This window comes from Demequina subtropica (assembly GCF_000971235.1).
Taxonomy (GTDB): Bacteria; Actinomycetota; Actinomycetes; order Actinomycetales; family Demequinaceae; genus Demequina; species Demequina subtropica.
Map to the genome: position 1 here is coordinate 57,672 of NZ_BBMB01000007.1, position 54,609 is coordinate 112,280.

Genomic DNA, 54,609 nt, shown 5'->3' on the forward strand with positions numbered 1-54,609 from the left:
GCCGTCGCGGCGCAGGTAGCCGCCGACGAGCTCGCGGATGCTCTGCTCGTCGTCGACCACCAGCACGGTGCGGGCTCCCACGCCAGCAATCCTAGGGAGCCGGGACGCCGGTGATCTCTGCGACCTCCGCGGGATCGAGGACCGAGGCCTCGTACGCGATGCCGTCGGCGTCGAGCGCCTCGACCAGCACCGTGAGGTGACGCTCGCTCGCGTGCTCGAGGTGGTCGTACATCGCCGCGACCGTGTCCGAGTCGACGTCCTGCCCGCGGAGGTCGGCGATGTCGGTCTCCTCCACGAGCGCGCCGACGGTCAGCGCGCCGGTCTCGGAGCGGGTGCCCTGCGCGAGCAGCTCGTCGCAGAGCGACTGCAGGTCGGCATCCTCGTAGACGCCCGGCTCGGCGTCCTCGGTCGGGTCGTCGAGCCCGTAGGCCTCCATGAGGCCGGTCACGGCGCGCAGATGCATGTCCTCGGCGTGGGCGAGCACCGCGAACGTGCGCAGGTCCCAGGCGTCCGCGAGCTCGTCGTAGAGGTCGCCGGCCATGCGCTCCTCCTCGGCCATGGCCGCGAGCGAGGCGGCGTCGGCGTCGCTCGCCGGGCCGTCGTCGGCCCAGGCGCCCATGAGGCAGCCGCCGTCCCGATCGCCGCCGCGGTAGCCGCCGCTGTCGCGGTCCGCATCCCAGCCGCGCATCATCCCTCCCATGCGCGCGCCGCCCATGCCGTAGCCGCCGTACGAGTCGTCGGCGTCGCCGCCCGACGCGGCCCACGCTGCCCCCGCCGGGATGGCGAGGAGCGCGGCTCCCGCCGCGACGGCCCATGCCCTGGTCCTCCGCGTGGTGGTCATCGGGGTCCCCTTTCCTTCGATGACCCCAGTCCATCGCGCGCACATGAAGCGCGGGGCGGCGCGCGTGTGAAGATTCCGTGAAGCTAGGCCGGCACGCCGGGCCCGGCGGCCGCTCCCATGCGCCGGTGCGCCCGCCACTCGCGTGCGAGGAGGCCGAACAGCGCATCGTCCGAGACCTCGTCCTCGACCCAGAAGGCCTCGCGCTTGACGCCCTCCGGCTGGAAGCCCAGGCGCGTGAGCACCGCGATCGAGCGCTCGTTGTCGGGGTGCGTCGCCGCCTCGATGCGGTGGACCTCGGTGACGTCGACGAGGTAGTCGATCAGCGCGGTGGTGGCCTCGGTCGCGTAGCCCTTGCGTCGCGCCCAGCTGTGCAGCGTGTAGCCGATCTCGGCGGTGTGGCCGTGCTCGTGGAGGTACACCGCGACGTCGCCGACCGTGCGGCCGTCCACGCGACGCTGCACGTCGAGCTGGAACCAGTGGCCGGGCACGGGGCCCTCGTGGTGCTCGCTCTCGCGGATCACGGCGAGCGCCTTCTCGACCGAGTAGGGCACGCGCCACGCCTGATACATCGCGGTTTCCGGGTCGGAGCGGCGCGCGGCGAAGTCCTCGGCGTCCTCCTCGGAGAACGGGCGGAGCACGAGTCTCTCGGTGTCGAGCGGATCGAAGGCCACGGCCACACAGTAGCGGGACATAACCGCGCTATGCCGGGTGCGCCACGCTCGGAATTAGGCAACAAACCCGTTGCGGATGTGGTCTACACTGACGCGAGGTAGGTGAGCCTCACCTTGCTGCAGGATCCACCGTCCCCCACGAACGGAGCCTCATGGAGACCATCCACGCCGCCACGGTCACCGCGAGCGAGGTGGTGACGCCGCACATGATGCGCGTGCGCCTGCAGCTCGACGATCCCGCCGCATGGGTCTCCGACGGCACGCCGGACGAGTGCGTCCACGTCGAGGTGGGCGCGGAGACGGACGATGCGGACGGCCACAGCGCGCGCCACTACACCGTGAGCGGGCACTGCGACGGCGGCTTCGAGATGGAGATCTTCATCCACGGCGATGGCCCCGGCGCGACGTGGGCGCGGACGGTGCAGCCGGGCGACCGCACCGAGGTCTCGGACTCGAAGGGCTACTACGCGGCGCCCGCGGGCGCGGGCGTGAGGGTGCTCGTCGGCGACGCGACGGCGCTGCCCGCGATCGCGCGCATCCTCGCGGAGGCGGGTCCCGATGAGGTCTTCCACGTGGTGTGCGAGCTCGGCGACCTGGCCGATGCGCGCGATCTCCCGACCGCCGCGACGGTGACCGTCGACTGGCGGCTCGGTGGCAACGGCCGGCGCCCGTCGCAGCTGAGGGACGCGCTCCTCGAGCTCACGGACACCCACCTGGACCCCGAGGCCGGCGCGTATGTGTGGGTCGCATGCGAGGCCAAGGACTCGCGCGCGATCCGCACCATGCTGCGCCGCGAGCTCCGCCTGCCGATCACGCACTTCCGCATCGTCGGCTACTGGCACAAGGACCTCGAGCACGCGATCCGCGTGTGGAACGAGGCCTCCGAGGAGACCAAGGCGGAGTACATGGCGCTGTGGCGCGACGACCGCTCCGACGAGGAGAACTGGGTCGAGCTCGAGCCCTTCCTCCAGAAGATGGGCGCCTAGGGCTCAGCCGGCCAGGACGTCGAGGTCGGCGAGCGCGCGCGTCCCCGCATCCGCGTACGGCTGCTCGTCGAGCGCGGCGAGCGTGACCGCGTAGGCGAGCGCCTCCGCGCGGATGCGCAGCAACGCTGACTCGTCGAGCGGCGTGACCGCGTCGTCGTAGCCGCGCAGCAGGTCGCGCATCCGTGCCCCTCCGACCAGGCACCACGCCTGGCCCAGGTCCGTCGCGGGGTCCGCGACGCCCAGGTCGCCCCAGTCGAGGATCCCGCCCAGCCGTCCCCGGTCGCTCAGCACGTTCGCGCCGTGCAGGTCCAGGTGGCACCACGTCTCGAGCGGACGCCGCTGCGAGGCTCCCAGCTCGAACTGCTCGCGCGCGAGGGCGTCGTCGAGCGCCAGCCCGCGCTCGAGGAGGCGGGCGACGCGGTCGTCGAACCGCTCGGCGCGCTCCGCGAGCGGGGTCGAGCGGAACGGGTTGCGCGGAGCCTCGGGCGGGGCGGGCGAGTGCAGCGTCGCGAGCGCGCGACCGAGGTCCGCCGCGCCGCGTGCGGACAGCGGCGTGGCGTACGCGGGATCGCCCGGGAGCCACGGCACCACGGACCAGGCCCACGGGACCTCGGCCGACGGGGAGCCGAGCCGCTCCGGCACCGGTGCGCGGAAGGCCCACCCGGGCGCGAGCCGCGGCAGCCACACGTGCTCGCGCTCGATGAGCTGCGCGGCGTGCGCGCGGCGCGGGATGCGGACCGCGAGATCCGCGCCCAGGCGGATCGTGACGTTGTCCCACCCCTCGTACGTGGGACCCAGGGCGAGCGAGGCGAGATCGGGATGGTCGCGCGCGAGGAGCGCGTGCGCCGTGTCAGGGGTGACGGAGATGTCCGCGGGAGGGGCTGACCACGACGCTGTGCTCATGCGTCGAGGCTACGGGCGCCCTCCCCGAGCCGCCACCGGGCGTCGCCGGCAAGCGCCCATTCGAGCATGGCCGCCCACGGTCCGTGGCCGTCGTCCGGGTTGAGGTGGCCGGGGCCTGGCAGGACGATGCAGGGCAGCCCCCACGCGCTCGCGACGGTGTCGAGCGGCTCGCGCCGGTACGGATCGGCCTCGCGCGCGAGCAGCGTCGCCGGCGACCGCCATGGCGGGGCAGGCTCGTCGGCGAAGGCCCACGCCTCGAGGCCCGGGGGCGGCGGGTCCATCACGGGCGGTGCGACCAGCAGCACGCGGGCCACGAGCGGCGCGGCCCCCACGGCCTCGAGATGCCGCCACAGCACGGTGCCGAGCGAGTGCGCGATCACGATGCGCTCGCCGTCGCCCTCGGTGAGCATCTCGAGCTCCCCGAGGGCGACCTCCCGCCACGCGTCCCGCACGGGCGCGGAGGGGGAGGGCAGCTGCGGGTACTGGACGGGGATGCGCCTGTCCCGCAGCTCCTCCGCGAGCCACCACATCCAGTGCGTTCGCGGACGAGTGTGCTGGTAGCCGTGGAGAAGCAGGACGCGGGAGGTCACCCGGGCATCGTCCCACGGGCCGAGCTCAGGCGAACAGCCCCTCCCCGACGAACCCGCCCTCCTCGCAGCCGGGCGGGATCGCCCACACGCCTGAGCCGATGGGCGTGGTCCACGTGTTGAGCAGGTCCGCCTGCGCGAGCCGCTCCTGCATCGGCACGTACTGCGCCGCGACGTCCCGCTGCCACGAGCCGAACAGCAGGCCCACGTTCGACACGGCGGGACGGCCCTGGGAGTCGAGCGCGCCCTCCTCGACGGGGTCGTCGTAGCTGAAGCCGATGCGGACGATGCCCTGGCCGGGGTCGCTCACATGCGAGCGGGCCGCGTGCGCGGCCGGGTTGATCACCGTGAAGCCGCGCTCATCGGTCTTCTCGAGGTCGACCGCATCGTGCTCTCCGCCGCCCGTGAGCGGGGCGCCGTCGGCGAGGCGCCGGCCCACGGAGGCCTCGCGGCCCTCGCGGCCGACCTCGTCCCAGCCCTCGAGGTCCATCGCGATGCGCCGCAGCACCAGCGAGGTTCCGCCGCGCAGCCACGCGGGCGCCTCGTCGCCGGCCCAGACCGCGCGGTCGAAGGCCTCGTCCCCGGGCTTGGGCGTGGTCGAGCCGTCGACCTGCCCGAAGAGGTTGCGCATGGTGGTGCCGGAGGGGTCGGTGCCGTACGCGCGCCGGAACCCGTTCTGGCGCCAACGCAGGGTCGCGAACGCGCGCGAGTCGCGCACGACCATGCGCGCCAGATGAGCGATCGCGGTCGGGTCGTCGCCGTGCAGGAGCACCACCGCATCGCCGCCGGACCAGCGTTCCTCGAGCGCGTCGATCTGCGGGAATGCGGGCAACGGCCCGAGCCAGCCGGGGGCCTCCGCTCCCGCGCGCTCGACCGCGGCGCGGCCCAGCCCGAACGTTGCCGTGAGCCCCGCGGGACGCACCGCGAGCTCGGGCTCGAGGTCGGCCAGCGCGCCGCGGCCCTGGGTCAGGCGCGCCGCATCGTCCGTGAGGAGGCGCAGCCACGCCGCGAGGCGGTCGCGACCGGTGTCGGGCAGCAGGTCGAACGCCAGGTAGGTGGCGTACGCGCCCGGGGTGGACGTGACACCCGCCTGGCGTGCGCCGTGGAACGGGACGATGCGCGCGCCGTTGATCCCGGTCGCGTCGGCCGCCGGCGCGGGGGAGCCGGGGAGCAACCCGGTGCGCTCGGCGCCGAGCGTGACGGCCGCGCCCGCGCCGGCGGCGGCCCCTCCGAGGAGGAGCCGTCGCCGGCTGACGCCGGTGCTCTCCGCGGGCATCAGCCCTCCGCGGGCTCCTCCGAGGAGCCCATGTCCATCGAGTCCTCGTGGTCGTAGTCCTCGTTCGCGCCGTCGAAGTCCTTCGCGGTCGCGGTGAAGGTCACGGCACCGCCATCGGACAGCTCGAGGGTGAAGTCGACCTCGTCGCCCGCCTCGATCGCCTCGGGGAGGCCCATGAGCATGAGGTGGTAGCCGCCGGGCTCGAGCGTGAGCGACTCGCCGGCCGCGATGGTGAAGCCGCCGTCCTTCTCCTGCATCTCCCCGCCGACCACCTCGTGGAGCTGGATCTCGGGCGACGCGTCGGACGTCGCGGCGACCACCGTGACGTCCTCGTCGGAGGTGTTGGTGAGGGTGCCGAAGGCCGCGGACATCATGTCCTCGGGCGTCGCGGTCTTGACCCACGGGTCGGTGACCTCGAGGGTGCCCGCGGCGGGCGCGTCGTCGGAGGCGCAGCCGGCGAGGGCGGTGGCCGCGACCAGGGTGGCGGCGGCGGTGGCAAGGAAGCGGGGACGGGTGAACATGACTCTCCTGTGATGGTGGTGCGCGCGCGTGCAGGGGCACGCGTCGGCGCGGGTGTGCCTGAAGGGGATGCGGGCGTGGCCCGCGGATATCGAGGTTCAGGCGGTCACGGGAGGTCCGCGCCCGGAGGGCACGGCGAGCACGAGCGGGAGCGTCGCGAACGCGCGGGTCGGCGCCGGGACCAGGCGCGGCGCGGGGGCGAGCGCGGGCACGGGGCCCAGGCGCAGCGACGCGAGCAGCGCGTCGAGCGCGAGGGCGACGATGCGCGAGGCCGCGGCGAGGACCGTCCCCGCGGCGCGGATGCCCAGGTAGGTGATCGTCCCGGCGACCAGGTGCGCGAGGGGCATCGCGGCATGCGCGTGCACGCCGGTGCCGTCGAGCGCGCCCGCGAGGGCCGCCGCATCGTGCCCCGCATGACCGGTCGCGCCCGGGGCATCGGCCGCGCCGAGCGAGAACGTGGTGTGGAGAGCGGCCTGGCTCGCGCCGACCACCAGGGCGAGCCGCCAGCGGCCGAGCGGGCGGCCGGCCAGCTGCGCCGCCACGGCGAACGAGGCGCCGAGCGGCGCGAGCACTGCGAGCAGCGCAGGCGCGGTCCCGCCGGCGAGCATGTGGAGCGCGAGCGCGGAGAACGTCGACAGCATGGCGGCGCCCGCGGCCCGGCCCAGCCTCGACGTCCCCTCGTTCACGCGCACGATTCTCGCACGGCCCGGGACCGAGGTCCCGCCCGTCGGGGACCACCCGCGGCGTGGGGGATGATGGTGCGTCATGAGCGAGACGACGCCTCAGGACGCGAAGGAGCGTCCCGACCACCAGCGCTGGAACTACAACATCCACTACATGCAGCCGCTCGTGGCGGACCTGCCCGAGACGGCACGCACCGCGCTCGACGTCGGCTGCGGCGAGGGCTACCTGGCGCGCAGGCTCGCGGAGCGGGGGCTCGAGGTCACCGGGATCGACACCGACCCCGCCGCGATCGGCCGGGCGCGCGCGCAGGGCCACACCGTCGAGCTGCTCGACTCGACCGAGGAGGCGCCGCTCACCTCGCCGTCCATCACGTACCGCGTGGGCGACGTGCTCGCCGACGACCTCGGGACGTACGACGTGGTGAGCGCGTCGGCGATGCTCCACCACGTCGACCTCGAGGCCGGCCTCGAGCGCCTGCGCGACCTGGTCGCGCCGGGCGGGCGGCTCATCGTGGTCGGGATGGCGACGCCGAACTGGCCGCAGGACCTGCCGCGCGACGTCTGGGCGACGTTCGTCGACAAGTTCCAGCGCCTGTTCCGCGGCTACTGGGACCACGGCTGCGAGTGCGTCTGGCCCGCGCCGCACAGCTTCCGCGACGTGCGCGGGGCCGCCGCGCGGCTGCTGCCCGGCTCGGTGTACTCGCGCGAGCTGATGTGGCGCTACACGCTCACCTGGGACGCGCCCTCGGCCTGAGCCGCCGCGAGCGTGTGGGCGATGCGGCGCACGGCCTCCTCGAGGATCGCCGGCGATGTCGCGATGTTCATGCGCGCATGCCCCGCGCCGCCGGTGCCGAAGTCGGTGCCGATGTTGAGCGCGAGCCGCCCGTGCGTCATGAGCGCGTGCGACGGGACCTCGCCGAGCGTCGCCCCGAAGTCGAGCCACGTGAGGTAGGTGCCCTCCGGCACCGTGAACCGCACGGCAGGGGCGTGCTCCGCGAGCAGGTCGCGCACCAGCAGGCGGTTGCGGTCGAGCCCCGCGAGCATGCCCGCGAGCCACTCGCCGCCCTCCCGGTAGGCCGCGGTCTGCGCGATGACGCCGAGGTGGGACGGGCCGTGATGCTTGCCGCGGAGGTAGGTGTCGAAGCCCGCCGACTCGGGGCCGCCGACCAGGAGCGCCGACGGGATCGAGGCGAGGTTCCAGGCCTTCGACGCGGCGTGCAGCGCCATCCCGGTCGGGTCGACGTCGAGGTACGGCGTGAACTCATGCGGCGCGTAGACGATCGGCGCGTGGATCTCGTCGGACACCACGGGCACGCCGTGCCGGCGGGACAGCTCCGCGACCGCCTCGAGCTCGGCGCGCGTGTGGACCGTGCCGCCGGGGTTGTGAGGGTTGCACAGGAGGTAGCCGGCGCGGCGTCCCCCGGCGGTCGCCTCCGCCATCGCGCGGTCGATCGTCTCGAGGTCGAGCCGGAGGTCGGCGCCCAGGGGCGCCTCGCGGACCGTGCGCCCGGCCTGGCGGAGGTAGCTGAAGAACGGCGGGTACACCGGGGAGTTGACCAGGATCTCCGAGCCGGGGTCCGTCACCTCGAGCAGCGCGTCGACGTAGCCCATGATGACGCTCTGCACGGGCGTGACGCGCGCGGCGTCGAGGCCGCCCCAGGTCCAGCGGGCCTGGGCGAAGTCGATGAAAGCCTCGATGTAGGGCGCGGGCGTGGGATACCCCATGTCGCCGTTCGCGACCGCGCGCTGCAGCGCCTCCTGGACGGGCGGCGCGAGGTCGACGTCCATCTCGGCGACCCACAGCGGGAGCACGTCGGGATCGAAGTGGGTCCACTTGGCGGAGGTCCGCGTGCGCAGGCGCTCGAGCGGGACGATGAAGGGATCCGCGGTCATGGCGCGAGCCTAACCGAGGGCCGGGCGCGCCGACAGGCGTCTCAGGACATCGAGCGGAGCATCGTCTCGAGACGCTCGAGCGGCTCCCGGAGCCGTGCGAGGCCACCCATGTTGAGGTAGGCCGTGCGGTGGTACTCGGTCGGGAACAGGTGGCTCACCTTCATCATGGTGCCGATGGGCGCGCCCGCCATCTCGACGCGGATCCACGTGAGCACGTCCGGGAACAGCTCCGAGATGTGCGAGAAGGAGACGCGCGCCTCCCGCTCGACCTTGTCGTAGCGGCCGTAGAACGTGAACGAGTTGCCCTCGGGATCCACCTGGACCAGGCGCCAATGACCGCCCGGGGACACGTCCATGTCGACGGACCTGTTGGAGTAGCCGTGCGGGGCGAACCACTGCTGGATGTAGAGCGGCTCGGTCACCGCGGTCCACACTCGCGCCACCGGGAAGGGGAGCCGGACCGTCGCCACCAGCACGGCGGGCTCCGCGGGCGCCTCGACCGAGATGTCCATGCCACGCTCCTGAGCTCGACCAGACGTCCGACCCTTCACGTCATCAGCCTGGTAGTCGGGAGCATACCCGTCAAACGGAGCGATTCAGGCACCCGGGCGGAGGATGCCCTTGCCGACCCTGAGGCCCTTCGCGACCTTGGATCCCTCGCCTCGACGGGCCTCGACCTCGTCCGCGATCCGCCCGAGCAGCGCCGCCGCCACCGGGATCGCGATCGCCATGAACAGCCATCGTCCGAACCTGCGCCTCATGCCTGCTCCCTTCCCTGCCTCTGCACGTCGTGCCATGTCCGCACCTCCATGGATCCCAACGCTACGGCCCGCCGATGCTTCCCGGCCGGGCGTAGCGTGGACGCGTGAGCACCGCCCGCGCCACCGTCGAGCACCTGCTCGAGCAGCTCGAGCCGCTTCCCGTGCGGGTGCGCGCGATGTTCGGCGAGTACGCGCTGTACTGCGACGAGAAGGTGGTCGCACTTGTGTGCGACGACACGCTCTTCCTCAAGCCGGCCCCCGCGTCCGACGGGCTCCCGGAGGCGCCGCCGTACCCGGGCGCGAAGCCCTACCGCGTCGTCGACCGCGTCGCGATCGAGGATGTCGAGCGGCTCCAGGCGCTGGTGCGCGCGACGGCCGACGCGCTGCCCGTGCCGAAGCCGCGCAGGGCCCGCTGATCGGGCCCCGCGCGGTCCCTCAGCGGGCCGTGTCGTCGGGCGTGGGGTCGACGAACGTGTGCACGTCGGCCTCGGCGGCCGCGAGCTCGGCCTTCTTGGACGCGCGCAGGCTGGTCACGGTGGTGACCGCGAGCACGCCCACGATGACGACGAGCGAGAGCAGCGTGGGGATGGTCGGCACGCCCGGCCACACGCCGTGGGCCCAGTGCAGGACCAGCTTGACGCCGATGAAGCCGAGGATGACGGACAGGCCGAAGCCGAGGTGGACCAGCTTCGACAGCGCGCCCTCGAGCACGAAGTACAGCGCGCGCAGGCCCAGCAGCGCGAACGCGTTGGTGGCGAAGACGAGGTACGGGTCGGCGGTGATGCCGTAGACCGCGGGCACGGAGTCGACCGCGAAGACGATGTCGGTGAAGATGATCGCCGCCATCACGAGCGCGAGCGGGGTGAGCGCGCGGCGGCCGTTGCGGATGACGGTGGCCTTGGTGCCCTCGTACTCGCCGGTGACCGGGAAGAAGCGGCTCAGCAGCTTGACGATGCGCATCTGCTCGGGATCGACGGTCTCGTCCTCGTGGCTGAGGGCGTCGCGGAACACCTTGACCGCGGTCGCGAGGAGGATCGCGCCGAACAGCAGGAACGTCCAGTCGAAGGTCGCGATGAGGCCCGCGCCGAGCGCGATGAAGAGGCCGCGCAGCACGATCGCGCCGGCGACGCCGAACAGCAGCACGCGCTGCTGCAGCACCCGCGGCACCGCGAACGCGCTGAGGATGAGGATGAAGACGAAGAGGTTGTCGACGGACAGCGACTTCTCGACGATGTAGCCGGTGTAGTACTTCACGCCGATGTCGGAGCCGTGCGCGGCCCACACCCACCCGCCGAAGGCGAGCGGGATGGCGATGTAGAACGCGGTCCAGCCGAGCGCCTCCTTGAAGGAGACCTCGTGCGGCTTGCGCGTGACGATGAAGTCGAACACCAGCAGGCCGATGACGGCGACGATGGTGCCGATCCACAGCCCGGGGGTGGCGATCGTGTGCAGCGCGGTCTCGGAGCTCGAGGCCTCGAGCATGAGCGGGGACATGGGTCTCCTCAGGTACGGCGAAGTCCTGAGGTCTCCTTCGCCGCTGGCGCGGCGCCCGCCCGGGAGGATCCACGAAGATCTCGTATTGACCGGAACGGGGCTTGGGAAGTACTCCCCTCAAAGCCAAGAAGATAGCCGACCGATCGCGGCTCCGCCACACGCGAGAGCACGTCAACGGCGGATCCGGGCCCCGTCAGCGGCGACACGCCGACGACACGCCGGTGCGTGTGTGGCGGAGCCGCGATTCGGTGTGGCGGAGCCGCGGAGTCAGAGGAGCGCGCGGAAGGCTTGCGCCGCTCGCACGGGCGCCGCGGGGTCGAGCGTGAGGAACAGGCTCGGCTCCGTGAGCTCGAGCTCGAGGACCACGGGGCCGTCGGCGGCGGGCAGCAGGTCCACCCGCACGTAGGCGAGGTCGGGGTGCCCCATGCCGGGGAGCGCGGCGACGATGCGGTCGCCGAGCTCGCGCTCGGCCTCCGTCGCGGTGGCGGCCGTGATCTCCTCGTCGGCGTAGAGCCCGGTGTCGAAGGACATGTCGCGCGACAGGATCGCGCCCTTGCGCGCCGCGTGGGAGAAGCGTCCTCCCAGGTAGACGAGCGCCGTCTCGCCGGACGTGTCGACCTCGGCCAGGTACGGCTGGAGCATCGCGACCTTGCCCTGCGCATGCAGCGCCGCAACGTGCGCGGCGGCGCCGGCGGCGTCGCCGTCGAACAGCCGCGCGCCGTTCGAGCCCGCGCCCACCGAGGGCTTCACCACGAGATGCCCGCCCAGCCCGACCACCGCATCGTCCGGGACCGCCTCGCCCGGCGCGACGAACGTGGTCGGCACCACGGGGAACCCCTCCGCCGCGAGGTCCGCGAGGTAGCGCTTGTCGGTGTTCCACGCGACCGTGTCGACCGGGTTGAGCAGGCGCGTGAGGGACGATGCGCGGCGCGCCCAGGCGAGGAAGCCGTCGAGGTCGTCGTGGTAGTTCCACGTCGAGCGCAGGATCGCGAGGTCGAAGCCGGCCCAGTCCACCGCGGGGTCGTCCCACGCGACGAGCTCGGCCTCGGGCAGGTGCGGGAGGAGCGCGGCCTCGTCCGCATCGGGGGAGGCGAGCTCGACGGTGGTGACGATGGCGATCCGGGCGGGCATGGCGCTCACCCTAGCGGCGGCGTCCGCCGCGAGGTGACGCATCTCACGCGCCCCGGACCGCGCGGCTGACGGGTGAGCGCGCCTGGCGCGACTACCCTCGCGGACAGGAGGTGCCCATGTCGCGCTGGAGCCATGCGCTCGCCGCGGTCGCCGCGACGGCGATCGGCGCCGGGATGCTCGGCGGCGCGTACCTCACCGTCGAGCCCATCGTGCGCGTCGAGGGCACGGCGCAGCCGGGCGCCACCGCCTCGTCGACCGCCTCGCCCAGCCCGACGGCCTCACCCTCGCCGGAGGTGACCGCGATCGCCGAGGGCTGCGAGTGGGACGCCCTGCCCGAGGCCGCGCGCCCGGCGATGATCGAGGACGATGCGGAGGGCCTTCCCGCCGCGCGCGCCATGACCGAGGCGGCGTGGTGGTGCGTGGACCAGGGCTGGACCGTCGAGGTGCGCTCGGCCGGGGGCGACACGTGGCGGCCCGGCGGCACGGCGCAGGCGCTCTACCTGGTCGCGCCGGACGGCGACCTGCTCAAGCTCTTCGATCTGCGCACCGACGTCGAGGTGGTGGTCCTCGACGCCGATGTCGACGCCCGCCTCGCGTGGACGGCGCGGGAGACCGGCGCGGAGGACGGCGCCGCGACCACGCAGGTGGTCCAGGTGGAGCTCGACACGGGCCTGGTGGTCGACGACTGGGGCGGCGCCGCCATCCCCGACGCGCAGCGGACCGAGGGCACCGTGGTCGACGTCGCGCCGCTGCCGCAGTTCGGGGGCGAGGGCACGCTGTGGGCCGGGTACTCGCCGGCCGGCTCGATGCGCTCGCTGTTCGTGCGCGAGCCCGGCGGCGCCTTCCGTGCGCTCGACGCGCAGCGCGCGATCGACTCGCTCGTGGCGCAGGGATCCGTCGACGGCGACCGGGAGCCCGGCGTCGAGCTGTGGACGGACCGCGCCGGCACGCTCGCGATGATCCTCGCGCAGGAGCCCGTGCCGGTGGAGATCCCCGAGGACGCCACCGTCAAGGAGATCGAGCAAGCCACGGAGAAGGCCTCGTGGCGCTCGAGCGGCGGCACCTGGGTGGTCGTCGACCTCACGACGGACCAGTGGCGGCTCGCCGAGGCACGCCTGCCCCGCGGCCTGTGCCACGGCTCGACGGGGACGTCGCTGCCGGGGACCTACGCGAGCCCGGGCCCGCTCGTGGTCGAGTGCGACGTGAGCGCCGACGAGCGCGGGGTGTTCGCGCTCGCGCTGGACGCCGACCCGGTCTCGCGCGACTCCGGCCCCTGACCCGAGCGGGACGGCTCCTTATCTTGGTCCCACGTGACGATGCGTAGGGTGGGCGGAGTTCATCGGCCCGGCCCGTCGAGAGGGGTGCACGTGCAGCGGATCGGAGTCCTCGCGTGAGGGTGCTCGTCGTCGAGGACCACGCGGTGCTCGCGCGCGAGGTCGCCACGGGTCTGAGGAGGGTGGGCCTCGCGGTCGACGTCGCGCGCGACGGTGCGGAGGCGCTCGAGAAGGCGGCGGTCAACGCCTACGACGTGGTGGTGCTCGACCGCGACCTGCCCCGCGTGCACGGCGACGACGTGTGCCGCGCGCTGGCCGCGACCGACGCGCCGCCCCGGATCCTCATGCTCACCGCGGCGGGCGCGCTCGAGGACATCGTCGAGGGCCTCGGGCTCGGCGCGGACGACTACCTCGCGAAGCCGTTCGCGATGGTCGAGCTCACGGCGCGCGTGCGCACGCTGGGACGCCGTGCCGGCATCGCGCCGCGCCCGCATCTCCGCATCGGCGGCCTGGAGATCCGGCCGGACGAGCATGCGGTGACGCGCGACGGCCGTGCGATCAGCCTGGCACCGAAGGAGTTCGGCGTGCTCGAGGTCCTTGCCGCGCAGCCCGGGCGCGTGGTGTCCGCCGAGACTCTCCTCGAGAAGGTCTGGGACGAGTACGCCGACCCGCTCACCAACGCGGTCCGCGTCACCATGGTGACGTTGCGCCGCAAGCTCGGCGAGCCCGCGCTCATCGAGACCATCAAGGGTGTGGGCTACGTGCTCCGCGCGGAGGGTGAGGGATGACCGTCACCATCCGCGTCAAGCTCACCGCGATGTTCGCGCTGCTGTTCGTGGTGCTCGCGGGGGTCCTGGTGACCACCGCCTACCTGTTCGTCGCGAGCGCGACCGCGCCGGAGGCGCAGATGGCGGAGCGGCAGCAGGCGCTCGCGGAGGCGCTGGCGGAGCAGGGCGTCGACCTGCCACGCGCGTCGGCGTCGCCGCCGGCCGAGGCCGGCGGTCCGCCGGAGGGCGGTCCGGGCGATGTGGTGGGACGGACCCTCGAGCAGATCTCCGAGGCCGCCCGCGCGAACGTGCTCGACAACCTGCTCACGCGCTCCCTGCTCGCGTTCGCGATCTCGGCGGTGATCGCGGTCGGCCTCGCGTGGTGGCTCGCGGGCCGGGTCCTCCGCCCGGTCGACGAGATCGCGCGCGCGGCGAGCACGCTGTCCGAGCGGACGCTCGATCGGCGGCTGCCGGAGGACGGCCCCGACGACGAGTTCGCGCGCCTGCGTCGTGCCTTCAACGGCATGCTCGCGCGCCTCGAGTCCGCCTTCGACTCGCGCCAGCGGTTCGCGGCGGACGCCTCGCACGAGCTGAGGACGCCGCTCGCGGTGCTGCGCGCCTCCGCGGACAACGTGCTCTCCTCCCCGCGACCGTCGCGGCAGGCGCGCGAGCTCGCGGCGGAGGTCGAGGCCCAGGTGGCGCGGGCCGACTCGCTCATGACGAGCCTCCTCACGCTCGCGCGCGCCGACGACGTCATCCACACGCGCGAGCGCCTGGACCTCGCCGATGTCGCGGCCGAGGTGGTCTCCGCCGCGTCGCCGCGGGCCACCGAGGCCGGCGTCGAGATCGACCTCGACATCGCCGACGCCCCGATCGAGGGCGACCCGGTGCTCATCGAGCGGCTGCTCGCGAACCTGCTGGACAACGCCCTGCGGTACAACGTGCCGGAGGGCGGCTGGGTGCGCTGCCGCGTGTGGAGCGAGGGCGCGCATGCGTGCGCCGAGGTGTCGAACTCCGGCCCGATCGTCGACGCGGACGACATCCCGGTGCTGTTCGAGCGCTTCTCGCGCGGCCATCAGCGGTCCGAGGTCGCGGGCCACGGGCTGGGCCTGCCGATCGTGGCGCGCGTCGCGCAGGTCCACGCCGGGGACGTGGGAGCGTGGCCGGGGGAGGACGGCGGGCTCAGGATCCGCGTCGCCTTCCCGCTCGCCGGCGAGGGCTGACGCCCTACGACCCCTCGCGCGCGGGCACGGGCGCATCGTCCCGAGGAGCGCGCAGCGCCGCGAGCGCGGGACGCGTGAGGGTCGTGGTGCCCGACACGAGGGAGCTGAGCGAGCGCTCGTCCGTGCGCGTCACGGCGACGAGCGCCTCCGCGAGCAGGATCGCGGGCAGCAGCGAGGGGACGAGCGCCCACGGCAGCCACCGGGTCGCCCAGCGCGCGACCATGCGCCACGTCGGGGGGTGGCCGGCGCCGCCGGTGGTCGCGGGTGCCACGTTGAGCAGCAGCTCGCCCAGGGTGGCGCGATCCTTCCGGAGCAGGCTGGGCAGCAGGGTGACGGCCGCCGCAGCGCCCACATCGATGGCGATCTCGATCCAAGGGGTGCCGATGCGCTCCTGGGCGTGCGCCAGGGTGTCGGACCGGGCGATCAGCGCCTGCACGGTCGAGGCGGTCGCGAGCGCGAGCCCGACCACGAGCGTGACGTCGACCACCACCGCGAGCGCGCGCCGTGCGCGCGAGGGAGGCTCGAGGTCCGGCACCGGGCGCGGGCTCGCGAACGCGAGCCGCGCGATCCCCACCGACGCGGCGAGCCCGAGCGCGCCGCCGAGCGTGTTGAGCAGCACGTCGCCCAGATCCAGCGTGCGGTAGGGGCACGGGTACATGCCGTACACGCCGGTGCCCTGCGTGAGCTCGATCGCGGCCGAGGTCCCGGCCGCGATCCCGACGATGCGCGTGCCGCGCCAGCGGGTCACCTGATGCAGGAAGAGCCCGAAGGGGATGAACAGCAGCACGTTGAGGAACGCGTAGCGGACCATCCAGCCGTCGAGCGCGTCGGCGAGACCGCGATGTGAGATCGCGCGCGCCACCTGGCGGAGCTGCGCGAACGGGTCGAGCTCCCACCTGTCGGTGAGGCCCACGCCGGTGCAGTCGAGCCGGCCGGGCTCGGGCAGGGGGAACAGCGTGAAGGCGGCCAGGGCCGATGCGGAGGCCAGCAGCCCCGCGGCGCTCACCAACGGCCAGGGCTGGAGCCTGCCGTAGCGCCGGACCACCACGCCGAGGGCCGGCAGCATCGCGATCGGCAGGACCGCGACCGTGAGCACGGCCGTGATGGCGGTGTCGATGCGGAGGTCGGGCCCCATGGCCTCACCCTACGAGAGCGGACGTGCCCGGACGCGATCCGGCGCCGGCGCCCCAGGGGGAGGGAGCGGGGCACCGGCGCACGGAATGGGGTGCGGCTCGGGCGACCAAGTCCCCGGATGATCGCCCGAGCCACGGGTGTTCGGGCGGCTTCGCTGCCGCCCACGTTCTTGTGTCTACGACGGTAGTGTCCGCCCAGGGAGGTCGGCGGGGACCTTGGTCCCCTCTTTCGGTCACACGTGCGGCGGGGTCGAGGGCTGCTCGATCGCGACCTCGCGCTCCGAGGGGGGCAGCGCATCGTGCTCGCCGGCGGCGTCCCCGCGCTCGGTGTCGCGACGCAGGATGCCGGCGCTCGCGAGCACGAGCACGAGCGCGAGGCCCGCGCCCGCGGCGGACACGCCCAGCCCCGCGCGCGCGCCGGACTCCTCCACCAGGCCGCCCGCGAACCACGCGCCGAAGGCCACGCCGACGCCCATGCCGATGCGCAGCCACGCCATGCCCTCGGTGATCTGGTGGCGCTTCACCACGCGCTGCACCACGGTGTCGGCGTTGGTCATCGTCGGGGCGATGGTGAGGCCCGCCACGAAGCCCAGCGCGGCGAGGACCACGACGTTCGGCGACAGCGCGAGCAGCCCGAAGCCGACCGTCATGGCAAGCGCGCCGAGCACGGTCCGCTTCCACAGCGGCGTGCTCCAGTGGCGTGCGCCGTAGAGGAGCCCGCCCAGGAGCGAGCCGCCGGAGACGATCGCGAGGATGATCCCCGACCACGTCTGGTGCCCGGCCTCGTCGGCGAACGCGACCACGGAGATGTCGAAGGCGCCGAACATCGCGCCGATGCCCACGGTGACGAGCGAGACCGCGATCACGGCGAGCGGGAGCCGGAGGCCCAGGGGGTCGGTGTCGGTGCCCGAGTGCGGCGCGGGCTCGGTGCCGGTCTGGGCGAGCAGGATGGACATGCCGATCACGAGGGCCACCAGGCACACCACCACGCCCAGCGGCGGCCACACGAGCGTCGCGAGGATGGTCGCGAGCGCGGGGCCGGTGACGAACAGCACCTCGTCGAGCGCACCCTCGAGGGCGAAGGCGGTGTGGATGTCGCGGTCGGAGTCGAGCAGGTGCGACCAGCGGGCGCGTGTGAGCGAGCCGAGCGGCCCCTGGATCGACGCGATCGCGACCGTCAGCCAGAGCAGCCACTCGGGGCCGTGGTTCATCGCGGTGACGACCGCGCCGACCGCGCCGAGCACGAACACCCCGGTGAGGGGGATCATCGCGGCGCGCTGGCCGATGCGGTCGACCAGCCGTGCGGTGGGGACGGTCTGCGCGGCCCACACGAGCGTCCCGATCGCCGCGACGCGGCCCGCCATCGCGTAGCTGTCGTACTGCAGCTGGACCATGAGGATGATCGAGATGTTGAACATCGAGATCGGCAGGCGCGCGAGCAGGCCCGCGGCCGCGAAGGCCTTCGCGCCGGGGTGGGACAGGATGCCGCGGTAGGTGTCGAGCACGTCCGCCATCGTCCCATCCGGGGACGGGGTGCGCCGACCGAGCGGTCACGCGGGCGGAGGGTCGTCCCGCCTGCTTGCCGGAGGCTCGACGGCCGCCGCCGCATCGTCCGCGGCGACGGTGCCCGGACCTCCCTCCGAGGCGCGCGGCGGCGGCAGGTGGGTCCGATGCCGGCGCCGGCGGTCCTGAAGCACCAGCAAGGTCGCGCCGCCCACGATGACGAGCGCGCCCAGCGCGACGAGCAGCCATCGGAGGGCCGGGCCCCAGTCGTGCTGGGGCGTCGCCCCGCCCACGATCCGGATGGTGTCCGCGCTGAGCAGGTCGGCGAGGTCGAGCGTGACGGTGTTGCCCACGATCGTCCCGGCGGTGGCCTCCTGGACCAGCCCGGGGAACGTGAACGAGGCCTCGATGTCGACGGCGCCGCCCAGCAGCGTGAGGTCGTCGGCGCTCGCCCCCGCCGCGGACAGGCTCGAGGCGGCGCCGGAGGACAGCTCCACCACGTACGTGTCGCCCTCGCGGGTGACGCCGCTCGCTCCCCCGACCGGCGCGACGCCGGCGGCGTCCTCGAGCGCCGCGAACGGGAGGTCGGCGAGGTCGATCTCGACGCCCTCGAGCCCGTCGTCGTCCGCGTAGGGCTCGACGGTGACGGAGCCCGGGTACTCGTCGGCGAGCGGGGCGAGGCCCTCGCGGACCGTGTCGGGGTCCAGAAGCGAGTCGAGGGCGCCGAGGACATCAAGGTCCTCGGCGCCCTCGGGCAGCTCCGCTCCGTCCGGCAGCGGGGTGTCGCCCAGCTGGCCGAGCTGCTCCCCCATCACCAGGCGGGCCTGGTCGGTCATCGCGATGACCGCGTGCTGGGAGAGGGTGTCGTCGTCAGAGAAGGTGGTGGCGGTGGTGACGCGCACGCAGCCCGTGAGGGCCGCTGTGGCGATCGCGAGAGCCGCCGCAAGCCTTCTCATCGACCATGGTCCTCCTCAGGATCCGTGCCCTCGACGGAGCCCAGCTCGATCGTATCCGGGGCGGCCGGGAGCTCGGTGGTTGGGGCGACCTCCTCCTCGGGCTTCACCTCGGCGTCGGCCGGAGCCTCCTCGGCCGGGGCCGGGGGTGCCGGCGGCGCGAAGCCCTCGGCGGCATCGTCCGCGGCCGGGGGCGCGAAGGACGCGGCCTCGGGGGCAGGCGGGGCCTCCACGACGCCCTCGACCGGGGCGCTGCCCACGGTCGCGGGGGCGTTGCGACGCGTCACGATGATGACGGCTCCGGCCACGGCGGCGAGCACCACGGCGCCCAGGACGCCCCAGATCCACACCGGGAGGCCCGAGCCGCCGGCGGTCGCGGAGCCGCGGGCCATGAGCTCGTCGGGCGCGTCGAGCAGGTCCCACGTCACGGTGTTGCCCTCGACGGTGCCGTTGGAGTCGGCGATCGCACCGGGGAAGGTGACGGCGAGCGTCATGGTGGCTCCGGTGAGCATGCTCATGTCCTCCTCACCGGTGTCGAAGGTGCCGCCGACCACGTACTCGTCGCCGTCGCGGACGATGGTGATGCCGGCGTCCTGCTCCTCGAGGCTCGCGAGGGGCTCGCCCTCGAACGTCACCTTGGTGCCGACGTAGTCGCCGTCGTCGTAGGCCTCGACGGTGCCGCCCTCGATGTCGTCGAACGACTCCTCGGTGCCCATCTCCGCGAGCAGGTCCTCGTCGGACATGCCCATGGACTCGCCGACGCCCTTCTCGATCGCCATGACGATCGAGCCGTCGACCGTGTCGTCCTCGTTGAGCGTGTAGTTCATCTCCATCTTGAGGCAGCCCGAGAGGGCGAGTGCGGTCACGATGGCCAGTGATGCGGTGCGCAAGGCTTTAGACATGGCGCACACCCTGCCAGAGCAGGCGCGACGGCGCCAGCCCCCTTTCTGGGGTGCGGGGGCCGCCCGTCAGCCCTCGAGAGCCTCCGACACGACCTCGCGCGCCGCGGCCTGGACCTCTCCCAGGTGCGACTCCGAGACGAACGACTCGGCGTAGATCTTGTAGACGTCCTCGGTGCCGGACGGCCGCGCGGCGAACCACGCCTCGTCCGTGGTGACCTTGAGGCCGCCGATCTTGGCGCCGTTGCCCGGCGCCGTCGTGAGCTTCGCCGTGATGGTGCCGCCCGCGAGCGTCGTCGCGGGGACCTTCTCGGGGGACAGCGCGCCCAGCTTCGCCTTCTCCTCCTTGGTCGCGGCGGCGTCGACGCGGGCGTACCAGGACTCGCCCAGGCGGTCGACCAGGCCCGCGTGGAGCGCGGAGGGCGAGGCTCCGGTGGTCGCGATGATCTCGGACGCGAGCAGCGACAGGATGATCCCGTCCTTGTCGGTGGACCACACGCGGCCGTCGCGGCGCAGGAACGACGCCCCGGCGGACTCCTCGCCGCCGAACGCGATGTCGCCGCTGAGCAGCCCCGGCACGAACCACTTGAAGCCCACCGGCACCTCGACCACCTGGCGGCCGATGTCGCGGCCCACGCGGTCGATGAGGCTCGAGGACACGAGCGTCTTGCCGATGCGGGCGTTCGCCGGCCACTGCGGGCGCGCGCCGCCGTAGAGGTACGCGATCGCGGCGGCGAGGTAGTGGTTGGGGTTCATGAGGCCGCCGTCGCGGGTGACGATGCCGTGGCGGTCCGAGTCCGCGTCGTTGCCGGTGGCGACGTCGTAGGGGCTGTCGGTGCCCGCCATGAGCGTGCGCAGGCTCGCCATCGCGTACGGCGACGAGCAGTCCATGCGGATCTTGCCGTCCCAGTCGAGCGTCATGAAGGACCACGCCGGGTCGACCTTGGGGTTGACCACCGTGAGGTCGAGCTTGAACTCCTCGCCGATCGCGCCCCAGTAGTCGACGGCGGCGCCGCCCAGCGGGTCCGCGCCGATGCGCACGCCCGCCTTCGCGATCGCGTCGAGGTCGATCACCGAGGGCAGGTGGTCCAGGTAGAGGTCGAGGAAGTCGAAGCCCTGCGTCGTGTCGGCCGCGAGCGCCTTCTTCAGCTGGAAGCGCGGCACCTGGCGCCAGCCTCCCGCGAGCAGCTCGTTGGCGCGGTTCGCGATCCAGCCCGTCGCGTCGGTGTCCGCGGGGCCGCCGTGCGGCGGGTTGTACTTGAAGCCGCCGTCGCGGGGCGGGTTGTGCGACGGGGTGATGACGATGCCGTCGGCGAGGCCCTTGCCCGTGGTGCGCAGGCCGGTCTCCGACACCGCGCCGTTCGCGACCAGGATCGCGAGGGACACCGCGGGGGTGGGCGTGTAGCCGTCGCGCGCGTCGACACGGACGTCCACGCCCGCCGCGGCGAGGACCTCGACCGCGGTCTCCTGCGCGGGGCCGGACAGCGCGTGCGTGTCCTTGCCGATGAAGAGCGGGCCGTCGATGCCCTGGTCGCGGCGGTACTCGACGATCGCGGCGGTGATGGCGACGATGTGCGCCTCGTTGAACGCGGTGTCGAACGCCGAGCCGCGGTGGCCCGACGTGCCGAACGCGACCCGCTGCGCCGCGACCGTGGGGTCGGGCACCAGGTCGTAGTACGCGCCCAGCAGGGCGTCGACGTCGATGAGGTCCTCGGGAAGGGCGATGGTGCCGGCGCGCTCATGCATGGGGCCTACTCTTCCACGGCCCTCACATGGCTGCCAGGGACCCCTGTCGATTGCCTCACATCCGGGTAAGGCTTTGGCAAAGAGTGCTACCTGGGCGGGTCACGTGCAACTAGGCTGGGCGTCGTGTCAACAGCCGAGGGATCGGAGCGGAGGACGGCCTCCACGGAAGCGCTCGCACGCGCTCGCCTGCGCCGTGCCCGCGGACGCATGGCGGTCCCCGCCGCGGCCCCCGGCCCGTCCGTGGCGGCGCTCATCGTCGCCCACAACCAGGCTCGGCGCATCGCGGCAACGGTGAGGGCCGCGCTCGCGATCCCCGGGGTGGACCTGGTGCTCGTCGTGGACGATGCGTCGACCGACAACACGCAGGAGCTCGCGCGGCGCGCGGGAGCGGTCGTCGTGCGCCACTCCCACATCCGCGGGCGGTCGGCGGCCGTCGAGACGGGCGCCTCGGTCATCGCGATGCGCGACGAGCCGGAGGGGACGCCGCGCGCGATCCTCATCCTCGATCCCAACCTCGGCCACTACGCGATCGGCGCCGCGCCTCTGGTGCCCGCCGTGCTCGAGGGCGTGTGCGACCTCGCGGTCGCGCTCACGGACACCCAGGCGGTCGCGCCCGGCGTCCCGTCCAAGATCGCGCGCACCGCGGTGGAGAAGGCCACCGGCTGGTCCCCGCGTCAGCCGCTCGGACGCATCCGCTGCCTCACCCGGGAGGCGCTCGAGGTCGCGATGCCGCTCGCGCGCGGCAACGGGCTCGAGGTCGCGATGACGCTCGACGTGCTCCATGCCGGGCTCGCGATCACCGAGGTGGAGTGCGACATCCGCCACAAGGGCCCGTCGATCGAGGACCGCACCCCCGTGGGACGCGCCAACCGCTACCGTGAGGTCCTGACGGTGGTGAGCGCGCGGCGCATCCGCGGCCGGATGCAGTCGACGCGGGCCTCCATGGGCCAGCGGCTCCGCCCGCATCCGGACGATGCGCCTCCCGCTCCCGAGACCACGGAGCCCGAGGAGGACTCGTGACGGACCTGCCCCGCTACGCGTACCTGGGCCCGTCGGGCACGTTCACGGAGGCGGCGCTCCTCGCGATGGTCGACGTCGGCGAGGTCGAGCCCGTCCCCATGATCGACGTCCCCGCCGCGCTCGCGGCGGTGCGCTCGGGCGACGTGGACCACGCGGTCGTCGCGATCGAGAACACGGTCGAGGGGGGCGTCACCGCCACGCTCGACACGCTCGCGCAGGGGGATCCGCTCGTCATCCTCGGCGAGGTGGTGCTTCCGGTGTCCTTCGAGCTCGTGGTGCGTCGCGGCACCGTGATCGAGGACATCACCGCCGTCTCCGCGCACTCCCACGGCCTCAACCAGTGCCGGCGCTGGCTCGCGGCCACGCTGCCCGGCGCCGTGCAGATCGCCGCATCGTCCAACGCCGCCGCGGCGCAGGAGCTCGCCGCCGGGGTCGGTGGCTTCGAGGCGGCGCTCGCGCCTCCGGGCCTGGGCGAGCGGCTGGGCCTCGAGGTGCTGACCGCGGGGGTCGCGGACAATCCTCACGCCGCGACCAGGTTCGTGAAGATCGGCCGTCCGAGCCAGGTGCCCGCCCCGACCGGGGCCGACAAGACGACGCTCGCGATCTGCCTCCCCGACGACCGCGCCGGTGCGCTGCTCGCGATGCTCGAGCAGTTCGCGGCGCGCGGCGTCAACCTCTCGCGCATCGAGAGCCGCCCGCGCTCGGACCGTCCCGGCGAGTACTCGTTCTCGGTCGACGCGCTCGCCCACATCGACGAGCCCCGCATGGCGGAGGCTCTGGTGGGCCTCAAGCGCACCAACCCGGTGGTCGTGTTCCTCGGGTCCTACCCGGCGGCCTCGGGCTATCCGACGCCGGTCGCGTCGGGCACCTCGGCGGAGGACTTCGCGGAGGCACGGGCGTGGGTCCAGGGCCTGCGCTCCGGACGGCACTAGTCGCGACGGGGACCGTGTCCGCGGGGCGCAGGGCGGCGGGTCAGCCGGCCTCGGACGATCCGGGCAGCGCCTCCGCATCGTGCGTCGCCTCGCCGCCCGGCACGCTGGTCGCCGGCACGCGCAGCCTGAGCGCGCCCGCGTCCACCTCGCCCAGCACGCGCGTCGCGCGTCCCAGCGACTCGCCGTCGACCTGGACCTTCTGCGGCTCGTCGAAGCGGATGTCGACGGTGCGCCCGCGCACGTGGTCGATGCGCGACGTGCGCCACACGCGCGTGTGCCACGGCTCGCGGATGCCCGCGCCCTGCGCGACCACGGTGCCGAACAGCTCGGTCCACCCGACGATCCCGCCGCGCGCGTCGAGCGTCGCGACGTCGATCATGCCGTCGTCGAAGCTGGCATCCGGCACCAGCTGGATCCCGGCCGGGAGCCGGCCGACGTTCGCGAGGAGCACCGTGCGCATGTGGCTGTCCACGGGCTCGCCGTCGTCGACCGTGATGCGGGCCATCATGCGCTTGCCCAGATGCTGCACCGCGGCGAAGAAGTAGGCGACCCACCCGAACTGCTTCTTGAGCCTGTCGTCCGCGCCCGCGACCATCTCCGCGTCGAGTCCCGCGCCCGCGATCACCAGGAAGATGTGGCGCTCGCCCTCCTCCTCGCCCTCGGGCGTCCTCACGAGCGTGAGCCAGCCCACGTCGGAGCTCCGCTCGGCGCCCTCGAGCGCGGTGCGCAGCAGCGCGGGCACATCGCCCAGCGGGAGGTCGAGGTTGCGCGCGAACAGGTTGCCGGTACCCATCGGCATGATGGCCATGGGCACGCCCGAGCCCGCGAGCCCCTCCGCCACGGCACGGACCGTGCCGTCGCCGCCGACGGCGACCACCACATCGGCCCCCGCCGCGAGCGCCTCGCGCGCCTGGCCCGTGCCAGGGTCCTCGGCGGTCGTGTAGTACCACATCGGCTCGGGCAGGTAGCGGATCGCGCACGCGCGCAACGCCTGCTCGCGCAGCTCGGCGATGCCGCCCTTGGTGGGGTTCATGATGAAGGCCACGCGCTCGCGCGCGTCCGAGCGTCCGGCCGCCGCCGCGAGGTCGAGCGCCGGGAGCGGCCTGATGCGCAGCATGCGCCGCCACATGGGCGGTACCGCGACGGGGTCGCGCACGCCGATGCGACGCGTGGTCGAGATCGCGAGCGACAGCGCCACGAGCGCCACCACCAGCGATATCAGCGCGATCACGGTCCCGGCGGTCATGAGGAGAGCGTACGTCTCCCGTCGATAGACTTGCGGGCATGATCGACCTCAAGCTCCTGCGTGCCACCCCCGACCTCGTGAGGGAGAGCCAGCGCTCACGCGGGGACGACCCCGCCGTGGTCGACGAGGTCCTGGCGGCCGATGCGGCCAACCGCGCCGCGCTCCAGGAGTTCGAGACCGCACGCGCCGAGCAGAAGCTCCTGGGCAAGGACGTCGCCCGCGCGCAGGGCGAGGAGAAGCAGGCGCTGCTCGCGCGCACCAAGGAGCTCGCGGCGCGCGTGAAGGAGCTGCAGGCGACGGCCGATGCGGCGTCGGCCCGCGCGGTCGAGCTCGCGCGCTCGCTGGGCAACATCCCCGAGGCGGGCGTGCCGGCGGGCGGCGCGGACGACTTCGTGGTGCTGCGCCACGAAGGCGCCGTCCGCGACTTCGCCGCCGAGGGCGTCGCGGTGAAGGACCACCTCGAGCTGGGCGAGGGCCTCCAGGCGATCGACATGGAGCGCGGTGCGAAGGTCTCCGGCGCGCGCTTCTACTTCCTCACGGGCATCGGCGCGCGGCTCGAGCTCGCGGTCCTCAACGCCGCCATGCAGGTCGCGATCGACGCCGGGTTCTCGCCCATGATCACGCCGACGCTCGTGCGCCCCGAGGTCATGGCCGGCACGGGGTTCCTCGGCAAGCATGCGGACGAGATCTACCGCCTCGAGCGCGACGACCTCTACCTGGTGGGAACCTCGGAGGTCGCGCTCGCGGGCTACCACAGCGACGAGTTCGTCGACCTCTCCGCCGGCCCCCGCCGCTACGCGGGCTGGAGCGCGTGCTACCGCCGCGAGGCCGGCTCCGCCGGCCGCGACACGCGCGGCATCATCCGCGTCCACCAGTTCCACAAGGTCGAGATGTTCTCGTACTGCCGTCCGGAGGACGCCGCCGCGGAGCACGCGCGCTTCCTCGCGACCGAGGAGCGCATGCTGCAGGCCCTCGAGCTGCCGTACCGCGTGATCGACACCGCGGCCGGCGACCTCGGCTCGAGCGCTGCGCGCAAGTTCGACTGCGAGGCGTGGCTCCCGAGCCAGGAGCGGTGGATGGAGGTCACCTCGACCTCGAACTGCACCACCTATCAGGCCCGTCGCCTCGCGATCCGCGAGAAGCGGGAAGGCGGCTCGGAGCCCGTCGCGACCATCAACGGCACCATCGGCACGACCCGCTGGCTGGTCGCGCTGCTCGAGAACCACCAGCAGGCCGACGGCAGCGTCCACGTCCCCGAGGTGCTCCGTCCCTACCTCGGCGGTCTCGAGGTCCTCGAGCCGGTGCGCTGAGCCGGAGTTCACGTGACGGTCACCTCTCGCGCTCCCGCGGCGCGCGCGGCCCGTCGTAAGGTCGTGGCATGAATCCCCACGACATGCGCCCGCCGCTCGGACCCGACTCGTGGCGCCTCGTGGGCCTCGACATCGACGGCACGCTCATGCACTGGGGCGGCGAGATCTCCGACGCGGTCGCGGAGGCCGTCGAGCGTGCGCGCATGTGCCGCAACCACGTGATCCTCGCGACGGGGCGCAACATCATGGGGATGATGCCCGTCGCCGAGAGGCTCGGCATCCGCCGCGGCTGGGCGGTGTGCTCCAACGGCGCGGTCACGGTGCGCCTCAACCCGCGGGCGGCGGGCGGCTACGACATCGTCGAGAAGGTGACGTTCAACCCGCGCGCCGCGCTCGAGCTCATCCGCGACGAGATGCCCGACGCGTTCTTCGCGGTCGAGGACCTTGGCGTGGGCTTCCTGGTCAACCGCGAGTTCCCCGCGGGGGAGCTGGTGGGCCGTCAGCGCGTCGCGAGCTTCGACGAGCTGTGCCACGACGAGGCGACGCGCGTGGTCATCCGCGCGCCCGGCGTCGACGTCACGCATTTCGACGACCTGGTCCACCGCATCGGCCTCAACGACGTCACGTACGCCGTGGGCTACTCCGCGTGGCTCGACCTCACGCCTCCCGGGGTGACCAAGGCCTCCGCGCTCGAGACGCTGCGGCGGCAGCTGGGCGTCTACCCGGACCACACGGTCACGGTGGGCGACGGCAACAACGACATCTCGATGCTCGAGTGGGCGGGCCAGTCGGCCGCGATGGGCACGGCGCCCGCGCACGTGAAGGCCGTGGCGGACGAGGTGCTCGGCTCCGTCGAGGAGGACGGCATCCTCGCGGTGCTCGACCGGCTCATCGACCCGGACCGCCTCGCGGTGATGTGACGGGCCGCGCTCACGCGACCGTCAGCACGACCTTCCCGAAGACCTCGCCCGACTCGAGCAGCCGGTGCGCATCGCCTGCGCGCTCGAGGGGGAGCGTCGCATGGACGATGGGCCGGAGCCGGTCGGGCACGAGCGGCCAGACCTCCTCGCGGACCCGCGCGACGATCGCCGCGCGCTCGGCGAGCGGGCGGGCGCGCAGGGTGGTCCCGATGACGCGCGCCCGCTTGGCGAGCAGCGTCCCCAGGTCGAGCTCCCCGCGCGCGCCCTTCTGCATGCCGATGACCACGAGCCGGCCGCCGGTGCGCAGCGCCCGGAGGTTCGCCTCGAGGTAGGCGGCCCCGACCACGTCGAGGATCACGTCCGCGCCGCCCTCGTCGCGCACGGCCTGCGCCCAGTCGTCGGCGCGGTGGTCGAGCGCCACATCCGCGCCCAGCTCGGCGCATCGTGCCGTGCGCTCGGGTCCGCCCGCCGTGGTGATCACGCGCATGCCACGCGCCTTCGCGATCTGGATCGCCGCGGTGCCCACGCCGCCCGACCCGCCGTGCACCAGCAGCGTCTCCCCGGGGCGTGCGCCGGCCTCGTCGAGGTTGGACACGACGGTGCAGGCCGCCTCGACCAGCGACGCCGCCTCCACATCGGTCAGCCCGTCCGGCACGGGCAGCAGGAGCGAGGCGTCGACCGCCACGCGCTCCGCGTAGCCGCCGCCCGGCAGCAGGGCGCACACGCGGTCGCCCGGCGACCACGGGGACGATGCGGGGGCCGTGAGCAGCGTGCCAGCCGCCTCGAGCCCGGGCCACGCGGGAGCGCCCGGAGGGGCCGGATACCTGCCCTCGCGCTGCAGGATGTCCGCGCGATTCACCCCCGATGCTGTGATTCGCATCACAGCGTCATCCGGGCGTGTCGGGCTGAACGGCATATCTACCAGGGATAAGGACTCCGGGCCCCCGGGGGTGGTGATGACGCATGCCTTCATCGAAATACTCCCGTTACCTGCGTCATAGTGGGGGCCGCCTATCCTCTCATCAAACATCGCACGTGGATGAAGGCTTATGTTCCCGGCGGCTCCGGCCGATAGGGCAAGGGAGCAGTCGTCCGATTCCATGCACGGAGCGCCCTGATCCGTGCGGCGGCTTGTGAGGGGAAGGTTTCATGCTCCAGAGGCTCGGTATTCGAGGAAAGCTCCTCGCCGTCGTCATGGTGCCCATTCTCGTCCTGCTGTCGGCGGTGTCGTACATCACGCTCTCCGCCGCCAGCGACTACCGCGAGAACTCCAACGCTGAGAAGCTCATCGACACGCTCAACGAGGCGCGCGAGACTGAGGCCCTGATCCAGGACGAGCGCACCGCTGCGCTGAACTTCGTCCACCTGATCCAGGACACCCAGGAGAAGCTCGCCGAGGCGCGCGCCGACGTGGAGTACCGCTACGGCACGCTCGCGGAGCGCCTCCGGTCGCTCGACGGCGCGCAGGCCAAGACGCTCTTCACGTTCACCCAGCAGCGCCTGGGCGTCACCGACGACGGCATGCTGCCCGAGGCGCGCGCCTACACCATCGGATCCCCCGAGACCGAGGGCGGCTGGCTGGTCCTGCCGACGGCCGACGAGATCGAGCAGATGGACGCCGCGTACCGCGAGGCCGTCCGTCAGCTCGACACGCTCGCGAGCTCGAGCCCCGAGGAGTTCGACCTCCAGATCCCGTTCGCCGCTCTGTCGTACGCCGTCGAGCAGGAGGCGTCCTACGCCCACCGCCTGCTCGCCGAGACTGCCGAGTACCGCGACCAGCTCGACGAGATCTTCCCCGCGGTCGACGCGGGCCTGGACCACATCGCCGTCTCCGCCGCCGAGGTGGAGCTCACGGACGACAACGCGGCCGCGCTGGCGGCGGTGAGCGCGGGCCACGAGCTGCGCGACTCGCTCCCGCAGATCCGCGCCGGTGTGCGCACCGCGAGCATCTCGCCCGCCACCGTCGTCGTGTACTACACGCAGGTCATCGAGCAGTTCGTCGGCTCCTCGGACGCGATCGCGCTCGCCATCCCCGACCGCGACATCGTCGGCACGATCCAGGCCTACGGCGCCCTCGACCACCTGATCGAGAGCATCCGCTACGAGGGCGACGTGTTCGGCCGCCTCATCCGCGAGGGTGAGTTCACCGCATCGGAGATCGCCGAGACCCGCTCGATCGTGGAGCGCACGAGCCTCCGCCTCGAGACCGCGCAGTCGCGCGGCGCCGGCCTTCAGCCGGCGATCGAGGTGCCCGCGCTGGGTGCGTCGGCCGGCTCGGACACCTCGTTCGTCACCATCCAGAACACCGTGCTCAACGGTCTCGACTCGTCGCTCGTCGCGGCGCAGTCCGAGGACTGGGCCGGCAAGGTGCAGGCCGAGCTCGACCAGTACGAGCCGCTGCGCGAGCAGGTCTGGGACCGCACCACGAGCGCGATCTCCCAGAACACCATCAACGCGGCCTCCGCCACGTGGTTGACCCTGGCCGTCGCGGTCGGCGCCGTCGTCGGCTCGCTGCTGATCGCGTTCGCGATCTCCCGCCGCATCGTCGTCCCGCTCCGCCGCCTCACCACGACGGCGACCGCGGTCCGTGAGGAGCTCCCCCGCCTGGTGGAGCGAGTCGCGATGCCGGGTGAGGACGTCGACGTCTCCGAGGTCCAGATCCGCGTCGAGTCGCAGGACGAGGTCGGCCGCCTCGCCGAGGCGTTCAACGGCGTCAACGCGGCCACCATCGAGATCGCGCGTGAGCAGGCCGCCCTGCGTTCGTCCATCTCGGAGATGTTCGTCAACGTCGCGCGCCGCGACCAGCTGCTCCTCAACCGCCAGCTGTCCAGCATCGACGAGATGGAGCGCAGCGAGGACGACCCGGACCGCCTCACCAGGCTGTTCGCGCTCGACCACCTGGCGACCCGGATGCGACGCAACTCGGAGTCCCTCCTCGTCCTCGCAGGCATCGACACCGGTCGCCGCATCCGCCGCGCCATGCCGATGTCCGACGTGATCCGTACCGCGTCCTCCGAGATCGAGCTGTACGAGCGCGTCGACCTCGAGCTCATCGTCGACCCGGCGATGCTCGGCCACCAGGCGCTCACCGCCGCCCACCTCTTCGCGGAGCTGCTCGAGAACGCGACCGTGTTCTCGGACCCGGGCTCCCGCGTGGTGGTCCGCACCGGCCGCACGGTCGACGGCTTCACGGTCGAGGTGGTCGACACCGGCATCGGCATGACCGAGGACGAGCTCGCCGAGGCGAACTCCCGCGTCCAGTCCTCGGCCGCGTCCGAGATCCTCGGTGCGCAGCGCCTCGGCCTCTTCGTGGTCGGTCGAATCGCCCGCCGCCTGGGCGCGCAGGTCGCGCTCTCCTCCGTCGAGGGCAGCGGAACCGTCGCGACCGTGCTCCTGCCCTCGTCGCTGTTCCAGTCGATCGACGAGGCGCCCGCGGCCGCGGCCCCGGTGGAGGCCCCCGCCCCCGCCGCTCCGGCCGCTCCCGCTCAGCCGATGCTTCCGGTGGCGCCCGCCGCCTCCGTCTCCGGCCTCCCGTCGCGATCCGCCGGGAACGCGCCTGAGGCCCCCGTCGCCCCGGCGACCCCTGCGTCCGCGCCGTATGCGCCGGCATCGATGGTCGCGGGCGCAAGCCTCGCGGGCCGGTCGGGCGAGCCGGAGTACGACGAGGACTCGATCCCGATGCCGTCGGGCATCGACGCCCTGATCGCCGCCGACGCCGCCGCCGCGCCGACCGCCGAGCCGGTCGATGGAGCGGAGCTCACGTCGGGCGTCTCGGAGGCAGGTCTGCCGACGCGCCGCCGCCGTGTCGAGGGCTCCGCCGCCGATGCGAACGAGGAGGCCGAGAAGGTCATCGGCCTGCCCGTCCGCGCGACCGCCGCCCAGCTGAGCGCGCTCGACGCGGAGACCGCGGCGTTCACGCCGACGGTGTCGCCCGCCGAGATCGACCCGCAGACCGCGGAGGAGCGTGCCTCGGTGTTCCGCGGCTTCCGCTCGCGCCGCGAGACCGCGAGGCCCGAGCCTCGCACCGAGCTCCCCGAGGCAGTCCCGCCGGTCATGGCCGATGCGCTCGGCGAGCCCACGGCGCCCGAGGCGCCCGCTCTGCCGACCCGCAGCGCCGGTGGCGCGTTCGCGGCATTCGACGCCATGCGCCGCGCCTCCGCCGCGGTCGAGCACGGCGAGACCGTCGAGCACGCGCCCGCCGCGGACGAGCCGGCAGCCGAGGCGCCGGCGTACGAGCCCGAGCCCGAGCCCGTCGTCGAGCCCGAGCCGGCCGCGCCGGCCCTGCCGACCTTCTCCGTGCCCAAGCTCGCGACAAGCGAGATCCCGCTGGTCTCGCGCCGCGAGCCGGTGCGCCAGGAGCCCGCGCAGCCGGAGCAGGCACCCGACTCGCCCTTCGCCCGCTCGCCGTACGGCGCGCCGTTCGCCGCCCCGGCCGCCCCGGTCGCGGGTCCCGCGCCGGTCGAGCCCGTGGCGCCGGTCGAGCCCGAGGTGTTCACGATCCCGAGCCTCGAGCCCGATGCGGACGAGCCCGTCGAGACCGCGCAGCCGGTCGCGGACGCGCAGCCGGTCGCGCTCGAGCCCGAGGTGGAGCCCGAGCCGGTGGCGCCCGCGACCCCGTGGTCCGCCGTCCTCGCTCCGGAGTCCCAGACGCCGAGCGCCCCGGAGCCCGCTCCGTGGCAGCCGACCTCGCCGTGGAACGCCGCTCAGCCCGCCGCCCCCGCGGCGGAGCCGGAGGCGCCCATCGCCGAGCCCGAGGCCCACGCCCCGGTGTCCGAGGCGCCGCAGCCCGCGGCGGACCCGGAGCCGTACACGCCTGCCGCGCCCTGGATGGACGGCGCCGCCTTCGCGGCGGCGGCCGCCGAGCGCGAGCTCCCCGTCGAGCAGGCCCCCGTGCCCGCGTCGCCGGTCCCGTCGCCTGGCGTGACCGAGGCGCTCCTCGAGGACCCGTACTCGTACGGCGGCACGCACGAGCCGAGCATGGACGACATCATCGCTCAGGCCTCGGGCGAGGAGGCCGGCCGTGCCGGGTTCTTCGGCCGCCTGTTCGGTCGTGGCGCCCGCGACGAGGACGCCGCGGCCCCCGCCGCATCGTCCCCGCAGCCGCGTGCCCCGTTCGCCCCGATCGACGGCACGGCTCCTGCCGAGCCGACCGGTGGATTCGAGCCTGCCGCGGAGCCCGCTCCGCAGCCGTGGGCGCCCGCGCCCGTGGCGGAGACCTGGCCGACCGCGCCGGTGCCCGTCGAGGAGGCCGCCCCGGCCGCCAACCCGTGGGCCGTCGCGGCCCCCGCCCCTGTGGAGGAGCCCGCCGCTCCGGCCGCCCCGGAGCCCGCCGCATCGTTCGCCCCCGAGCCTGAGGAGCGCGGGCACTACGCGTCCGAGCCCTTCTCCTCGTTCGCGCCCGAGGCGCCGGTGTTCGAGCCGCAGACCGGACCCGCGACGTTCTCGCCCGACGACCTCGCCCAGCCCAGCGGCTGGACGACGGCCGGCGCCTCGGCCCTGGCCGCGGCGACCGCCGAGGCGGGCGGCTACCAGCCCGTCCTCGACACCGAGCACTCGTCCGGCCGGGTCTTCTCGGACGACGATGCGGACATGACCCGGATGGCGTTCTCCGAGCTCAGCTCGCTGTCGGAGCTGCGCCCCAAGGTCGAGAAGACCAAGGCGGGTCTCCAGAAGCGTCGCGCTCCGGAGGCCGCTCCCGTCGAGGTCAAGCCGATCGCGGAGGAGGTCACGCTCGCGCACAAGGAGCGCGACGCCGATGCCGTCCGCAGCCGTTTCAGCAGCTTCTACTCTGGTACCCAGCGGGCCAGGACGGACGCCGCCGAGCTCGACCTGCGGTCCACGCCGCAGCCGGCGAACGAGTAGCCCGATGACCCACCACGACCACCCCGAGGCCACCCGGCCGCGCAGCACACACAAGGAGCACATGTGACCGCCCTCAGCAGCGAGGCCACCAATTTCGGGTGGCTTCTGGACAACTTCGTCGAGTCGGTGCCCGGCACGCGCCACACGCTTGTCGTGAGCGCCGACGGCCTCCTCATGGCGATGTCGAAGAACCTCGACCGCACCGAGGGCGACACGCTCGCCGCGATCGTGGCCGGCATGTCGAGCCTCACGCGCGGCGCCGCGCGTCAGCTCGCGGCCGGTGAGGTCCGCCAGTCGATCGTCGAGATGGACGAGCTGTTCCTGTTCCTCATGAGCGTCTCCAACGGCTCGGTGCTCGCCGTTGCCGCCGACTCGAGCTGCGACGTGGGCCTGGTGGGCTACGAGATGACGCTGCTGGTGTCGCGCTTCGAGAACGCGCTCACCCCGCAGCTCATCACCGAGATGCGCCAGAACCTCCCGACGAACGGGCAGACGAGGGCCTGACATGTCTGATGCCACCACGCCGTACGGCGACGAGGATGAGGCGTACACGGTCCGGCCGTACGCCGTCACCGGTGGACGTGTCAGCGCCGCGAGCAAGGACCTCCCCATGGAGGCCCTGGTCGAGGCGACCACCGACATCGACTCCCTCTCGGGCGTGACGCCCGAGAAGAAGAAGATCCTGCAGCTCGCTACAGGTCAGTACCAGTCCGTGGCTGAGCTCTCGGCTCACACCCGCCTTCCGCTGGGTGTGGTCCGGGTGCTCGTGACGGATCTAGCCGAAGTCAACTATCTGAAGATCCACGCAGGCGGCACGGCCGACGACGCGTCGACGCATGACGAGTCCGGTGCCCTGTCCCTCAGTCTCCTGGAGAGTGTCCTCGATGGCATCGCAGCCCTCTAACGCAGCAGTCGCAGGTGGGGCGGCGGTCGCCGCCCCCACCGTCGTCAAGATCGTCGTCGCGGGCGGCTTCGCCGTCGGCAAGACCACGTTCATCGGATCGATCTCCGACATCGACCCGCTCAACACCGAGGCCGCCATGACGGAGCACTCGGTGGGCGTCGACGATGCGGGTGGCGTCACCGACCGCAAGACCACCACCACCGTCGCCATGGACTTCGGCCGCATCGCGCTGCCGGGCTCGCTGTGGCTCTACCTGTTCGGCACCCCGGGCCAGGACCGCTTCCTCTTCATGTGGGACGACCTGGTGCGCGGCGCGATCGGCGCCGTGGTGCTGGTCGACACCGAGCGTCTCGACCAGTGCTTCCCGGCGGTCGACTACTTCGAGGGCCGGGGCATCCCGTTCGTCGTGTGCGTCAACTGCTTCGACGGCGTGGCCCGCCACACCCTCGAGGACGTGCGCGAGGCGCTCGGCATCTCCGAGGAGACCCCGATCATGTACACGGACGCCCGCGAGAAGGCGGCGACCAAGCAGGCGCTGATCTCCGTGGTCCAGCTCGCGATGCGTCGCATCCAGGACCGCTGAGCATCACGCAGGCGACAGCTGAGGCAGGGAGCGCCCCCGCGTTGCGGGGGCGCTCCCATGTCCGGGCTACCCTTCTACCGTGATCTACGTCGACGGCTCCGCGCTGTGCCGGTTCCTGCCGGGCGTGCGCTACTTCGACGAGTTCAACGACTTCGCGGTGCCGCGGATCCAGGAGCTCGCGACCACGCAGCTGGGGTTCACCGAGCTGCGTCAGGCGGCCGAGCTGTACCCCCGTGAGCAGAAGGCCAAGGCCTTCGACGTGGTCGAGATGGTGCGCGGCTCGATCCCGGTGATCCGCTTCTCGGAGCACAACGTCTCGGTGTCCACGCACGCCGTGGCGGTGCTGAAGCCGTTCGCGGCGCTGCACCTGGGCGCTGCGGTGGCGCACCCCGAGATCCACGCGATCCTCACCTACGACGCCGAGCTCGCGCGCGCGTCCTCGCTCTACGAGCTGCAGGTGCTGAGCCCGGGCCTCGCTCCGGGCTGGCACAATGTCACCGGCGCGTGAGCGCCTGCGGCGTCCCGCGGACGCCGAGGAGAGTTGACCGAGCGGCCGAAGGTGACGGTCTTGAAAACCGTTGAGGCGTAACCCGTCTCCGTGGGTTCGAATCCCACACTCTCCGCCAACCTGGCGGTGCGTCCGCGCCCCCTCGGGGGCGTTTTGCCGCATCGTGCGTGCGCCCGCTATCCTGGGCACCCTTGGAGACGTCGCATAGTCAGGTCTAGTGCGCGGTCCTGCTAAGACCGTGAGGGGCTTAAACCCCCTCCGTGGGTTCAAATCCCACCGTCTCCGCTCCTCGAGAAGGCCCCGCTCCGGCGGGGCCTTCTCGCGTTCCACGCCCGATCGCCGCGTCACACCGCCGCCCCCTCCGAAGTGGTAGGTGGTTGTCGGTTCGCGGAGATCCTCGCGTCGCAGTGGTACGCCAGTGTCGTCGCCCGATCGTGGGCGACCATGGTCTACCACTGCGGTGTCGGGATCTCGGGGAGCCGACCAAGGCCTACCACTTCCGGGAGGGCGCCGTGCCGGCGACGACGCGCGTGCTCAGAGCGCGGGCACGGCCTCGCGGTGCCACGCGGCGGTGGCGGCGAGCCCCTCGTCGAGGCTGGTGGTCGCGGTCCAGCCGAGCAGCGCCTCCGCCTTGGCCACGTCGAGGCGCTTCTGACGCACCGGTCCCGTGCGGACGCCGCGGAAGCGCGGCTCGCGGGCCCGGCCGTCGTAGGCGAGGCTCAGCCGCTCGGCCACGTCCATCACCGAGGTGAGCGTCCCGGTCCCGAAGTTGAACGCGATCTCGGAGCCGCCGGCCGCGAGATGCTCCGCGGCGCTCATGTACGCGCGCGCCATGTCGCCCACGTAGAGGAAGTCGAGGCGGGTGCTGCCGTCGTCGCGGTCGCCGAAGTCGTACTCGATCCCTCCGGCGAGCTGCGCGAGGGCGCGCGGCACCAGCCGTGACTCGTGCCGGTCGCCGGGACCGTAGGTGTTCATGAAGCGGCAAGCGGTGACCGGGATCCGGAACGCCTTGCCGTACCCCCGCACGATCATCTCCGCAGCGGCCTTCGACGGGCCGTACAGGTTCGCCGCCGGCCCCGGGTCCTGCGTCTCCGGGATGGGCTCGGGCGTGAAGTTGTCGCCGTAGTAGGCACCGCTCGACGCGAACACGAACAGCGGCGTCGCGTCGGCGAGCCGGCAGGCCTCCAGCAGGGTGGTGGTGCCCCGGACGTTCGAGTCCACCACGCCCTCGGGATCCCGCAGGCTGTTGGCCACGATCGGGTCGGCCGCCAGGTGGAGCACCACGTCGAACGTGGAGTCCGCGAACAGGCTCCGGACCAGGGGCCCGTCGCGGAGGTCGCCGTGCACGAAGGTGATCGCGTCCTCGACGCCCGTGTCCTCGAGCGGCTTGCCTGGGATCGCCTCGCGGTCGATCACCGTGACGCGCGCGCCCCGGTCCACCAGCTCGCGCACCAGGTGGCTGCCGCCGAACCCCGCGCCGCCCGTCACCAGACAGGTCCGTCCATGCCACATGTCGGTCATCTCAATCCCCCCTCGAGATCCCCCATCGACCGCGTCCCGCGTCCCGGGACCGCGCGTCGGCGGCGTGGGGACGAACCGGACATGTCGATCATGCCGCCCCGGATGCACGGATGTGAAGCCCTGCGCGCGAATTCGCCGGATCGGTGCGCCGGGGCGGTCCGCGTGCGTGAGCGGGGAGGGGCCCGGGCCGCCGTGTACTGAAGCACTCCCGAAACCCTGTATAGTTGTGTCTCGGCCCGCGAGGGCCACGCGCCCGTAGCTCAACGGATAGAGCATCTGACTACGGATCAGAAGGTTGGGGGTTCGAATCCCTCCGGGCGCGCCAAACGATCTAGGCCGTTCATCCTGTTACACACGGAGATGAGCGGCCTTTTCGCTTGCCCGCGTCGTGCGGACGGAGCGGCGTGTGCACAGGGCGTGTGCACAATGCCCGGGATTGGCTAGGACGCCGCTCCCATCGCGGCTGCGATGGCTGCCGATGCACGGGCCGTCTCCTCAGCCCGAGCCTCGGGCAGATAGGTCGCGAGGTGCACCGCCACGGTGTGCCCCAGCAGGCGTGCGGCCTCGGTAGGCAGCACCCCCGCTGAGTGGAGCAGGAACGCGAGCGAGTGGCGGACCGAGTGGAGACGGATCACAGGCACCCCGGCCTCACGGCACAAGGCTTGGAAGCGGTCGCTGTAGAACTCGGGCCGTAGGGGCGTGCCGAGGGCATCCACGACGACGTAGCCGGAGGCGTTCCATGCGGAGCCCGCCGCGAGGCGGTCGTTGGCCTGCTGGACGTGCAAGCGGCGGAGCATGGCGACCGTGCCGGGGTGGGTGGCGTCCAGGGCCACGGTGCGGCGGCGCTGTGCGCTCTTGGGGGTGTCCGTGGCATCGCCGCGCATGAGAGCGACCCGACCCTGGGCGATGGTCACGGTGCCCGCGTCGAGATTCACGTCCGACCAGCGCAGCCCCATGATGTCGGCACGGGTGAGGCCCGACAGCGTGAGCCGCCACGCGCCCGCGAGAGCGTCGGCGTCGGAGTAGTTGCGGAACGTCCGCATCTCCTCGGGTGTCCAGTGCTGAACCTCGGTGCCCTTGACCTCCTTGACGCGGGGAGGCTTCACGCCCTCCACGGGGCTGACGGCGATCAGCCCGTCCTCCACAGCGAATGCGAACGCCTGCCCCAGCGCGATCAGTGCCGCACGGACCGTGCGAGGGCTGAGCGCCTGGCCCCGCTTGCCTCCATCGGCCGCCAGGCGCGCCACCAGGGCGCGCATCTCGGGCCGGGTGACCTCACGTGCGGGACGGTCCCCGATGTGGCGCAGCGGGGCGATCAGCGCGCTGCGGTAACCATCGCGGGTGACCGCGCGGATGTCGTGGCGTGTCGCCAGCCATCGGTCGCACAGCTCGCGGACCGTTTCCGCCTCGGCGGGGGCGAACCTGCCCGCCCGCGCAACCTCGGCGCGAACTTGCTCCACGTAGGCGCGCGCGCCCTCCAGGGTGTCGCACCGCTTGGAAGCCTGACGGCGCTCCCGTGAGCCCGCTGGAGTGGCGTCCACGCGGGCCAGGAACCGCACCCGGTCGCTCTTGGACTTCTCGTAGCGGATCGGCTCATCCCACATCGGGCACTTGGGGCAGGTGAATGCTGCGATCTGCTCGGAACCGTCCGGCCCTGTCACGTGGACCGGCGTCCATCCTTGTCGGCGCTTTCCGCGCGACTCGCCGCAGGATGCGCACGCGGTGGTGCCGGTTGCGGGGATCGCCCGCCGGTTGCCGCTCACGCTGTCACCTTCGCGAGCTGCGCTGGCGTGAGGGTGACGACCCCGCCCGCGTCGCTGACCCGCTTGACCCGTCCTGTCGGGGTGACGCGGTATGCGACGGCCTGCGAGCCCACGAGGCTCGCCGGGTCGATTGTTAGGCCGTCCACCGTGACCAGTCGTGCTGACACATGGGCGTCCACATACGTCGCGAGGCAGTCGCGGAGCACGTCCGCGAGGGGTTCGCCGCGTTCGGCGGCGGTCGCAGCGGCTGCGCTCCACAACGTGTCTGGTACGCGCACGTTCCGTACGCGCGTCGGGTTGCTCATGAGGCGTTCCTCTCTGTTGCGCCAGCCCCACCGGGGCTGCCTGTGTCATTACAGGCTACACCAGAAGGCGCGGCGGACTGTCATTACGCTTAGTGGCGACATCTTGGCGATGTGCGGGCTATGTGGCGCGGGTCGCGCTAGTTGGTACCCGTGTAATACCGGGTGTAATACGTGGCGTGACACGCTCCGTAGGTGAAGAAAGCGGGCGGAGGTCGCAGCGGGGGTGGTTCAGATTTTGCACCAGGGGGGTGGCTGGAGAGCGCGAAAAAACTGTGCAATCGTTGATGGGGTTAGGTGTGTCTACATGCGCCTACATGAGAGAGGAAGCGCGATGAGCATGACGACTGAGGGGGTCCCGTCGAGGGCCGCGTTCTCGCCCGCTGAGGTCGGTGCACGAATGGGTGTCCCGATAGGCGCGGTGTACCGCCTGATCCATGCTGGCGACCTGCGCACCGTCAAGGTGGGGCGCCTTCACCGCATCCCGCAAGACGCGCTGGCTGAGTTCCTGGCGGGCGACGCGCCCGCCGAGGACTGAGCTGTGATCGCGACGGGCGGGAGTGCCTGCACATGAGCCCGTACATGGAGGCGGCGGCCCCCGCCAGGAGCCGCCGCCGGATGTCCGCCGATACGAACCGCTCCAGGCTAGCTGGCCGCCCAGATGGCGGCCAAGCACCTGACCGCCGTGACTGACCCGGTGCACGCTGTCCAGGGCGCCGCGCGTGACCCGGATGGCATGAAGGCAGGCGCGGAAGTGGGGTTGTGGGACACGCCGACGCTAGACCACGTGCGCCGTGCAGCCCTCGCAGCAAGGGTCCGGCCGTCCGCCCTGCTCGGGGTCCTCCTCGCCGTTGTCTCGGCAGAGCTGTCGCACACCGTGGTGCTCCCTGACGTGGGAGGCCTTCCAGGATCGCTCGGGCTCTACGTCGCCGTATGCGCTGAGCCAGGCAAGGGGAAGGGGCAAGCCATCGCGACCGCGCGGAGGCTGATACCGGATGCCCGTGCGGTGCTCACTCACCCGGCGTCCGGTGAGGGCTTGCTGACTGCGTTTCGTGACTACGCGATGATCGATGTCCCGGTGATCGGCTCAGATGCTCCAGCCAAAACGCGGCGCGTGTCCACCGAGGTCTGGGTCACCCGGAACGCGCTCGCCATCTTCGATGAGGTGGGCACGCTGGAAGCCCTTGACCGGCGCGACGGCTCGACCCTATTCGGGCGCCTCCGCACGCTCTGGAGCGGTGGCCCAGACGGTTCCGGCACATCCTCGCGGGAACGCCGCAGGCACCTTCCCGGTGGTGAGTATCGGCTTGCGGTCATCGTGGCGGCGCAGCCCGGCAAGGTCGGGGCGCTGATCGGTCAAGAGGCCCAGCGTGCGGGGACGGCGCACCGGTTCCTGTTCGTCCATCCCGCCCGACGACGTGGCGTGGACGACCTCCAACCGCGCCCCGACTGGCCGGGACACCTCCCCATGGCGTGGCCTGTGCCGCGAGGGCTCGCGGCCGAGGATGTGCCGCCCGACGGCCCGCCGCTGGACGACGCCGACCTCGTGGTGATCGACGTAGCACCTCCGATTGCCGCCGAAGTGGACGCGGCTCTCGACGCGGCGTCATACGACGACACGCCCGCCGACCACACCACCCAGCTACGTCTGAGACTCGCCGCCCTCCTCGCGATCCTTCACGGCGGCACCGAAGTCACCCCAGAGCACTGGGAGCGTGCCCGCCTGCTGCTCATGGAGAGCGAGACCGTCCAGGGCGACCTGCTCGCGCATGAAGCCACCGAGGGGCGCAGGGCGAGGCAGGCGCAGGGACAAGCGCAAGCAGAGCGTGAGGAGGCACGAGACCGCCACCGGCTCCGTGGTGACGCCGCCCGCATGTCGCGCCACGTAGCACAGCACACGGCGCAGCGAGCAGGACAGCCATGCGCGACGAAGTGCGTACGCGAGTCGATCCGCCAGGACGCCCGCCCCAACTGGCGGAGCATCGCAGAGCACGCCCAGGCCCAGGGTTGGCTCACGTACGGGGAGCGTCCCGACGTGCGAGGCGGCGACCGTCCCCCCGTCCCCACCTTCGAACCCGGCACGTCCAACCCCCCGGCCGAGTCGCTGACGTGACCGCCAACCCTCTCGACCTCATGCACCGCACCTACTCAGGCCCGCGAGCCTGCCTAAGTAGGTGCGTAGGTGCGTAGGTGCGGCGGGATGCCCGTCCCTGCCCCAATCCCCGGCAGCCAGGCGCCGGCGACGACAACACCCCAGGTAAAGCAGGAGAAATGTGAATGTAGAACATACATTTCCCATACGTGCGCAAGCCGCCGACCTACGCACCCCCTGAGTAGGTGCACCTACGCACCTACTCAGCCACACCGCGACGCGCCTGCGGCACCGCCTCGGCGGGGGGCTACGCCGCCCCCCACACCCCCGCGACCGCCCACCATGCGCACCGGCGCTCCGCGCCTGCATGGCAGGCGACCACACCGCACTCCACCTGACCGACACGACAGGAGCTGACACCATGACCGGACTCACCCCGGCAGACATCCGCGACCTCCTCGCGAACCTCCCCGACAACCCCATCCGGCTCACCTACCTCACAGCCGGAGGACCACTCGCGACGAACCTGGGCAGCGCCATCCTCCTCAACCACGGCACGCCCAACGCGACGCTCTACCTCGTCGCAGGCGACGACACCACCTACATCACCCCCGACCAAGCCGACCACCTCTGGTAGCCACCTCAACGAGGACGAGCGGCGCCTGATCCGCCGTGCGGCATACGGTCACCGGTTGACATTCATGGACGCGCCTCGCAGTCTGGGCATGAACGAAGCGCGCGAACGCTCCGCCCGGAAGTTTCGGCCGTTGACAAGGCGCCGCGCGAACGTGCGAGCTGCTGGTGGTAGGGCCGGGCTGCACCTCTATTGAGGAGCGCCCGCTATGGCATCACCTGATCAGCGATCAGAAGGATTCTCAGCATCGTCCCTGGGAAGTCGCGCGCGAGGCCCGTGCGTGCACAATCCCATGCACGCAGGGCTCGGCTCGGCCTCCGATTGCTGCCCCGCGCGGTTTCGGCATGAGAGTGGCGAGTGGCCATGCTGACCCCGGCACGCACGCGCGACACCATGGCGTACGCCCTCGACCGCGAGCCGGAACTGGTGCGCCGTATCGGCCTCATCGCCCGGTCACGGTTGGAGACATCGCGGGCGGACCTCGCGCTGGCCGTTGCGCTGCTGTCCCCGCTGGTGGGCTCAGGGCGTGGCTGTGATGTGATCCCGTCGCCCCGAGCCGACGATGCGCGCCGCGAGGGGTGGGGGCATCCTGACGCGCTGCGTCACCTGGCCGCGATGCGTGAGGCCCGCGCCGCTGAGACGCCGACGCTCTCGACGGCGGAGACGTGGCTCCGCTCCGCTGACGCGTGGCACATCGTGTGGGGCTATGTGGAGAACCTGCTCAGAGTGCCGTCAGGTCGTAAGCGCCGCGACGCATGGGCCGCCAGCGGCCTGGAGTACCGGCTTGTTCCGCTCAATGACACCAGGGAGTATCCACGATGACCGAGCACGAGCCTTTGACGTACGACCAGCAGGGCCTGGCCCACGCCATCCGTGCGCTGGGCGCCGATCCCGACCACAAGCCCACACGACGGCGGATGCACGAAGCCGCGCGCCGCCTCACGTCGTACGAAGTGCTCCAGGTGTTCGACACGCTGCCGGATGCGGTGGTGGACCGTGCCGACGTGGGCCGGTGGACACGACCCGAGGGGGAGGGGTAGCCGTGGCCAGGGACCAGCCCCGCGACCTCGCAGCCGAGCGAGCCCGCGATGCCGAGAGCGCGCACCGCGCGTTCGCCCGCATCATGGCCCAGCCCTGCCCCGTCCACGATGCCGAGCCCGGCCAACCTTGCTGGCCCTTGATGGACAGCCTGAACGCCTGCGGGGCTCGCGTGACCGCTCAGGGGTTTCCGCCCGGCGCGCCCGCAGGCCCGCCGCGCTCCCAAACGGGCAAGCGCATCCGCGCGGGGGCCGTCGCGATCCCCGAGCTGCACGACGGCGTGCGCGTCCGCGCTGCTGCTGCGGATGCCCAGCAGGCCGGACGAGCGCAGCGTCGCCACGGCAACCGCCACCAGCCTGGAAGGGGCACGGGAGCATGAGCAAGGGACACCACAAGCGCGACGCGATGGCTGAGCGGTTCGCCGCTGCGGACCTCGCCAACCCCATCGTGGACCTGCCCACGGACGTACGCGGGTGCGCCCGCTGCGGGGTGGCCGTCCGCATGAGCACGGACCCGCCGACGATCACCGCCACCAGCATCAGCGTCGCCGGGCCGATGGCGATGACCAGCGCGGGCCAGCGCTTCCACCGCGAGACGATCCTCCCGCTGTGCCCGGCCTGCACCGAGCGCCGCGAGGTCGCGCAGCGGTGGGCCGATGATGAGTGGACCCTCGCGCAGCGCTGGGGCTCGCTGCCCGTCGTCGTGGGCCGTGTCTGGTGCGCGCTCGACGGGATCGTGCTGGCCGGGGGCAAGCCCCCCGAGAGCGTGCGGGACGTGCTGCTCGCGGCCAAGCACCTGGGGGACATCGGCAACGGTGCCCAGTGGTCGCTCAGGTTCTCGCCCGTGCTCGCCCAGGGGGCCAAGCCCGAGCAGGGCACCATGCGCCCGTGGGGGCACGTGGCCGAGAGCGTCCGCACCGACGCCCGCGCCGCCTACGCGGCCATGCTGCTCGCGCGGGTCGATCAGCCCATCATGCGGGCGTGCCCGTCGCGCGGGTGTCTCTACTGCGGGGTGGGGTCCGTGCTCGCGCTGCGATCCGCCGAGCCGTGGACCCCGCACATGTTCACGCTGGCCCCCATCGGCGGCGGGCAGGGCCGCGCCGGGCAGGCGTCGCGGGCGGGGTTCCTGTGCCCGACGTGCGAACGGGCCTACCAGGATGAGGGGCAGGCCAACGGCATGAGCGCGCTCACGCGGTCCCTGCTGGTCGCGCTGGGCCACCGCGAGGGCCGCGACGGGCCGCCCATCGCGAGCGGCCTGGAAGCGTGGTGCGTGACCGAGCGGCCCCCGTCCGCCGAGCCGTTCGGATGGCTGTCCAACCTGGACCGGCTGCGGGCTGAGTGGGGGCCGCGCCCCGAGAGCGCGAGCCAGCGGCGCAGCCGTGAGAACCGCGAGGCCGCCGCCCGCAAGCGCTCCGAGGCTGCGCGGGCCGCGATGGCCGCCGACCATGCCCGCCGCGTCGAGCGGGACCGGGCTGCGCGGGGTTGACGGGGTTGACCGTGGCACGCCGCAAGACACCGCCGGAACCGGCTGCACCGCGTGAGCGGGACGAGCATGGCCGGTTCACCGGGCACGGCAACGGGCCGGGCATCGGAGGTCCGGCAGGACGCGAGGCGACACGCCTCAAGCCGGGCCACGATCTGACGCCGACAGGGAACGTGCGGGCGCTTACGTCGGGGGCGCGTTCGCCGCGCGTGTACGGGGAGGTGGCCGAGGTTCTGGCGGCGGGGCTGGTGGACGATCAGCCGCACCTGGCGGAGTTTCCGGAGGCGGTGGCGGCGTGGGCGACGGCGGAGGCTCAGGCGATCCTCATGCGCCGCCACGTGGATGAGGTGGGGGCGTTGGAGGAGGGGCGGCCTCGTGAGGCGTCGCTGGCGTGGCTGGTGCGGTTGGAGAGGATGGCGGAGCAGCGGCGGAAGGTGTTGGGGCTGGACCCCATGGCGGAGGCACAGCTCATCAGAGACCGGGCCGCAGCTCATGCGCTTGCCGCGTCGGCTGCGGTGGACCTGGAGGCGTTGGCGGAGCGCGGGCGCCGCATCGTCCAGGCCCGTCGCGCCGCAGGGCTGGAGGTGCCGGACCTTGCGGGGGAGGCGGTCGCGGCGGTGGTGGCGTCAACCCCGGAGGGCGCCCGTCCACGTCACGTGGAGCGCAATGGGGACCGCGAGCCGGACCGACGAGCGGACGCCTCATGAGCGATTTGGACCCGGTGGCGCTGCTCGCGTCGTTCGTCATCGATGATGACGGGACACGGTGGGGGGATGTGGCGATCCCGTACCAGTGGGCGAGTGCGCGGGCTTTCTTGAGTGTCGCGCCGGATTCGCCTCGGATGCATTGGGATGGGCGGCCCCGGGGCGGGTCGAAGACGACGGACCATGCGGCGGTGGACCTTGCAGCGATGCTGTGTCAGGCACCGACACGCTCCACGTCGCTGGCGTACGCCTCGGACCGCGATCAGGCAGCGATCCTGCTGGAGCACATGCGGGCGATGGTGGAGCGGACAGCGCTGGGTGGGCTGGTGGAGGTCACGACGTGGGGACTGCGGGTGATCCGTTCGGGGGCGACGCTCACGGTGGAGCCTGCCGATGCCCCGTCGGCGCACGGGCATGTGCCGTACATCGTGACGGTGGACGAGCTCGCACAGTGGCCCGAGACGCGCGGGCATCGGGCGCTGTGGCATGCCATCGTGTCGGGCCTTCCCAAGCGCAAGGATTCACGCCTGGCGGTGCTGACTACGGCGGGTGATCCGGCGCATTGGTCTGCGGGGGTGTTGGAGGGTGCGCGCGGCTCGCCCCGGTGGACGGTGCGGGAGATGGCAGGTCCGGTGCCGTGGCAGGACCCAGCGGACATCGCGGAGCAGCAACGGTTGCTGCCGGGGAGCGTGTTCGCGCGGCTGATTCTGAACCGGTGGACGGGAGGTGAGGACCGGCTGGTGTCCGCTGAGGACCTCGCCGCGTGCGTCACCCATCCCGGTCCTATCGGTCCAGAGTCGGGCCACGTGTACGTGATCGGTGCTGACCTGGGGCTGACGAACGACCGCACGGTGATCACGGTGTGTCACGGGGAGCCAGGCGATGGGGGGCCAGTGGTGACGCTCGACCATCTGGAGGTGCTGGAGGGCTCCACGGGGCGGCCGGTCCAGCTCTCCGAGGTGGAGGCACGGCTGCGGGCGCTGCATGGGCTGTATCGGTCGCGCGTGATCCGGTTGGACCCGTGGCAGGGCGTCCACATCGCGCAGCGGCTCCGTGCGGCGGGGGTCAACGTGGAGACGTTCGCGTTCACCGCACAGTCGGTGGTGCGTCTCGCGTTGGCACTGCATCTGACGCTGAGGGAACGGCGGATGCGGCTGCCCGACGATGCGCGCCTGTTGGACGAGTTGGGAACGGTACGGCTGCGGGAGACGGCGGCGGGCCTGCGCATGGATCACGACGCGGGCAAGCACGACGATCAGGCCATGGCGCTGGCGCTGGCCACGTTGGCCCTCGTGGAACGCCCCCCGGTTGGGCCTATCGCGCCACCGCGTCCAGCGCGTGGGCGCATTCCGGAGCATGATTGGCGCGCCGTCGCGCGGGGACGGTCCGTGCGCGCGGAGGTGGTGGACCGCGACGGGGTGCCGTTGTCGGGGGTCGTCAGGCTGCCGCCGTCGGGGGCGTTGGCGGGTGGACGAGGGGTGGTCAACCCGCGCACGTCCTCGGTCTGGCGGCGCTGACCGCGCGTGAGCGGGTGGGTTCTCAGTGCGTTGAGCTGGGGGCTGTGGAAGATGCGCCGCACTGTCGGTCGCTGCGCATAACCTGGTAATGCCCGATATCGGCTAGTGAAAGGCTGTGCATGCCCGTCCCTCACGACAACACGACCCGCCGAACTCCATTCCGCGACGGAACCTATCGGCCCACCTGTGCGTGCGGCTGGAAGTCGCCGTTGACAGACCTGCCGACGTCGCTCCATGCCGCCGACGACATGTACATCCGACACATCCCCGCGCCGAAGGTGGAGCCGGTCGTGTGGCCCCCGGCCACGTACCCCGTGCGTGGCCGCATCCGGGTGGTGTCGGGCGGCTTGCCTGGATTGGGTAGGCGCCACTAGGTGATGAGTAGTGGTCCCCGCGTCGGGATGCCCCGGCGCGGGGGCAACTGCCTGCGTGGGAAGTGCAGGCGCTCGTGCGCTTGCGCACCCAACACGTGGGAGGGGATCGGCGTGGACGGGGCGCCGCTGGCCGGTGTGATCCACGTGGCCGCTGCGGTGCGCCTGTGAGGTAGGCCCGCGATCCGTCCCCCGATGCGTGGCAGTCCCACGAGTGTGGGAGCCATCATCTAGCATGCTCGGCATGCGTAGCGTCGAACTATTTGCGGGGGGCGGTGGGCTCGCGCTAGGTACGCACCTCGCCGGGTTCACGGCTGAGGTTGTGTCTGAGTGGAACAACTGGTGCTGTGACACGCTGCGTGAGAACAGGGCTGCCGGGCATCCGCTAGTACAGGGCATCGATGTGCGCGAAGGTGACGTGCGCGGCGTCGATTGGGACGCCATCGAGCCCGGCGTTGATCTTGTGAGCGGCGGTCCGCCATGCCAGCCGTTCAGCGGTGGCGGGAAGGGCCGTGCCGCCGATGACTCGCGCGACATGTTCCCCGCGACCGCCGACGTGATCCGCCGACTCCAGCCCCGCGCATTCATCATCGAGAATGTCCGTGGCCTGACGCGTTCGGCCTTCTCGGACTACTACTCGTACATTCAGCTTCGACTCGCGCACCCCGAACTCGCGCCGCGCGAAGGCGAAGCATGGTCCGACCATGCGGCCCGCCTGCAAGCGGAGCACACCTCGGTGCGTTCAGACCTTCAGTACCGTGTCGTGCCCACCCTTGTGAACGCCGCGAACTACGGCGTTCCCCAGCAGCGGTGGCGTGTGTTCTTCGTGGGCTTCCGTTCCGACGTGGACGCCGAATGGTCGTTCCCGGCAGCCACACACTCTGCCGAGGCGCTTCGTCATGTCCAGGACGTGACGGGCGACTACTGGGAGCGCCACAACGTTGCCAAGCGTGACCGCCTGGTGCCGAAGGACCTCAGTGCGAAGCGTCGAGAGCTTGACGCGGACAACGGCCTGAAGCCGTGGCGCACCGTCCGCGACGCCATTTCGGACCTGCCCGAGCCCACTCTGAATGGTTCGACCAAGTACCTCAATCACGTCCTCCAGCCGGGCGCGAAGTCATACCCGGGACACACAGGCTCGTACATTGACGCACCGTCGAAGGCGCTCAAGGCAGGCGTCCACGGCGTCCCCGGCGGCGAGAACATGCTCCGTCGCCCCGATGGCACGGTGCGCTACTTCACGGTGCGCGAAGCGGCCCGCCTGCAGACCTTCCCCGACCGCTACCGGCTCCACGGACCTTGGGGAGAGGCGATGCGCCAGCTCGGAAACGCCGTGCCCGTTCTGCTCGCGGAGAAGGTCGCAGCGTCGGTCCATGAGCACCTCGCCCTCGCAAGCGTCCGAGAGGCGACCAAGGGCGCCCACCTGCGTGCAGAGGCTCGCAGGGCTGGCGTCGCATGACAACGCCGTTTAACCCCCTCGACATGAGCAACCTCGCCCACAGCATCCTGACGAGGATGGAAGAGAAGGCTGCTCAGCCGTTGCAGAGCATTCAGCCGTTCGAGGGCGGTGGCGTGTATGCGATCTACTACAGCGGGCCATTCCCGGCATACGCCCCTCTCGCGGCTGCGAACGTACCCACGCCCACGGTGCCGATCTACGTAGGTAAGTCCGGCGCGTCGGGATCGCGAGCGGGAACAGGCAAGACCGGGGCCAGCAAGACCCCGAGCAAGTTCAAGCTGTACCAGCGCCTGCAGAAGCACCTTCGCAGCATCGAAGCGGCGACGAACCTGGACGCCGCTGACTTCAGCGCACGATGGCTCGTCGTGGATGAGATTTGGGTCCCCGTTGGTGAGTCAGCCGTGATCCGGGAGCACAGCCCGCTCTGGAACTCGATCATTCCGGGCTTCGGAAGCAATCCCCAGGGCAGCGGCAGGGACTTGGGCGAGCGCAGCCGTTGGGACACGCTGCACCCAGGTCGCGCGAACGCGGTGGTTCTCAAGGACCGCAAGGAGACGGCACAGCACATCGAGCAAGACGCGCTTAATCACCTCAACACGCATTTGCCGTAGCTCTGATCGATGTCGGGGCTCCCGCACACGGCGCGACGAAGGGCGCCCGGCGACATGCCGGGCGCCCTTCGCGTTGTGTGCACGGCGTGTGCACAAGGCGTGCACAAACGCCGTGAGAGTAGATGGGGTTGGATGACGCTAGATGACCCTCGCGCCGCACGGGACACGCCTAGATGGGTCTAGGCGTGTCCCGCCGGTCGCTCTACGGATCAGAAGGTTGGGGGTTCGAATCCCTCCGGGCGCGCCAGACACCGAGGCCGGACCGCAAGGTCCGGCCTTCGTCGTCTCCAGGACGCGTGCGAGCATGGTCCCATGCGTGGCGTCTCGGACCGGGATCCCAGCGCCGCGACCGCGCGCTACCGCGTCGACCGCGACGTGGCGCGGGACGTGCGCGAGGCGGACGATGCGCCCGAGCCGACCGTCGACGTCGCGGCGCTCTCGGCGCGCGAGGAGCGCCGCGTCCGCGAGGCGGAGCGTGAGCAGCGCCTGCGTCGCGACCGCGCCGCCACGCAGCACCTGTGGGTCGAGAGACGCCTCGAGGAGGCGTTCGCGCGCGGCGACTTCGACGACCTCCCGCTCGCGGGCAAGCCCATCCCTGGGATCGGCGCCCACGACCCGGACTGGTGGGTGAGGGGGCTCGTCGAACGCGAGCAGCTCTCGGACCTCGGCCCCGAGTCGGTGCGGCTGCGCGCGGAGGACGAGCGGCTGGACGCGCGGCTCGACACGCTCGCGACCGCAGCCGAGGTGCGCGAGGCGGTCGAGGACTTCAACGCGCGTGTGCTCGCGGCCCGGTGCCGTCCCGCGGCGGGGCCGCCGCTGGTGACGCCCACGCGCGAAGTCGCGGCCGAGGTCGACCGGTGGCGTGCGCGTCGCCCGGGTCGCGCGCGCTGAAGGCCGCCGGAACCCGGCGATTTCGTGCGATAACGGCGCGCCGTGACTGAGGATTGCCGCTAGTTTGAGAGGCGACGGCGTGCACGGGCACCCGTACGCAGAAAGGCAACGCGATGGACTTCTTCGCCAACTTCCTCAACATCCTGCTGTGGTCGCTGTGGTTCGCGATCTGGATCGGGTTCATCTTCCTGGTGATCCGGTTCGTGTTCGACGTGTTCCGCGACAAGGACCTCTCCGTCATCGGGAAGATCCTGTGGACGCTGCTCCTGGTGCTGGTGCCGTGCATCGGCGCGCTCATCTACATCTTCGCGCGCGGCAAGGGCATGGCCGCCCGTGACGTCGCCGCCGCGGAGGCGGTGCGGGCCGCTCAGGTCGAGTACACGCAGGGCCTCATGACCGAGGCCGGCGCGGCCACCGAGATCGAGAAGGCCAAGGCCCTGCTCGACTCGGGAGCGATCACCGAGGAGGAGTACGCGGCCCTCAAGGCGCGCGCCCTCGCCTGAGGCGCGACGAGTCCCCGTCCGGCGGCCTGGCCCTCGCGGGTCAGGCCGCCGTCGTGCTCCCGTCCTCGTCGAGGACGATGCGCTCGACATCGTCTCCCGCGACGGTGACGATGCTGATCGCCTCGGCGCGCTCGGCCGGCAGCAGGCGCACCGTGACGGTGCCCGACGCCGCGTCGAGCGCGCGAGTCACAGCCGAGTCCGCCCGGGCCATCGCGGCCCCCGTCGCGAGCCCCGACCCGCGGTCGTCGAGGAGGTTGACCTCGACGCCTCGAGCGCGCGCGCGTGCCGCGGCGTCGAGCACCGCGGGTGTCGCGAGCGCCCTGCCGCGGACGCCGTCGCGCAGGCGCGCCTCGGCCTCCCGCACGTCGCCGCGCTCGGCGTCCGAGAGCGGGCGCCCGTCGGCGATGCGCTCGAGCAGCGGCAGGGATGCGGCGGCGACCTCCGCGGCGCGCTGGAGCCGCACCTGGCGTTCCGCCTCGGCGGTCGCGGCGGCGGCCGCCGCGTCCACGGAGCGCTCGGTGAGCGAGTTGATCCGGTGCGCGGTGCGGCGCAGGCTCGTGACGAACAGCGTCGCCACCACCAGCAGGCCCACCTGCGTGTCGACCATCATGAGGCCGCCGAGCGCGCCGCGCCCGGTGGTCCCGGCCCAGTACGCGGTGATGGCAGCCATGGCCGCCATCGCGCCCCACGCGAGCGCGGTGCGACCGCGCAGCACCAGGAACCACAGCAGCCAGGTGTTCGATCCGAGGTGCCAGGACGCGCGCCCCGTGGGGCCCTCGGGCGGGAGGCACCAGGAGATGAGGAGCGTCGAGACGATCACGGCCCCCACCACGAGCCACGAGTCGCGCAGCGGGAACGGGTCGGGATGGGGGCGCCCGAGCAGCACGCCGGCGAGGCTCACGATGATCGCGGAGACGTAGGCGGGCCACGTCACGCTGAGCGACTGGATCGTCGAGATGGTGAAGACGACGTTGGTGACGATGAACACGCCGAGGATCAGGCTCGCGCCCTCGGACCGCAGGCCGAGCAGCCGGCTGACGTCGACGGTGCGCGAGGCCTGCGGAGGTGCCGTGATGTGGCTCATGCGCGCCTCCAGACGAGCGTGACGGTGGTGCCGTGCCCGGGCGTCGAGCTCACATCCGCGTCGCCGCCCGTGACAGCCTGCATGCGCTCGAGGATGCTCACGCGGATGCCGAGCCGGCGCGGGGAGATGCGGGAGGCGGCGAAGCCCGCACCATGGTCGGAGATGACCACGCGCGCGGACTCGTCGTCGACGTCGCACTCGACCCGGGGCTCGCAGCTCGGGCCACCGTGGCCGAGCGCGTTCTTGAGCGCCTCCGCGGTGGCCTCGGCGAACGCGGCGACCACGCCGGCGGGCAGGGGGGCGTCGCCGTCGACGGCGTAGCGCACCGGCACCGCGGGATCGATCGTCGCGGCGGTCGAGCGCACCACCGCGATGAACTCCTCCGGGTCGTAGTCGCGGGACTCGCTGCGGCCGCTCACCAGCGACTCGACGCTCGCGAGCGCGTGGCGGGCCTGATCGGCCAGGGACTCCGGCGGCGCGGGGCGGGACGCGGCCAGGAGCACCGACATCACGTCGTCGTGGACGATCGCGTTGATGCGCCGCTGCTCGGCCTCCCGGGTGTTGCGGCTCGCCTCGAGCGCGGCCTGCTCGCGCGCGTGCGCGGCCGCGGCATCCTGCCGGTCTCCCGCCGCGATCACGGCGATCGAGATGCCGCACACGATGAGGCAGAAGATGATCGCGCCCAGGCCGTCGAGCGTGGCGTCGAGCGCCGAGTCCTCGCGCACCTGGATCTGCGTGAGGGCGACGATGGGTCCCTGCGCGAGAGGGTAGACCCACCCGACCACCCGCGGCCACGAGATCGCCGCCGCGGTGGCATGCACGGCGGTCACCCCCTGGATCCAGGGCTTCCCGTCGTTCGCGAGGAACGGCTCGTGCATCATCCACGGCCAGGCGAGCTCGACCGCCATGAACACCATCGAGGTGGTGCCGGCGATGATGAGCAGCGGACGGATCGCGATCACGCGGGCCAGCAGCGTGTACGTCACCGGGATCCCGATGCCCACGACGACGGTGAGCCAGCCGAACGGCCCGCGGAGCTGGTCGACCTGCTTGATCCAGCCGCTGTCGCCGTTGGCGAGCAGGCCGCCGAAGATGAGGGCGCCGATGCCGAGCGCGAACAGGAGGGTGCGCTGGATCCGCTCGCGTGCCGGGTGCAGACCCGTCACTGGGGGCCTTCGAGCAGGCCATCCTCGAGCGCACGCTTGTAGAGGTCCACCCGCGATGCCGCGGGGCGTCCCGCATCGGCGTACTTGCGACGGATGCGGCTCACGTAGTCGGCGACGGTCTCGCGCGAGACGCCCAGGTGCCGAGCCACGGAGAAGGCCGTGAGGCCCGAGGCGTACAGGGAGAGGATCTCGCGCTCGCGGGCGCTCAGCTTCGCGTCCGCGAGCGAGTCGTCCGAGTCGATCGCGGCGGCCCAGTCGGTGCCGAAGACCTCCTGGCCGGCGGCGGCCGTGCGGATGGCCTCGAGGAGCACATCGGGCTCGGAGGACTTGCGGATCAGGCCGAGCGCGCCGGCGCGGGCGGCGGACTGGATGAGCTTGCGGTCCTCGCCACCCGTATAGATGAGGACGTGCGAGCCCATCGCGTGGATCGCGTCGATGTTCGCCTCGGGGGTGGATCCGTCCGCGAGCCGGAGGTCCAGGACCACCAGGTCGAGCGTCCGCCCGAGCCCCGCGAGCGAGTCGACGCTCTCGACGAGCCCGGCGAGCTCGAGGTCCGGCGCGCCCTCCACGAGGTCGCGGAAGCCGAGGGAGATGAGCGCGTGGTCCTCGACAAGAGCGATCACGCGGCGCTCCTTCGCGGCGGTCATGAGCATTCCCCTTTCCTACCCCTGGAACTGTAGTCGAATCCCGTCCGGAAGCAGGGGTGACACGAGCATCGCTCGCTTGTGCCCCCACAAATGGGGGCTTGCCGGTCGTTGCGGCGCGCGAGAACCTCATACCGAGGTACACGCGGGAGGTGGAGAGGGGTTCGAGCAGTGAGCTGGTCGACCGAGTCTCTTGCACTGGTCGTCACGGGGGGAATGCTCCTGCTCGTCGTCATCGCCTCTCTCCACTCCCGCGTGGCCCTGGCCTCCGGCTCGAGGATGATCTTCCTCGTCGGCGCCGTCTCCTTCATCGCCTTCGCGCTGCTGTGCGAGTACGCGATCGATGTCCATGTGCCGCCCGTGGTGCTCATCCTTCCCCTCCTGCCGATCGCGGTGATCGTGGCGATCGTCAGGCGGATCGTCCGGGACAGCCGTGCCCGACGCCCCGCGGCCGCGCCCGTCGCGCTGACCTACCGGGCGGAGTCCGCGGCGGCGCCCTTCGACGCGCACGGCGCGGGATCGGAGCGGCTGCTCGCGACTAGCCCGTACGCCACGGCCGCCGAGCTGTCGGAGCTCGCGTATGCGCACCCCGAGCTGCGGCCCGCCATCGCATCGAACCCGTCGGCCCCGGCGAGCCTGCTGCAGTGGCTCACCGAGCAGGGCGAGCCGGCCGTGCTCGCCGCCATCTCCGCGCGCGGGCGCCTGCTGGGCTGAACCTGGCCTCAGCGCCGCTCGGCGGTGCCGCGCTCGAGCGACCCCGTGAGCGGGGAGCCCGCCGTCACCACGCACACCCCCGTGCGGTCACCCGCCTTCCACGAGGCCTCGCTCGGCGCCCACGCGCGCCACGAGAGCCCGTCGGCGAGCGCGGCGGGGACGATGCGCGCGACCCGGCCCGGGCAGAAGTCGAGCATGGCGGCGGCCACCGCATCGTCGCCCGGCCACGCCTCCTCGGTGAAGGTGCGCTCCGCCACGGCCTCCGCGAGGTGCGGCTCGTCGCAGGCGACCGCGGTGACCGATCCGGCGGGCTCGCTCACCGCCGGCAGGTCCTCCAGGCAGATCCCGGGCACGACCGCGACCGCGGCCATGCGTCCGGTGTCCCCGCGCTGCGCGGGCTCGATCGCCCGCGCGGAGGCCTCCAGCGTCACGTCGGCGACCACGCCGCCCGCGATCGCGAGCGCCGCGGCGCCCCCCACGATCCAGGCGAGCCGCCGACCTCGTCGGCGGGGACCGCGCGGGGCCGGTCGCGGCGCGGACCGCTCGCTGCGCGTGGCGGCGCCCGGCGCGTGCCCGTCCTCGCCCAGCGTGGGCGGCGGGACGAAGCCGTCCGTCATCAGGCGTCGGCGAGGTCCACGACCACGGGCACGTGGTCCGAGGCGCCCTTGCCCTTGCGCTCGTCGCGCACGATGCTCACGGCGGTCGCACGGGCCGCCAGGGGCGCCGAGGCGTACGCGAAGTCGATGCGCATGCCCTCGCCCTTGGGGAACCGCAGCGCCTTGTAGTCCCAGAACGTGTAGGTGCGCTCCTCCGGGATGAAGCGCCGCGACAGCTCCTCGTACCCGGCGGACTCGAAGGCGTGGAAGGCCGCACGTGCCTCGGGGGTCACGTGGGTGACGGCCTCGGAGTCCTCCTCGGACCAGATGTCCGTGGGCAGCGGCGCGACGTTGAAGTCGCCCACGAGCGCGGTGGGCTGGTCCGCCCACGTCGCGGCCGCGTCGCGCAGGCGCGCGAGGAAGTCGAGCTTGTAGGCGTAGTGCGGGTCCGCGAGGCCGCGGCCGTTGGGCACGTAGAGGCTCCACACGCGCACGCCGCCCGCGGTCGCGCCGAGCGCACGCGCCTCGACCACCGGGTCGCCCGTCTTGGCGAAGCCGGGCTGCTCGGGGAAGGACGTCTCGACGTCCGTGAGGCCCACGCGCGACGCGATCGCGACGCCGTTCCACTGGTTGAGGCCGTGGATCGCGAGCTCGTAGCCGGCGGCCTCGAAGGCCTCGCGCGGGAACTGCTCGGGCTTGCACTTGATCTCCTGCATCGCCAGCACATCGGTGCCGGACCGCTCGAGCCAGTCGACCACGCGGTCGACGCGGGCGCGGATGGAGTTGACGTTCCAGGTGGCGAGTCGCATGGCCACCACGGTACCGGCGGACGATGCGCCGGTAGCCTCGACGCATGGCGATCGCATTGGTGACAGGGGCCTCGTCGGGCCTGGGCGAGGAGTTCGCGTGGCAGCTCGCGACGGCGGGGCACGATGTGGTGCTCGTGTCGCGCTCGCGGGATCGGCTGAGCGAGGTCGCGCACCTGCTCG

General features: G+C 72.4%; 57 protein-coding genes and 3 tRNA genes (2 of these 60 running past the window's edge). 32 read left to right on the forward strand and 28 right to left on the reverse strand.

Annotation, left to right across the window (positions count from 1 at the left end):
- From AOM06_RS07285 to AOM06_RS07295, 3 genes are all read right to left on the reverse strand, one after another.
- Nucleotides 1-81, reverse strand: partial view of a response regulator gene (locus AOM06_RS07285; RefSeq protein WP_062304092.1) — the start only. It extends 603 nt beyond the left edge of the window; 81 of the gene's 684 nt are visible here — the first part of the coding sequence; its start codon is at nt 79-81; the stop codon falls past the left edge of the window.
- 10 nt (nt 82-91) lie between these two features.
- Entirely contained in the window at nt 92-841 is a 750-nt protein-coding gene (locus AOM06_RS07290; RefSeq protein WP_062304093.1) for a DUF2202 domain-containing protein, read from the reverse strand.
- 83 nt (nt 842-924) lie between these two features.
- Nucleotides 925-1,512: a GNAT family N-acetyltransferase gene (locus tag AOM06_RS07295; protein ID WP_062304094.1), complete on the reverse strand. Its 588-nt coding sequence runs from the start codon at nt 1,510-1,512 to the stop codon at nt 925-927.
- Nucleotides 1,513-1,664: 152 nt separating this feature from the next.
- On the opposite strand from AOM06_RS07295, the gene AOM06_RS07300 reads away from it, so the two are divergent.
- Complete coding sequence (locus AOM06_RS07300; RefSeq protein ID WP_062304095.1) at nt 1,665-2,498, forward strand: siderophore-interacting protein; 834 nt, start codon at nt 1,665-1,667, stop codon at nt 2,496-2,498.
- Between the two features lie 3 nt (nt 2,499-2,501).
- On the opposite strand, the gene AOM06_RS07305 is transcribed toward AOM06_RS07300, so the two are convergent.
- The 5 genes from AOM06_RS07305 to AOM06_RS07325 all read right to left on the reverse strand — a co-directional run bounded on the left by AOM06_RS07305 (nt 2,502) and on the right by AOM06_RS07325 (nt 6,469).
- The gene (locus tag AOM06_RS07305) at nt 2,502-3,401 is read right to left on the reverse strand and encodes a phosphotransferase (protein ID WP_062304096.1); all 900 of its coding nucleotides are present in this window, start codon (nt 3,399-3,401) and stop codon (nt 2,502-2,504) included.
- Nucleotides 3,398-3,991, reverse strand: coding sequence for an RBBP9/YdeN family alpha/beta hydrolase (locus AOM06_RS07310; protein WP_062304097.1), 594 nt, complete (start codon nt 3,989-3,991; stop codon nt 3,398-3,400). Before AOM06_RS07310 ends, AOM06_RS07305 begins: the two co-directional genes overlap by 4 nt.
- 25 nt (nt 3,992-4,016) lie before the next feature.
- A complete protein-coding gene (locus AOM06_RS07315) occupies nt 4,017-5,264 on the reverse strand; it encodes a Dyp-type peroxidase (protein WP_062304098.1) in 1,248 nt (415 codons plus the stop codon).
- Nucleotides 5,264-5,785 carry a copper chaperone PCu(A)C gene (locus tag AOM06_RS07320; protein ID WP_062304099.1) on the reverse strand — a complete coding sequence of 174 codons (522 nt, stop codon included), beginning with the start codon at nt 5,783-5,785 and terminating at the stop codon, nt 5,264-5,266. The genes AOM06_RS07315 and AOM06_RS07320 overlap by 1 nt, the downstream gene beginning before the upstream one ends.
- 96 nt (nt 5,786-5,881) lie before the next feature.
- Nucleotides 5,882-6,469, reverse strand: coding sequence for a hypothetical protein (locus tag AOM06_RS07325; RefSeq protein ID WP_156163615.1), 588 nt, complete (start codon nt 6,467-6,469; stop codon nt 5,882-5,884).
- A 79-nt stretch (nt 6,470-6,548) separates the two neighbouring features.
- Here AOM06_RS07325 and AOM06_RS07330 point away from each other — a divergent pair, with 79 nt between their 5' ends.
- Nucleotides 6,549-7,220: a class I SAM-dependent methyltransferase gene (locus AOM06_RS07330; protein ID WP_062304101.1), complete on the forward strand. Its 672-nt coding sequence runs from the start codon at nt 6,549-6,551 to the stop codon at nt 7,218-7,220.
- Here AOM06_RS07330 and AOM06_RS07335 read toward each other — a convergent pair.
- The 3 genes from AOM06_RS07335 to AOM06_RS14740 all read right to left on the reverse strand — a co-directional run bounded on the left by AOM06_RS07335 (nt 7,187) and on the right by AOM06_RS14740 (nt 9,120).
- A complete protein-coding gene (locus AOM06_RS07335; protein ID WP_062304102.1) occupies nt 7,187-8,359 on the reverse strand; it encodes a MalY/PatB family protein in 1,173 nt (390 codons plus the stop codon). The genes AOM06_RS07330 and AOM06_RS07335 overlap by 34 nt on opposite strands.
- A 41-nt stretch (nt 8,360-8,400) precedes the next feature.
- Complete coding sequence (locus AOM06_RS07340) at nt 8,401-8,871, reverse strand: SRPBCC family protein (protein WP_062304103.1); 471 nt, start codon at nt 8,869-8,871, stop codon at nt 8,401-8,403.
- An 84-nt stretch (nt 8,872-8,955) separates the two neighbouring features.
- Complete coding sequence (locus tag AOM06_RS14740) at nt 8,956-9,120, reverse strand: hypothetical protein (RefSeq protein ID WP_156163616.1); 165 nt, start codon at nt 9,118-9,120, stop codon at nt 8,956-8,958.
- Between the two features lie 104 nt (nt 9,121-9,224).
- Here AOM06_RS14740 and AOM06_RS07345 point away from each other — a divergent pair, with 104 nt between their 5' ends.
- On the forward strand, nt 9,225-9,536 hold the full coding sequence (locus tag AOM06_RS07345; protein WP_062304104.1) for a TfoX/Sxy family protein: 312 nt from the start codon (nt 9,225-9,227) through the stop codon (nt 9,534-9,536).
- A gap of 19 nt (nt 9,537-9,555) precedes the next feature.
- Here the strand turns inward: AOM06_RS07345 and AOM06_RS07350 are convergent, their stop codons facing one another.
- Both AOM06_RS07350 and AOM06_RS07355 read right to left on the reverse strand, forming a co-directional pair.
- Nucleotides 9,556-10,614 (reverse strand): TerC family protein, encoded by a 1,059-nt coding sequence (locus AOM06_RS07350; RefSeq protein WP_062304105.1) that lies wholly within the window; start codon nt 10,612-10,614, stop codon nt 9,556-9,558.
- A 267-nt stretch (nt 10,615-10,881) separates the two neighbouring features.
- Nucleotides 10,882-11,745 (reverse strand): ATP-grasp domain-containing protein, encoded by an 864-nt coding sequence (locus AOM06_RS07355; RefSeq protein ID WP_062304106.1) that lies wholly within the window; start codon nt 11,743-11,745, stop codon nt 10,882-10,884.
- Between the two features lie 116 nt (nt 11,746-11,861).
- On the opposite strand from AOM06_RS07355, the gene AOM06_RS07360 reads away from it, so the two are divergent.
- The 3 genes from AOM06_RS07360 (at nt 11,862) to AOM06_RS07370 (ending at nt 15,009) form a co-directional block, all read left to right on the forward strand.
- Nucleotides 11,862-13,022 carry a hypothetical protein gene (locus tag AOM06_RS07360; protein WP_062304107.1) on the forward strand — a complete coding sequence of 387 codons (1,161 nt, stop codon included), beginning with the start codon at nt 11,862-11,864 and terminating at the stop codon, nt 13,020-13,022.
- Between the two features lie 113 nt (nt 13,023-13,135).
- On the forward strand, nt 13,136-13,807 hold the full coding sequence (locus AOM06_RS07365; RefSeq protein ID WP_062304108.1) for a response regulator transcription factor: 672 nt from the start codon (nt 13,136-13,138) through the stop codon (nt 13,805-13,807).
- Nucleotides 13,804-15,009 carry a sensor histidine kinase gene (locus AOM06_RS07370; protein WP_062304109.1) on the forward strand — a complete coding sequence of 402 codons (1,206 nt, stop codon included), beginning with the start codon at nt 13,804-13,806 and terminating at the stop codon, nt 15,007-15,009. The genes AOM06_RS07365 and AOM06_RS07370 overlap by 4 nt, the downstream gene beginning before the upstream one ends.
- A gap of 4 nt (nt 15,010-15,013) precedes the next feature.
- On the opposite strand, the gene AOM06_RS07375 is transcribed toward AOM06_RS07370, so the two are convergent.
- The 5 genes from AOM06_RS07375 to pgm form a co-directional block, all read right to left on the reverse strand.
- Nucleotides 15,014-16,144 carry a VanZ family protein gene (locus tag AOM06_RS07375; protein WP_062304110.1) on the reverse strand — a complete coding sequence of 377 codons (1,131 nt, stop codon included), beginning with the start codon at nt 16,142-16,144 and terminating at the stop codon, nt 15,014-15,016.
- 231 nt (nt 16,145-16,375) lie between these two features.
- Nucleotides 16,376-17,656: an MFS transporter gene (locus AOM06_RS07380; protein WP_062304111.1), complete on the reverse strand. Its 1,281-nt coding sequence runs from the start codon at nt 17,654-17,656 to the stop codon at nt 16,376-16,378.
- A 36-nt stretch (nt 17,657-17,692) separates the two neighbouring features.
- Nucleotides 17,693-18,601 carry an LppM family (lipo)protein gene (locus tag AOM06_RS07385; RefSeq protein ID WP_062304112.1) on the reverse strand — a complete coding sequence of 303 codons (909 nt, stop codon included), beginning with the start codon at nt 18,599-18,601 and terminating at the stop codon, nt 17,693-17,695.
- Nucleotides 18,598-19,464, reverse strand: coding sequence for an LppM family (lipo)protein (locus AOM06_RS07390; RefSeq protein ID WP_156163617.1), 867 nt, complete (start codon nt 19,462-19,464; stop codon nt 18,598-18,600). The genes AOM06_RS07385 and AOM06_RS07390 overlap by 4 nt, the downstream gene beginning before the upstream one ends.
- A gap of 102 nt (nt 19,465-19,566) precedes the next feature.
- A complete protein-coding gene (gene pgm / locus AOM06_RS07395) occupies nt 19,567-21,243 on the reverse strand; it encodes a phosphoglucomutase (alpha-D-glucose-1,6-bisphosphate-dependent) (RefSeq protein ID WP_062304114.1) in 1,677 nt (558 codons plus the stop codon).
- Nucleotides 21,244-21,366: 123 nt separating this feature from the next.
- On the opposite strand from pgm, the gene AOM06_RS07400 reads away from it, so the two are divergent.
- Together AOM06_RS07400 and pheA are read left to right on the forward strand one after the other, a co-directional pair.
- Entirely contained in the window at nt 21,367-22,263 is an 897-nt protein-coding gene (locus AOM06_RS07400) for a glycosyltransferase family 2 protein (RefSeq protein WP_228372886.1), read from the forward strand.
- Nucleotides 22,260-23,195, forward strand: coding sequence for a prephenate dehydratase (pheA, locus tag AOM06_RS07405; protein ID WP_062304115.1), 936 nt, complete (start codon nt 22,260-22,262; stop codon nt 23,193-23,195). The genes AOM06_RS07400 and pheA overlap by 4 nt, the downstream gene beginning before the upstream one ends.
- Nucleotides 23,196-23,235: 40 nt before the next feature.
- Here pheA and AOM06_RS07410 read toward each other — a convergent pair whose 3' ends face one another.
- Nucleotides 23,236-24,441 (reverse strand): diacylglycerol/lipid kinase family protein, encoded by a 1,206-nt coding sequence (locus tag AOM06_RS07410; RefSeq protein ID WP_062304116.1) that lies wholly within the window; start codon nt 24,439-24,441, stop codon nt 23,236-23,238.
- Between the two features lie 38 nt (nt 24,442-24,479).
- On the opposite strand from AOM06_RS07410, the gene serS reads away from it, so the two are divergent.
- Nucleotides 24,480-25,751, forward strand: a complete 1,272-nt coding sequence (gene serS, locus AOM06_RS07415; RefSeq protein ID WP_062304117.1) for a serine--tRNA ligase — start codon at nt 24,480-24,482, stop codon at nt 25,749-25,751.
- Nucleotides 25,752-25,819: 68 nt separating this feature from the next.
- Nucleotides 25,820-26,671, forward strand: coding sequence for an HAD family hydrolase (locus AOM06_RS07420; RefSeq protein ID WP_228372887.1), 852 nt, complete (start codon nt 25,820-25,822; stop codon nt 26,669-26,671).
- A 10-nt stretch (nt 26,672-26,681) separates the two neighbouring features.
- Here AOM06_RS07420 and AOM06_RS07425 read toward each other — a convergent pair whose 3' ends face one another.
- Nucleotides 26,682-27,701: an NAD(P)H-quinone oxidoreductase gene (locus AOM06_RS07425; RefSeq protein WP_369401402.1), complete on the reverse strand. Its 1,020-nt coding sequence runs from the start codon at nt 27,699-27,701 to the stop codon at nt 26,682-26,684.
- 119 nt (nt 27,702-27,820) lie between these two features.
- On the opposite strand from AOM06_RS07425, the gene AOM06_RS07430 reads away from it, so the two are divergent.
- From AOM06_RS07430 to AOM06_RS07460, 7 genes are all read left to right on the forward strand, one after another.
- Nucleotides 27,821-32,533: a nitrate- and nitrite sensing domain-containing protein gene (locus tag AOM06_RS07430; protein WP_082105393.1), complete on the forward strand. Its 4,713-nt coding sequence runs from the start codon at nt 27,821-27,823 to the stop codon at nt 32,531-32,533.
- A 63-nt stretch (nt 32,534-32,596) separates the two neighbouring features.
- Nucleotides 32,597-33,037 (forward strand): roadblock/LC7 domain-containing protein, encoded by a 441-nt coding sequence (locus AOM06_RS07435; RefSeq protein WP_062304121.1) that lies wholly within the window; start codon nt 32,597-32,599, stop codon nt 33,035-33,037.
- A 1-nt stretch (nt 33,038) separates the two neighbouring features.
- The gene (locus AOM06_RS07440) at nt 33,039-33,437 is read left to right on the forward strand and encodes a DUF742 domain-containing protein (RefSeq protein WP_062304122.1); all 399 of its coding nucleotides are present in this window, start codon (nt 33,039-33,041) and stop codon (nt 33,435-33,437) included.
- Nucleotides 33,418-34,020, forward strand: a complete 603-nt coding sequence (locus AOM06_RS07445; protein ID WP_062304123.1) for a GTP-binding protein — start codon at nt 33,418-33,420, stop codon at nt 34,018-34,020. The genes AOM06_RS07440 and AOM06_RS07445 overlap by 20 nt, the downstream gene beginning before the upstream one ends.
- Nucleotides 34,021-34,099: 79 nt before the next feature.
- Complete coding sequence (locus tag AOM06_RS07450; RefSeq protein ID WP_062304124.1) at nt 34,100-34,528, forward strand: hypothetical protein; 429 nt, start codon at nt 34,100-34,102, stop codon at nt 34,526-34,528.
- A 27-nt stretch (nt 34,529-34,555) separates the two neighbouring features.
- Nucleotides 34,556-34,646, forward strand: a tRNA-Ser gene (locus tag AOM06_RS07455).
- Nucleotides 34,647-34,721: 75 nt separating this feature from the next.
- Nucleotides 34,722-34,813 (forward strand) — tRNA-Ser (locus AOM06_RS07460).
- A 249-nt stretch (nt 34,814-35,062) separates the two neighbouring features.
- On the opposite strand, the gene AOM06_RS07465 is transcribed toward AOM06_RS07460, so the two are convergent.
- Nucleotides 35,063-36,049 carry an NAD-dependent epimerase/dehydratase family protein gene (locus tag AOM06_RS07465; RefSeq protein WP_062304125.1) on the reverse strand — a complete coding sequence of 329 codons (987 nt, stop codon included), beginning with the start codon at nt 36,047-36,049 and terminating at the stop codon, nt 35,063-35,065.
- 249 nt (nt 36,050-36,298) lie between these two features.
- On the opposite strand from AOM06_RS07465, the gene AOM06_RS07470 reads away from it, so the two are divergent.
- Nucleotides 36,299-36,374, forward strand: a tRNA-Arg gene (locus AOM06_RS07470).
- 115 nt (nt 36,375-36,489) lie between these two features.
- On the opposite strand, the gene AOM06_RS07475 is transcribed toward AOM06_RS07470, so the two are convergent.
- Together AOM06_RS07475 and AOM06_RS14940 are read right to left on the reverse strand one after the other, a co-directional pair.
- Nucleotides 36,490-37,812 (reverse strand): site-specific integrase, encoded by a 1,323-nt coding sequence (locus tag AOM06_RS07475; RefSeq protein WP_169747736.1) that lies wholly within the window; start codon nt 37,810-37,812, stop codon nt 36,490-36,492.
- The gene (locus AOM06_RS14940) at nt 37,809-38,117 is read right to left on the reverse strand and encodes a hypothetical protein (RefSeq protein ID WP_062304127.1); all 309 of its coding nucleotides are present in this window, start codon (nt 38,115-38,117) and stop codon (nt 37,809-37,811) included. Before AOM06_RS14940 ends, AOM06_RS07475 begins: the two co-directional genes overlap by 4 nt.
- Nucleotides 38,118-38,448: 331 nt before the next feature.
- Here AOM06_RS14940 and AOM06_RS07485 point away from each other — a divergent pair, with 331 nt between their 5' ends.
- From AOM06_RS07485 to AOM06_RS07545, 12 genes are all read left to right on the forward strand, one after another.
- Nucleotides 38,449-38,652: an excisionase family DNA-binding protein gene (locus tag AOM06_RS07485; protein WP_062304128.1), complete on the forward strand. Its 204-nt coding sequence runs from the start codon at nt 38,449-38,451 to the stop codon at nt 38,650-38,652.
- A 123-nt stretch (nt 38,653-38,775) separates the two neighbouring features.
- Entirely contained in the window at nt 38,776-40,227 is a 1,452-nt protein-coding gene (locus AOM06_RS07490) for a DUF3987 domain-containing protein (RefSeq protein WP_062304129.1), read from the forward strand.
- 400 nt (nt 40,228-40,627) lie between these two features.
- Nucleotides 40,628-40,843: a hypothetical protein gene (locus tag AOM06_RS07495; RefSeq protein ID WP_062304130.1), complete on the forward strand. Its 216-nt coding sequence runs from the start codon at nt 40,628-40,630 to the stop codon at nt 40,841-40,843.
- A 354-nt stretch (nt 40,844-41,197) separates the two neighbouring features.
- A complete protein-coding gene (locus tag AOM06_RS07500) occupies nt 41,198-41,662 on the forward strand; it encodes a hypothetical protein (RefSeq protein WP_062304131.1) in 465 nt (154 codons plus the stop codon).
- Nucleotides 41,659-41,880 carry a hypothetical protein gene (locus AOM06_RS07505; RefSeq protein ID WP_062304132.1) on the forward strand — a complete coding sequence of 74 codons (222 nt, stop codon included), beginning with the start codon at nt 41,659-41,661 and terminating at the stop codon, nt 41,878-41,880. Before AOM06_RS07500 ends, AOM06_RS07505 begins: the two co-directional genes overlap by 4 nt.
- 373 nt (nt 41,881-42,253) lie before the next feature.
- Nucleotides 42,254-43,363, forward strand: coding sequence for a hypothetical protein (locus AOM06_RS07515; RefSeq protein WP_062304134.1), 1,110 nt, complete (start codon nt 42,254-42,256; stop codon nt 43,361-43,363).
- Between the two features lie 11 nt (nt 43,364-43,374).
- Nucleotides 43,375-44,067 carry a hypothetical protein gene (locus AOM06_RS14745; RefSeq protein WP_156163618.1) on the forward strand — a complete coding sequence of 231 codons (693 nt, stop codon included), beginning with the start codon at nt 43,375-43,377 and terminating at the stop codon, nt 44,065-44,067.
- Nucleotides 44,064-45,581, forward strand: coding sequence for a terminase large subunit domain-containing protein (locus tag AOM06_RS07525; protein ID WP_062304140.1), 1,518 nt, complete (start codon nt 44,064-44,066; stop codon nt 45,579-45,581). Before AOM06_RS14745 ends, AOM06_RS07525 begins: the two co-directional genes overlap by 4 nt.
- 615 nt (nt 45,582-46,196) lie before the next feature.
- Nucleotides 46,197-47,411 carry a DNA cytosine methyltransferase gene (locus AOM06_RS07530; RefSeq protein WP_062304350.1) on the forward strand — a complete coding sequence of 405 codons (1,215 nt, stop codon included), beginning with the start codon at nt 46,197-46,199 and terminating at the stop codon, nt 47,409-47,411.
- A gap of 23 nt (nt 47,412-47,434) precedes the next feature.
- The gene (locus tag AOM06_RS07535; protein WP_228372888.1) at nt 47,435-48,022 is read left to right on the forward strand and encodes an Eco29kI family restriction endonuclease; all 588 of its coding nucleotides are present in this window, start codon (nt 47,435-47,437) and stop codon (nt 48,020-48,022) included.
- Between the two features lie 312 nt (nt 48,023-48,334).
- A complete protein-coding gene (locus AOM06_RS07540; protein WP_082105398.1) occupies nt 48,335-48,913 on the forward strand; it encodes a DnaJ family domain-containing protein in 579 nt (192 codons plus the stop codon).
- Between the two features lie 113 nt (nt 48,914-49,026).
- Nucleotides 49,027-49,416 (forward strand): SHOCT domain-containing protein, encoded by a 390-nt coding sequence (locus tag AOM06_RS07545; RefSeq protein WP_062304146.1) that lies wholly within the window; start codon nt 49,027-49,029, stop codon nt 49,414-49,416.
- 40 nt (nt 49,417-49,456) lie between these two features.
- Here AOM06_RS07545 and AOM06_RS07550 read toward each other — a convergent pair whose 3' ends face one another.
- From AOM06_RS07550 to AOM06_RS07560, 3 genes are read right to left on the reverse strand one after another with little or no spacing between them, the layout of a single operon-like run.
- Nucleotides 49,457-50,500, reverse strand: coding sequence for a DUF8320 family protein (locus AOM06_RS07550; RefSeq protein WP_062304148.1), 1,044 nt, complete (start codon nt 50,498-50,500; stop codon nt 49,457-49,459).
- Nucleotides 50,497-51,666, reverse strand: a complete 1,170-nt coding sequence (locus AOM06_RS07555; RefSeq protein ID WP_062304151.1) for a sensor histidine kinase — start codon at nt 51,664-51,666, stop codon at nt 50,497-50,499. Before AOM06_RS07555 ends, AOM06_RS07550 begins: the two co-directional genes overlap by 4 nt.
- Nucleotides 51,663-52,313, reverse strand: a complete 651-nt coding sequence (locus AOM06_RS07560) for a LuxR C-terminal-related transcriptional regulator (protein WP_228372889.1) — start codon at nt 52,311-52,313, stop codon at nt 51,663-51,665. The genes AOM06_RS07555 and AOM06_RS07560 overlap by 4 nt, the downstream gene beginning before the upstream one ends.
- 168 nt (nt 52,314-52,481) lie before the next feature.
- Here AOM06_RS07560 and AOM06_RS07565 point away from each other — a divergent pair, with 168 nt between their 5' ends.
- On the forward strand, nt 52,482-53,024 hold the full coding sequence (locus AOM06_RS07565; protein ID WP_156163619.1) for a variant leucine-rich repeat-containing protein: 543 nt from the start codon (nt 52,482-52,484) through the stop codon (nt 53,022-53,024).
- Nucleotides 53,025-53,032: 8 nt separating this feature from the next.
- On the opposite strand, the gene AOM06_RS07570 is transcribed toward AOM06_RS07565, so the two are convergent.
- Together AOM06_RS07570 and AOM06_RS07575 are read right to left on the reverse strand one after the other, a co-directional pair.
- Nucleotides 53,033-53,641 (reverse strand): septum formation family protein, encoded by a 609-nt coding sequence (locus tag AOM06_RS07570; protein ID WP_062304158.1) that lies wholly within the window; start codon nt 53,639-53,641, stop codon nt 53,033-53,035.
- Nucleotides 53,641-54,429, reverse strand: a complete 789-nt coding sequence (locus AOM06_RS07575; protein ID WP_062304353.1) for an exodeoxyribonuclease III — start codon at nt 54,427-54,429, stop codon at nt 53,641-53,643. The genes AOM06_RS07570 and AOM06_RS07575 overlap by 1 nt, the downstream gene beginning before the upstream one ends.
- Before the next feature lie 44 nt (nt 54,430-54,473).
- On the opposite strand from AOM06_RS07575, the gene AOM06_RS07580 reads away from it, so the two are divergent.
- Nucleotides 54,474-54,609, forward strand: the 5' portion of a protein-coding gene (locus AOM06_RS07580) for an SDR family NAD(P)-dependent oxidoreductase (RefSeq protein WP_062304161.1). Its footprint extends 629 nt past the window's final position; the window shows 136 of its 765 coding nt (coding positions 1-136); its start codon is at nt 54,474-54,476; the stop codon falls past the right edge of the window.

Coding starts and splice junctions, on each gene's coding strand:
- AOM06_RS07375 (WP_062304110.1), bottom strand. CDS start 16,144: ATGGGGCCCGACCTCCGCATCGACACCGCCATCACGGCCGTGCTCACG.
- AOM06_RS07515 (WP_062304134.1), top strand. CDS start 42,254: ATGAGCAAGGGACACCACAAGCGCGACGCGATGGCTGAGCGGTTCGCC.
- AOM06_RS07540 (WP_082105398.1), top strand. CDS start 48,335: ATGCGTGGCGTCTCGGACCGGGATCCCAGCGCCGCGACCGCGCGCTAC.
- AOM06_RS07485 (WP_062304128.1), top strand. CDS start 38,449: ATGAGCATGACGACTGAGGGGGTCCCGTCGAGGGCCGCGTTCTCGCCC.
- AOM06_RS07300 (WP_062304095.1), top strand. CDS start 1,665: ATGGAGACCATCCACGCCGCCACGGTCACCGCGAGCGAGGTGGTGACG.
- AOM06_RS07420 (WP_228372887.1), top strand. CDS start 25,820: ATGAATCCCCACGACATGCGCCCGCCGCTCGGACCCGACTCGTGGCGC.
- AOM06_RS07495 (WP_062304130.1), top strand. CDS start 40,628: ATGACCGGACTCACCCCGGCAGACATCCGCGACCTCCTCGCGAACCTC.
- AOM06_RS07430 (WP_082105393.1), top strand. CDS start 27,821: ATGCTCCAGAGGCTCGGTATTCGAGGAAAGCTCCTCGCCGTCGTCATG.
- AOM06_RS07525 (WP_062304140.1), top strand. CDS start 44,064: ATGAGCGATTTGGACCCGGTGGCGCTGCTCGCGTCGTTCGTCATCGAT.
- AOM06_RS07545 (WP_062304146.1), top strand. CDS start 49,027: ATGGACTTCTTCGCCAACTTCCTCAACATCCTGCTGTGGTCGCTGTGG.
- AOM06_RS07305 (WP_062304096.1), bottom strand. CDS start 3,401: ATGAGCACAGCGTCGTGGTCAGCCCCTCCCGCGGACATCTCCGTCACC.
- AOM06_RS07290 (WP_062304093.1), bottom strand. CDS start 841: ATGACCACCACGCGGAGGACCAGGGCATGGGCCGTCGCGGCGGGAGCC.
- AOM06_RS07465 (WP_062304125.1), bottom strand. CDS start 36,049: ATGACCGACATGTGGCATGGACGGACCTGTCTGGTGACGGGCGGCGCG.
- AOM06_RS07370 (WP_062304109.1), top strand. CDS start 13,804: ATGACCGTCACCATCCGCGTCAAGCTCACCGCGATGTTCGCGCTGCTG.
- AOM06_RS07570 (WP_062304158.1), bottom strand. CDS start 53,641: ATGACGGACGGCTTCGTCCCGCCGCCCACGCTGGGCGAGGACGGGCAC.
- AOM06_RS07575 (WP_062304353.1), bottom strand. CDS start 54,429: ATGCGACTCGCCACCTGGAACGTCAACTCCATCCGCGCCCGCGTCGAC.
- AOM06_RS07505 (WP_062304132.1), top strand. CDS start 41,659: ATGACCGAGCACGAGCCTTTGACGTACGACCAGCAGGGCCTGGCCCAC.
- AOM06_RS07350 (WP_062304105.1), bottom strand. CDS start 10,614: ATGTCCCCGCTCATGCTCGAGGCCTCGAGCTCCGAGACCGCGCTGCAC.
- serS (WP_062304117.1), top strand. CDS start 24,480: ATGATCGACCTCAAGCTCCTGCGTGCCACCCCCGACCTCGTGAGGGAG.
- AOM06_RS07410 (WP_062304116.1), bottom strand. CDS start 24,441: ATGACCGCCGGGACCGTGATCGCGCTGATATCGCTGGTGGTGGCGCTC.
- AOM06_RS07550 (WP_062304148.1), bottom strand. CDS start 50,500: ATGAGCCACATCACGGCACCTCCGCAGGCCTCGCGCACCGTCGACGTC.
- AOM06_RS07380 (WP_062304111.1), bottom strand. CDS start 17,656: ATGGCGGACGTGCTCGACACCTACCGCGGCATCCTGTCCCACCCCGGC.
- AOM06_RS07530 (WP_062304350.1), top strand. CDS start 46,197: ATGCGTAGCGTCGAACTATTTGCGGGGGGCGGTGGGCTCGCGCTAGGT.
- pgm (WP_062304114.1), bottom strand. CDS start 21,243: ATGCATGAGCGCGCCGGCACCATCGCCCTTCCCGAGGACCTCATCGAC.
- AOM06_RS07330 (WP_062304101.1), top strand. CDS start 6,549: ATGAGCGAGACGACGCCTCAGGACGCGAAGGAGCGTCCCGACCACCAG.
- AOM06_RS07490 (WP_062304129.1), top strand. CDS start 38,776: ATGGCGGCCAAGCACCTGACCGCCGTGACTGACCCGGTGCACGCTGTC.
- AOM06_RS07560 (WP_228372889.1), bottom strand. CDS start 52,313: ATGACCGCCGCGAAGGAGCGCCGCGTGATCGCTCTTGTCGAGGACCAC.
- AOM06_RS07320 (WP_062304099.1), bottom strand. CDS start 5,785: ATGTTCACCCGTCCCCGCTTCCTTGCCACCGCCGCCGCCACCCTGGTC.
- AOM06_RS07335 (WP_062304102.1), bottom strand. CDS start 8,359: ATGACCGCGGATCCCTTCATCGTCCCGCTCGAGCGCCTGCGCACGCGG.
- AOM06_RS07440 (WP_062304122.1), top strand. CDS start 33,039: ATGTCTGATGCCACCACGCCGTACGGCGACGAGGATGAGGCGTACACG.
- AOM06_RS07445 (WP_062304123.1), top strand. CDS start 33,418: ATGGCATCGCAGCCCTCTAACGCAGCAGTCGCAGGTGGGGCGGCGGTC.
- AOM06_RS07355 (WP_062304106.1), bottom strand. CDS start 11,745: ATGCCCGCCCGGATCGCCATCGTCACCACCGTCGAGCTCGCCTCCCCC.
- AOM06_RS07340 (WP_062304103.1), bottom strand. CDS start 8,871: ATGGACATCTCGGTCGAGGCGCCCGCGGAGCCCGCCGTGCTGGTGGCG.
- AOM06_RS07535 (WP_228372888.1), top strand. CDS start 47,435: ATGAGCAACCTCGCCCACAGCATCCTGACGAGGATGGAAGAGAAGGCT.
- AOM06_RS14740 (WP_156163616.1), bottom strand. CDS start 9,120: ATGAGGCGCAGGTTCGGACGATGGCTGTTCATGGCGATCGCGATCCCG.
- AOM06_RS14940 (WP_062304127.1), bottom strand. CDS start 38,117: ATGAGCAACCCGACGCGCGTACGGAACGTGCGCGTACCAGACACGTTG.
- AOM06_RS07360 (WP_062304107.1), top strand. CDS start 11,862: ATGTCGCGCTGGAGCCATGCGCTCGCCGCGGTCGCCGCGACGGCGATC.
- AOM06_RS07385 (WP_062304112.1), bottom strand. CDS start 18,601: ATGAGAAGGCTTGCGGCGGCTCTCGCGATCGCCACAGCGGCCCTCACG.
- AOM06_RS07315 (WP_062304098.1), bottom strand. CDS start 5,264: ATGCCCGCGGAGAGCACCGGCGTCAGCCGGCGACGGCTCCTCCTCGGA.
- AOM06_RS07425 (WP_369401402.1), bottom strand. CDS start 27,701: ATGTTTGATGAGAGGATAGGCGGCCCCCACTATGACGCAGGTAACGGG.